Origin of the sequence: Flavobacterium chilense (assembly GCF_001602525.1) — a bacterium.
GTDB lineage: Bacteria > Bacteroidota > Bacteroidia > Flavobacteriales > Flavobacteriaceae > Flavobacterium > Flavobacterium chilense.
Genome location: NZ_LSYT01000005.1, coordinates 1 through 57671 on the forward strand (window position 1 = coordinate 1; position 57671 = coordinate 57671).

Below are 57671 nucleotides of genomic sequence, written 5' to 3' on the forward strand. Positions count from 1 at the left end.
TCTTTGATCGCGGCATAGTATGTTCCGCTGGTTAAAGCAGTTGTAGAAGCAATTGCTGTTCCGCCTGTTAAAGCAGTATACCAAACGATATTGGCTTCGTTGAACTGAACACTTGCAAATGTTGGTGCGTTTACCAAACAGAAGTTTTGTGTTCCTGCTGTTACCAATGTTGGTGTTCCAGGATCGGTAACACTTATCGTTACGGCTAATCTTTCAGCACTTTCGCATAAGGTAGTTGGATCTTTGATCGCGGCATAGTATGTTCCGCTGGTTAAAGCAGTTGTAGAAGCAATTGCTGTTCCGCCTGTTAAAGCAGTATACCAAACGATATTGGCTTCGTTAAACTGAACACTTGCAAATGTTGGCGCATTAGCCAAACAGAAGTTTTGTGTTCCTGCTGTTACTAGTGTTGGTGTGCCAGGATCGGTAACACTAATGGTTACAGCTAATCTTTCTGCACTTTCACATAAGGTAGTTGGATCTTTGATCGCGGCATAGTATGTTCCGCTGGTTAAAGCAGTTGTAGAAGCAATTGCTGTTCCGCCTGTTAAAGCAGTATACCAAACGATATTGGCTTCGTTGAACTGAACACTTGCAAATGTTGGTGCGTTTACCAAACAGAAATTTTGTGTTCCCGCTGTTACTAAAGTTGGTGTTCCAGGATCAGAAACTATAACTGCTACTACAGATCGAATTGAACTTTCACAGCCCATCGGATCTTTTATTGCGCCGTAGTAAGTCCCGGTTACTAAAGCAGTTGTAGGATCTAATGCTGTTCCTCCAGATGCTGCTGTGTACCAAACTACATTTGCTTCGTTAGCCTGAAGATTAGCAACTGTTGGAACATTTATCAAACAGAAATTCTGATTATAACTTGTAGAAGTTGGCGTGGCCGGATCATTAACAATCACCGTTGCAACTTTAAGTTCTCCATTTTTATTCTGACATGTATTATCACTTGTTACAGCTACATAATAAGAAATAGGACTCATAGCAGTTGTAAGACCTGATACCGTTAAGACTCCGGTCGTATTGTTAACTGCATATGTTACTCCGCCTACTGTTCCATTAAGAATTGGCTGAGTTTTATTAGCATCCAGATACCAAAAGAAAACCGGATTTGCCAGAGTGCTTGTTGGTGTTAATACTGCATTTGTATCATGACAAATAGATGCATTATCTACTTCAATATCTGTAGGCAATGAAGTTGGTAAAATAGTAAACGTTACTTGTTTTCTATTTGCTGGTAAAGTTTCACAAAACTCATCTGAGCTAACTCCAACATAGTAAGTATAAGTTCCGGGAGCTAATCCTGTTACTATTAGTTTAGCAGTATTTTCACCTGCAATTAACTGGCTTGTGGTTCCATCGAAACTGTACCAATGATATACAGGATTAGTAAGTACTGGTGTGTTGCTCAAAATTGCATCCAGTGTTACCTGACCAGTTTCTGAACAAATTATAGTACTATTTCCTCCGTTTATAGTTACACTTGCTATTGCTCCGGCAGGAGTTGTAGCTCTAACTACTACTGTTACTTCTCCTCTTTCTAAAGCAGCACAACCGTAACGAATTGGCTGAACATAATATTTGTAAGTTCCTGCAGCTAATGTAGCCGGTATAGTATAAGTTTGACCGCTCGCTACAAGATTTCCTCCGGTTGGCGAATCATACCAGGCATAATCGGCACAGGATTTGGGCGGAACCTGGAGCGTGACAGCTGCTCCGGGACAGACCGTAATTTTATTTTCGGGATCAGCACCAATAACCTGAGTATTGGTTACACGATCAATAGTGTGAACTCTAAGCTGATCTAAAACGCTTGCAACTCCTCCAAAAGTAATTACTACTTTATCGTATGGCTGAGTTTGAGGTGCAACAATAGTCATAGCCATTGTATCTCCTGAAAGTAATTTTAAAGTCAATAAATTACTTGTATTTTGTATTGGGGCACCTACAGCAATATTTCCTGAATAAAGCTGAATTGTAAATCCGGTAAGTAAATTAAGATTTAAAAGTGTTCCCGGTTTAGAAATTGTGATTCTTAAACTATCACCCACCATAGATGGTGTTCTAAAAGTTGTTGTAAGCTCTGCTGCAGCAAGTACTCCTGCACCGCTAAACATTGTAGCATAAGTAGCAATGTCACCATCAGCCACATTCCATGGATTAGAAACCCCCACAGTAGCGGTCAGTGCACCAACTCCTAAATCTTTAACCCCAGAGAATATATCTTCGATATCACCTTGTCCACAAGCAATTTGTGTAACTTGTTTTTTATAATAGGCATCATAAACATTAATGTTTTGTGCCACACTTAAAACAGATCCTAATTGTACACGGATACCATCATAATCCTGAAGTCCTGAAGTATTAGAAGGTACAAATGTATATTCGAATGAATTTTGACCTGGTAATAAATTCAATAATGATCCTGATACAGATTGTAAAGTTCCAATATCAATTGGATTATTAGATCCGTCGCGTTTAGTACCTATTACTGATATACTTTGTCCAACAGCAATTAAACTGTTTTCTAAACCTAATTTTACCGTTACCGGAGTTCCTTTAGGAATAGTCGTTGGCCATTGCAGATTTTGCCAGGTAGTTCCAATACCTAAAAGCCCTAAACCAGTTGTAATGGTTGAAAAAGTACTTGGATCATTATCTACAGCCAAAGGTCCGTTTGTCACTGTTCCCGTAATAACAGAACCTGATAGTTGAGAATTAGCGTATACTCTTTCTAATAATGTATCACAAGTCGCAGGATCAATAACACTAATTGTTACTGTTTGACTGGTAGTACAAGATCCGTTGCTGGCAATTACAGTATAAGTAAAAACTCCTACTGTATTTAAAGGACCTGTACTATTAGATCCTAAAACATTTCCTTGTGGATCATACCAGGTAATTGTTCCGTTTGATGTTGCATTCAAAGTAACCGAAGAACCTTTTGTAACCGCTATTGAACTTGTTACTCCTGTTAAGGTTGGTAATGGAGTTACGTTTACAGTTACCGGTAATTTTGCAGATGGACATGCAACACCTGTTGTCTGAGCCTGAATAAAATAATTACCACTAGAAGTGATGTTTGATGCAACCTGATCTGTAATTGGATTATTGGCTGAATCAAAGAAAGTATAAGTTGTATTTCCTGATGTATCAAAATTTACAATCGCATCTTTCAGGCTTACTTTCGCACAACCTCCAAACGGACTTGTAACTGCTAAAGCTGAACCTACAGGATAATCTACCTCTACAGCTTTTAGTGATCCGTTTATATTTTCACAAATACCTCCGTTAAGAACTGATACATAATAAGTATAAGGTGCATTGGCAGCAATAAGTCCGCTAATAGTAAGTGCTCCTGTTGTAGGATCTTTTACATAAGTTACTCCTGCTACGGTACCTGTTGTAATTTCTTGTGTTTTATTTTGATCAGTATAATATTTAAAAGTTGCTCCTGCTAAAGCAGATGTTGGTGCTAATACAATACCTCCGGCACAAGAAGCTGTTAAAGGACTTGCAATTGTAATATCTGCTGCAGTTGGCAGAGGCAATACAGTAATTGTTACTGGCTGACGTACACTATTGATACAAGTTCCTCCACGGGTAGCTTCTAAATAATAAGTAGTAGTTGCGGTTAAAGCAGCCGTTGGATTAACAGTTACTACATTTCCTCCTGTGGGAGCATCATACCATGTAAATGTTTCCGTTCCTGTAGAAGATGCTGCTAGTGTAACGGTTGATCCTGAACAAATTGGAGATGAAGCTCCTGTTATTGTTGCATTTGGAAATCTATATGAAGCTCCATAAATGTTCAGAGTAGTTAATAAAGTTGCTGCTGCTCCTCCAATACGAATTTCAAGTTTATTAAATGCTGCAGTTGCTGCAAAAGTGGCTTTAAATTTATTTCCTGACAGTAATTGTAAGCTCAATAAATTATTTGTAAGCAAAAATCTGTCATTATTAGAGGTTGCTCCATTATAGGTTGCAAAACTAATTCCACCTCCTAATAAAGATACATCAGCAAGACCGTTTGGTAATTCTAAATCTACCTCTATAATATCTCCTGCCTGACCCGGATTAGGGAAAGTCAATTGCTGTTGTATGTAAGCACCTAATGCTGCAACCGGAGTATGAAGGCTGGCAAATGTATTTATATCTCCATCGACAGAATCATCCGGGTTAGAAGAAGTACATAAAGCACAAAGTACACCATCTGTAGATGTTACCTGAGAATCAGGCTGTAAACAATTACTAACCGTATTGATTACCATCACATTAATTACAGCTCTTGTGCTACTTGTACAATCTGAAATTAAAGCTCTTCCCTGAACATAGAATGTTTTATTTGCAGTTAAAGCCGGACTAGGTGTATATGTACTTGAATTTGCTAATAAAAGATTTCCTCCTGTTGGAGCATCATACCAATCATATTCAAATCCTGCACTTGCTGTAACTGCTAAAGTTACACTTTGACCGGAATGAATCACCACATTTGATGATAATGGAACTGGTGCCGCTGGTCTTGGATTCACTGTTACCGTAACAGGTGTACGAGTTGCGCTCAAACAGCTTCCAATTCCTGCTTCAACATAGTAAGTTGTAGTCGCAGTTAAGTTTGGCGTCGCGTATGAAGTACCCGTAAATACCAAATTCCCACCAGTAGCTGCATCATACCATCTATAGGTTGTTCCTGCAATTGGTGAGTCGATTGTTATTGTTGTTGTATCACCACTACATAAATTAGAAGGGCTGGCAGTAACAACTAATGGAGCTACAGGATTACTTACTGTTACAACAACAGGGTTTCTTTCACTATTTACACAACCACTACGTGTTAATTCTACATAATAAGTTGTATTAACAGTTAAAGGCAGCGTTGTATAAGCAGCCGTACTGCTTAATAAGTTTCCTCCGGTTATGGCATCATACCATTTGATTGTTTCACCTAAGGCCAGATTAGCCGTTAAAGTTGTAGTTTGACCACCGCAGATTGCTACGTTGCCTGAAATTACAGGTGCTTTATATCGGTAAGTTGCCTGATAAATATCCAGATTTGTTAATGCTGTTACAACACCGCCCAATCTAATTTCGACACGATCAAAATTTGCACCTGCTACAATACTTGCTTTAAATCTGTTTCCTGATAATAATTGCAAAGTAACCAAAGGATTATTGATAAAAACTCGGTCACCATTATATGTTGCTCCATTATATGTGGCTAAACTCACAGCTCCTAATAATGAAAGATCGGCAATACCTCCTGGTAAGGCCAATTCTACATCTACAATATCTCCCGTTTTACCCGGATTATTAAATTGTAATGTTTGTTGAATCCATCCATTTACTAAACCAACCGGAAGTGTTAATCTGGCTGCTGTAGCACTATTACCATCTACAGAATTATTTGGAGTTGTAGAAGAACAAAGCAAACAAAGTCCGTTTTGAGTAGTCTGCTGGCTATTGGCTTCAAGACAGCCTCCTAACGGAGCTGGTAAAACGGTCACTGTTACAGGTACTCTTGTTGCACTTACACATGCTCCAACAGTTGAGCGTGATTCAACATAATATGTTTTAGTTGCCGTTAAAATTGGAGTTGTAAATGTATTTGAATCTCCTAATAATTTAGTTCCACCTGTTGGTACATCATACCAGTCTAAAGTAACATTTGCTTCAGAAGTTGAAGCATTTAATGTGGCATTCTGACCAGATAATATAGATACACTTTGGGTTAAAATTGTTGCAAGTCCCGGAACCGGTGTCGAAGTAACAGTAACCTGAGTTCGTGTTGGGGTTTTACAAATACCTATTGCCGCTTCTACATAGAAATTAGTAGTCCCTACAGGAACAGTTGGTGTATAGGTATTTCCCGTAATTAAAAGATTCCCACCTGTTGCAGCATCATACCAGGAATAAGTAGTTCCTAATACCGGATTTATCACTGATAAAGTTGTCGCCTGGGTTGCCCCCGCTGAACAAATCGAAGTTCCTGTGGTGCTTATCGTCGGCAAAACAGGATTCAAGATATTTATAGTTACTGGCAATCGCTCACTACCCTCACAACCTGCAGCTCTGGTCACTCCTATATAATAAGTGGTATTAGCATTTAAAGTAGGAGTAGTAAAAGTATTGGCAGTAGATAAAGCAGCAGTTGATGTTGGCGAATCATACCACGCTAAAGATGTTCCTGCTACCGGAGTAGCTGTTAATGTCGTAGAAGTTCCTGTACAAATTGATTGAGTTGTACCTCCGGTAATCGTTGGTTTTGCAAAATCTAATCGTACATCGTAAATTTTTAAATTTACAAGAAGACTCAAAAGGCCTCCAACCTGAATCTGTACTTGATTGGTATCTCCTGTCACAGTATATTTAAATACTCCAATAGTATTACCGTTAAGTAAATTCAGATTAAGCAGCGGACTGTTTAAAGGTAGACTTGAACCTACATTAACTCCTGAAAGCTTAGTCTGAAGAGTTACATTCGATAACAATCCTACATCCAGTAAACCATTGCCTGTACCTAAATACAAAACAATTTGATCTCCTGCTTTTGCAGTTTGATTCAGGGTTAAAGTCTCTTCGACAAAACACCCTACACCGACGGCATTTGTCAGACTCGCATAAGTCGCTAAGCTTGCGTCATTATCATATGCGCTCGCGGGATTAGTTACATTTAATCCTACACATAAAAGTCCACCCTGGCTATTGGTTTGAGAGATAGGTCTACAAACAGTTTGCGCAAAAGTGTTACTACATAAAAGGAATAAAAGTAATAGTCCGAATAATCTCTTTTGAAAATCGAGATCATAAAAAGTAAAAGTTTTTTTCATAATTTGGAAGATTAGAAAATGGACAATAAAATACCTCTTGCGATAAGCACGTATGCTTAGGCAATTTAAAAAACACTAAAAATCAACTAGTTAAAATGAAATTTAAATTCGTAGTATACTAAGAATGTAAACTCCATTTCGTAAAAAAAATCATGTTGTATTGCGTATAACAAAGTATACTAAAGAGCATTTTTTATTCGATGTGAATAAAAAAGATCTCAAAAAATTTGAGGAATACTGATCTAAACCAGAATTCCGGGAGGAGTGATTTGTTATAGTACTAATTTTCATAAAAGAAAATTTAAGTTTAGGAGAACTGGGGTATTCCTTGATATATAGTATAATTCAATATTCATAAAAAGTTGATTAGGCTTTCTATAAACTTTGTTTCTTTAGATTAAACTCTAAAAATTGAATCAATTTATTTTAATAGCAATAGTGTCGAATTTAAAATTTTAAACACGACAATGCATTTCATTCACAAAATCTCCGATTGGGATTTGTAAATAAAAAAATAATATAATTGGAAAATTGTTGAAATAAGTTTGAAGTGGAACTAAAATTGAATTTGATGATAAATTCAATTTTATTCAAACTAATAAAAAATAAAGCTAAAATAATACTAATTCCTAATGCAAGCCAGATAAAGAAAGTAATGATCAATTCCATAAGCAAATTAATTAAGGATTATAAAAAACTTTAACTACAAACCATAATAAAAGTAAAACCACTTTTATTATAAACATTTAAAGACTTTTAAATGATGTTTTTGGAAAAGCAACAAAAGTAACTTTGTTTAACTTTATTATTCTAAAATTAGGAAAAAGGGAAACACAAAACAAGTATAAAATTCCTATTTTTTTGATTTTAGTAAAAATTTAGTTTTGGGAAATAAAGGGAAACACCACAAAAAACTACTGTTTACAAAGAAAAAAGGGTGTTATAAATATCTTAAAAAAAGATGCACATTTTCTGTTAAATCTCTAAAAAGAAAGTTATAACTTACAAAATAAATCACACAATCGATTTAAATTTGAATTTAAAAAGATAAATGAGAACAAAATCTTACAAATACAAAGATGTTTTTTGTTTTTTTGAGTTATTCAAAAAAAACACGTAGAAATACGGGGTAAAAAAAATACAAAACTTTAAACAAAAGTTAAATAATTAAAAATAGGTAAATAATTTAACATCAATTACTTACCTATTTTATGATTAATTTGAGTAAAAATTAAGATTCTATAATAGTATTGATTTGAGTAAACAATTGTCCATCACTTAAAAAGGCACCTTGCTGAATCAATTCAAAAATAGAAGCATTTCGATCTTCAGTAAAAACTTTTTTACCTACTTTCATCTCTATATTTTCTGTAAACATATTATCACTAAGCCATTGTAAACCTTCTTTAGTTAAAAAATCAGTTTCAGGAACCAAAGATTTTAATACTATTGACTTAACATCTTTTTCAAAACACTGGAATAAAAAGATATGATTCCTAGAGAAATGTTCCAGAAATTCTGCTCTGGATAAAACACCTTCCCAGATCAAATCTGAAAATACATCCAGTTCCTGTTCTGCTACTTCAGGTTTATTTATTTTTAGAGAATCCCACTCTGCTTTATCAATAGTTTGAGTTGCTAAAAAATTAGCGAATTCAGCGTGCAATTCATCAAATTGCTCTTTTGTTAATCTTGCGTATTTCATTTTCTTTTAGGCTTTATGCCTCACGCTATAAGCTTTAAGCAAGCTGCTTTGCGCCAATAACTTTAAGTCTGATTAATTATATTACCTGATTTAAACAAAAAAATCCCGATTCGCATCGGGATTTTTATATAGTACATAAAACTATTACTTTTCAGCGATAATTTCGTATGGTAATTCAACGATAACATCTCTGTGTAAACGGATGCTAGCAGAATATTTTCCAGTACGTTTAACGATACCGCTAGTGATGAATTTTCTATCGATAGCGTTACCAGATTTCTCTAAAGCTTCAGCAATATCGATGTTTGTGATAGAACCAAAAAGTTTCTCTCCACCAGCTTTTGCAGTAAGTTTAATTTCAAGAGCTTTTAAAGTTTCAGCTAATGCTTTAGCATCAGCAACAACTTTAGCTTCTTTGTGTGCTCTTTGTTTTAGGTTTTCAGCTAAAACTTTTTTAGCAGAAGGAGTTGCTAAAGTAGCAAAACCCTGAGGAATTAAATAGTTACGTCCGTAACCAGGTTTTACAGATACTACATCATCTTTAAATCCTAAGTTTTGTACGTCTTGTTTTAAAATAAGTTCCATGTTGTTGTCCTTATATTTTAGAAGTTAGGTTCTGTTTTAATCAGAAACCAGCGACTAGAGTTTTTAATTATTTTAATAAATCGGCCACGTATGGCATTAAAGCTAAGTGACGAGCTCTTTTTACAGCTACAGAAACTTTTCTTTGGTATTTTAATGAAGTACCTGTTAAACGACGAGGAAGAATTTTTCCTTGCTCATTAACAAATTTCAATAAGAAATCAGCATCTTTATAATCGATGTATTTGATTCCTGATTTTTTGAAACGGCAATACTTTTTAGTTTTGTTAGTTTCAATGTTTAAAGGCGTTAAATATCTGATATCTCCGTCTTTTTTTCCTTTTGCAGATTGTTCGATTGTAGACATAATAATTACGCTTTAGTAGATTTTAATTTAGCTCTTCTTCTTTCCGCCCAAGAGATAGCGTGCTTATCTAAACTTACAGTTAAGAAACGCATAACTCTTTCGTCACGTCTGAATTCAGTTTCAAAAGCTAAAAGAACTTCTCCAGCTACTTTGAATTCGAATAAATGGTAAAAACCACTTTTTTTGTTTTGGATTTCGTAAGCCATTTTTTTAAGACCCCAATCCTCTTTCGATACCATTTCAGCTCCTCTACTAGTAAGAAATTCTTCAAATTTCGTTACTGTTTCCTTCACCTGAACCTCAGATAAAACGGGATTTAAAATGAAAACAGTTTCATAATGATTCATAAATACAATATTTATTTGTTAAAATTGGGTGCAAAAGTAATCATTAAATTTAAATATCCAACACTTTTTCAGTTTTATTCGTTGTAAAGCAAAAAATATACGCCGTCTTTAGTTTTTTTTATAAAAAAATAATACATTTACTACTGCTATCCTGAATTTATTTTAAATTTTAAATGTTATGAAACTAAACTGTGTTGTTGTAGATGATAGTTCTATACAAAGGACCATTATTGCAAAATTAGTTAATAATCACCCAGGTTTGCACTTAATCGGGGACTTTTCTAATGCAATAGAAGCAAAAAGCTGTATCTCTTTAAATAATATTGATTTAATTTTTCTGGATATAGAAATGCCTGTTATTAATGGTTTTGACTTTCTTGACGGCTTAAAATCTAAGCCACAAATTATATTTATTACTTCTAAAGCTGAATATGCTTTAAAAGCGTTTGACTATGATGCAACAGATTATCTTCAAAAACCTATTGCTGTAGATCGTTTTAATGCTTCTGTAAAAAGAGCCATTGATATGCATTTACTTAAAAAAGACGTAAAAGAGGAAGAAGGAGAGCATATATTCATTAAAAGTAATCTTAAAAAGCTTAAAATCTTTACAGCAAAAATCAAATGGATTGAAGCATTTGGAGATTATGTAAGAGTAGTTACCGAAGACGATAGTAATCTGGTACTTTCTACTATGAAATCTTTTGAAAACGATTTATCCAAAGACAAATTCATTCGTGTACACAAGTCCTACATTATCAATATAGATAAGGTAGAACGCTTTAATAGTAAATTTGCCGAAATTGGTATTACAAAAATTCCGCTTAGCCGAAACAAAAAAGAAGATCTTGTAAAAGCATTGTCAACGTCGTCTTAATAAAAATCGACGTTTGCAATTACCTTTATAGCTCTGTACTGAGCAACCGCTTCAAAACTATTCAACATTTTCTGAATAGTTTTTTTTGTGCTTCCCAGAGGCAGGTTCTGCGGAATCTTTATCAAAATGGTTCTGATATATTCATTCCTGATTCTGCTAATCGCCGGTTCTTCTGGTCCCAAAACAGGCATATTCAGGTTCTGGCTTAAAACCTGATACAGCCACATTGAGCCTTCTTTTAGCTTTTCAAAATCACGGTGTTTCAAAGTTAGCTTGATAATCCTGAAATAGGGAGGATATTTATAAATCTGACGATCATACAATTGCTCCTTATACATACCTATATAATTATGGTTTGTAACCTGCTGAATTGTATTGTGATTTGGATTATAAGTCTGAATTACAACTTTACCCTGTTTTTCAGATCTTCCTGCTCTTCCCGCAACCTGTGTCATCATTTGAAAACTACGCTCAAAAGCCCTAAAATCGGGATGATGCAGCATATTATCTGCATTCATAATCCCAACCAGACTAACATTATCAAAATCCAGACCTTTGGCAAGCATTTGAGTTCCTACCAAAATATCAATTTCACGATTTTTAAAAGAATCTATTATCTTTTCAAAACCAAATTTCCCACGGGTAGTGTCCTGATCCATTCTTCCGGTTTTGGCTTTTGGAAAAAGAGAAACCAACTCCTGTTCGATTTGTTCCGTTCCAAACCCTTTTGTTGTTAAATCAATACTCGAACAACTATGACAATGTGTTGGTTTTGCAATTGAATAACCACAATAATGGCAACGCAACTGATTTTTATGTTTATGATAAGTAAGACTCACATCGCACTGCTGACAATGAGGCACGTGTCCGCAAGTCAGACATTCAATTATAGGCGAATATCCTCTTCTGTTTTGAAATAAAATAATCTGCTCGCCCAACGACAAAGATTCTGCAATTTCTTCAATTAAAAGGTCGCTAAAATGCCCTGTCATTTTTTTTCTGAAATGCTTGTCTTTTAAATCAACTAAAAGTACTTCAGGCAAACGCACATTTTTATAGCGTTCAGAAAGCGTTACCAATCCGTATTTATCGTTTTGTGTATTAAAATAGGTCTCAATACTTGGAGTTGCAGAACCTAACAACACTTTAGCTTTATGGAAATTAGCCAGAACAATTGCAGCATCTCTGGCATGGTATCTTGGCGCAGGATCGGTTTGTTTAAAAGTCTGCTCGTGCTCTTCGTCAACAATCAGTAATCCTAATTCATTAAAAGGTAAAAACAAAGCTGATCTCGCACCTATTACAATTTGCGCTTTTGGTGAATTCTCGAGCGTTTGCCTCCAAACCTCAACTCTTTCATTATTGCTGTATTTAGAATGAAAAACAGCTACTTTATCTCCAAAATGAAGCCTTAAACGAGAAACCAGTTGCGTGGTAAGTGCAATTTCCGGAAGCAAATACAAAACCTGCCTTCCCGTTTCCAGATATTCTTCAATTAGTTTAATATAAATTTCCGTTTTTCCGCTTGAAGTAACGCCGTGAAGCAAACAAACTTCTTTTTCGGAAAAACTCTCTTTTATGGCTGTAAAAGCATTTTCCTGAGCTTCGCTCAAAAGTAATTGCTTATCTGTAGCTTCCCCGGAAAAAGAAACCCTGTCGTGCTGCAAAAGATATTCCTCAAAAATTTCTTTGTCAATTAAAGCTTTTACAATAGACGAAGTCGAATTAGAAACCTCAACCAATTGTTTTACTGTAATTGGTTTCTTCTCAGTTGCCATAATTTGAAAATAAGCCAAAACAACTTCCTTTTGTTTGTTGGCATTTTTCAAAACTTCTAACAATCCACCCAAACCATTATCTAATTCGTATCTAGCATGCAATTTTACATACCGAATTAATTTGGGCTTATAACTTTCTTTAATTTCTTCTTCTAAAAAAATGATATCTTTTGCAATCATTTTTTGAAGAACTGGAAAAATATTTTTCTTGTTTAGTATCGAAATAATATCCTGGACTTTAAGCGAACTCTGATGATGTAAAGCTTCGTAAACCAGAAACTCTTCATCAGAAAGTTCAGAATCATTTACTACGACATCCGGCTTATGCGAAATAATAGTTTCGCTCTCCAGTAATAATCCACTCGGGAAAGCGCCTCGATAGACATCGCCAATTCCGCACATATAATATGTCGCCACCCAAAGCCAGTGCTTGATCTGAACTTCAGTAGCAATAGGTCTTTCATCCAGAATCTGATGAATCTCTTTTGCCTCATACAAATTGGGTTCATTTTGATGAATATCAATAACCAATGCTGTATATATTTTGCTTTTACCAAAAGGCACCGCAACCCGCATTCCTTTTTTAATGAAATGAAATTCGGCCTCAGAAATACGATACGTAAAAGTTTTAGCTAAGGAAAGCGGCAGAACAACTTCGACAAAAAACATGTAACTATTTTATAAGATTGGTGGATTATTTTTTTTCTGAAGTTTTTGCTTCATTGTAAGCCTGAACTAATTTTAAAGTATGATCTAAAGAGGTTAACACTTTCCAATCATCATGACCGGTAATAATATATTTAGGACTCTTGAATTTCGCCTGTACTATTTTAATAGACTTCTCCCATGCTTTAACATCAGCATCACCCAGATAACCTAAATCTTTAGCCTCGGCACTTTTAATAAAGCAGCCTCCGTAAAGCACTTTTTCTTTATTAAACCAAACTACAATATTATCCTGTGCATGACCTTTACCAGGATAAAACACTTCAAAAGTATGATTTCCTACCGTAAATGTAGTATCATTTGGGATTATAAATTCAGCTCTTTTTTCGTTATTCTTTTGCAGGATCTGATCCGTTAATTTTATTGTATACGTTTTGATCCCTTTTTGTCTGTAAAAATCCAGACCTCCTGCCCTGTCTTCATGCGAATGTGTAGCAAAATGCATAATAACACTCTTATTATGTTTTGCCTTTATACTATCCAGTAAAGGCTGAAATTGTGTTTTATCCCAGGGTGCATCAAACAAAACAACTCCTTTGTTTGTAACAAGATACATCGCATTTGCAGAAATCAGTGTTCCATTGTAATCATGAAAAGTTCTATAAACATAAAAGTCACCTGTTAGATGACTTATTTGTAATGGCGAACTCTTAGATTGTGCAAAACTATGCGATAGTATTCCTAAGAATAAAAGTAATGATGCTAATTTTCGCATTTTATTTTTTATGAAATTAATTTTTCACTCTCGTCCAATATTGCGTTCTTCCCATAATAGAAATTCCAATATAACCACGAAGCTTTAATTTATCAGCCGAATCAAGTGTAATATAACATTTGTATTTTTTTCCGTTTGTTGGATCCAAAATAGTACCGCCGTTATATTCAGAACCGTCTTTTTTAAGACCATTAATAATGATCATTCCTAAAATAGGCTTGTTTTTTTCTGCACCATCACATTTAGAACAAACATCTTTTTTATGATCTTCACGAAGTATCTCTACAACTTTTCCATATAATTTTCCAGACTTCTCGTAAACTTCTACAATCGATTTTGCCTCTCCGGTTTCATCATCAATTGTTTTCCATTTTCCAATTACACTTTGAGCTTGCATACTCAATGCGCAGAAAAAAACACCAAGCGTTAACATCCAATTTTTCATACTATTTATTTTTTTTTTGTTTTAATTTTCTGATCGTAGCATTCAGTTCGAACCCTAAAAGCAGTATCATACAGTTTATCCAAATATAAAACATTAGAATTAATAATGTCCCAATTGAACCATAAAGTTCGTTATATTTTGAGAATTTTATAACCCAAATCCCAAAAAAGAACGAAGATATAACAATTAAGATGGTGGTAAAAACAGATCCAATGCTTATAAAAGGCACTTTATTATACTGTTTTGTACCATAACGCAATAATATTGAAGATGTTATCAAAATCATTAAAATCACAAACAAATATCGACCCAGAATAATCAGCGGAATACGATCACTAAGTACATCCTGAATAATTGTTTTTTGAATAAATACCTCAAAAACCACGATGGTTGCTACTGTAACAAACAATATAATGGTCATGATAAGCGAAATTGCCAAAGCAACCAGATACTGGCTAAAAAAACCTCGCTTGTCAAAAACATGCTTAGAGGATTCAAATCCGCTTAAAATACCATTGATACCATTTGCCATCAGGAAAATCGAAAGTAAAAAACCGGATGACAGCAATCCGGAGTGACTGTTGTTTAAAATATCGCTAATAATTTTACTGATCGCATCAAAAGTATTTGGAGGAACGCTTTGCTGCACAAACTGCAGAAAATCATTCTGGAAATTATCTATTGGAATAAACGGAATTAAGTTTAAAATAAATAAAGCAAAAGGAAATAAAGCCATAAAAAAGCTAAAAGAAACCGCACTCGCATGATACGAAAATGCTCCTTCAAGAATCCCTAAAGTATACATTTCGAGCAAATCATACAGTGAAAAACCTTCTAACCAGGGTAGTTTTATTCTCTTAAGAAATCGGGCACCATATCGTACAACTGGTATCTTTTCAATCCGATCTTCTATCTCTTGCGACATATTTTTAGATTTTAGATTTCTGAGTTTAGTCCAGCTATTGGGATAGATTTACAAAACTCATAACTTATAACTCAAAATTTATAACTTCGTTAAAAAGCTTTCAGGCTCAAATCCATGTTATAAACAGAGTGTGTTAAAGCACCGGATGAAATGTAATTTACACCGCATAAACCATATCCGCGAATTGTTTTTTCGTTGATATTTCCTGAAGATTCTGTTTGGCATTTATTACCAATTAACTCTACAGCGGTTTTAGTATCTTCATAATTAAAATTATCAATAAGGATTCTGTGTACACCATCGCTTAAAAGAATTTCACGAATCTCGTCAAGATTTCTGGCTTCAACAATAATTTTTAAATCCAGATTATTGGCTTTCAGATATTCTTTGGTTTTCTTTATTGCCAAAGTAATTCCGCCTGCAAAATCAATATGATTGTCTTTTAACATAATCATATCATACAAAGCATAACGATGATTTTCTCCTCCACCAATTTTAACTGCCCATTTTTCAGCAGCCCTGAAATTTGGAGTCGTTTTACGTGTATCCAGAATTTTAGCTCCGGTTCCTTCTAAAAGCTCCATCAAATGACTTGTTTTGGTTGCAATTGCAGACATACGCTGCATAGTATTCAGTACTACTCTTTCGGCTTTTAAGATCGATTGAGAACTTCCTGAAACTTCAAAAACAACTTCTCCGTATTCTACATGTGTTCCGTCTTCAATATAAGTCTTGATTTTTAGTTTTGGATCTACATATTCAAAAATCATTTTTGCAAGTGCAACACCTGCAATAATTCCTTGATCTTTTACTAATAATTTAGCCTGTCCGTGAGCCATTTCCGGAATACACGCCAATGAACTATAATCGCCCGGCCCCACATCTTCACGAATTGCATTGCTAATTAATAGTTGTAATTCGGTTTGAAATTGTACTTCGCTAATCATTCTTCTTAAATTTTATAAGATGCTAAAGTAGGATATATTTTGTGGATTTGAAAATTCAGCTTCTCCGAAAATTTTATTATTAACTAAAAATCTGATCAAAGTTACCCCATAAACCCCATATTTTTAAACACATAGAAACATAGATTTTGTAAACTCGCAAAGGACGTTTTACTTCCCATTAATCAACATAGTTTAGCGCCTTAGCTATGTGTTAAAATCCAGATTTTTTTTTAAATCATCTTCACTATATAATTTAAAATTCTATATTTCTATGTGTTTAAAAATTTCACGCAAAAACTATAATTTTAATTAGAAACATTAAATATCTTTGAGGTTCATTCAAACAAAATCATGGGCTTAATTAAAGATATTTACTCTGTTTCCTTTTACGAAAAATTTGGTCAGGCTGTCGCCGAAGTACATTCCGCTTTCGATAAACAAAAATTTATAACCACCATTTACGAAGGCGATTTTGCCCAAAAAGAATGGAAAGACCGCATGAAGCACACTACAACTGTATTACATCAGTTTATGCCTCAGTCTTTTCCTGAAGCTGTTGCCATAATCGATAAAATCATCCAAAACCTAAAGAAAAATAAATTTACAGATGGTAATCTGGCTTTTATTTTTTTTGCTGATTATATCGAAATGTATGGCTTAGATGATTTTAAAACTTCGGCAAAAGCCTTTGTTTCTATTACTCAATTTATCAGTTGCGAATTTGCTGTTCGTCCTTTTATTTTAAAATATAAAGAAAAAATGATTGACGAAATGACAACATGGTCGTTACACGAAAATCATCATGTACGAAGATTAGCCAGCGAAGGTTCCCGTCCGAGATTACCCTGGGCAATGGCAATTCCGTTCTTAAAACAAGATCCTTCTTCTATTCTGCCCATTTTAGAAAATCTAAAAAATGATCCTTCGGAATATGTTCGCAGAAGCGTTGCTAATAATTTAAATGATATTGCCAAAGACAACCCTCAAATTGTCCTTGAAATTGCGAGTAAATGGAAAAACATCTCTAAAGAAACCGACGGAATTATCAAACACGGATGCAGAACGTTACTAAAACAAGGGCATCCTGAAATTCTAAGTCATTATGGATTAGAAAGTACTAATATTGAACTTTCTTCTTTTGAAATCAAAACACCCATTGTAAAAATTGGAGATTATTTACAGTTTCAGTTTCATCTAAACAATAAAAACGAAGAACCAAAAACGATTCGTTTAGAATATGCCGTTCATTACAAAAAAGCCAAAGGACATTTGGCAAAAAAAGTCTTTAAAATCAGTGAGAAAATTTACCATCCTAATCAATTGACTAAGATTGAAAGAAATCAGTCTTTTAAATTAATTACAACCCGTGTTTTTCATACCGGAGTACATCAATTGTCGATTATCATTAATGGAACTGAGAGTGAAGTTTTAGAATTTGATTTAGTTCAATAATTTTAACTATTGCAATTTCATGCTCCAGCGGAGCAAAACATTTATAGAGAACAACAACATACCGTAAAAAAAGCTCCAGCGGAGCGACATATATTTTGTCCCAATGGGACTTTTAAACTTAAATTTAATCATCTCCTACAAAACTTAACCAACGTTTTTTCTTATTTTTATAAAACTAAAAATCTAAAAACAAGTTTTCTTAATCTAAATTAAGTTACAGATTCCTGTTACCACTGTAATTTTGTTTTCAAATCAAATCAAATTAATCATGTCAAATATTAATCTAATTATCGAAGAACGTGCTGCCAACATTGGCAACTTTATGGTAGGCCGATTATTGCCTTTCCGTGAAAAAAGAGCCGTTGGACCATTTGTGTTTATCGATCATATGGGACCTGCACATTTAAATCAATATCAAAATATGGATGTTCCGCCACATCCGCATATCGGACTTTCGACTTTGACATTTTTGTTTGAAGGAAGCATTATGCACCGCGATAGTTTAGGAACAGAATTAGAAATAAAACCTGGTGCCGTAAACTGGATGACTGCCGGAAAAGCAATCGTTCACTCTGAAAGAACGCCTGAATATTTAAGACATTCTGACAAAATGCTTCACGGTTTACAGATTTGGGTAGCGCTTCCGAAAGAATTAGAACAGATGAACCCAAACTTCACCCATGTTGAAGCTGATGATATTCCGGCTTGGAAAGAAGACGGTGTATCGTATAAATTAATTGCCGGAGAAGCATTCGGAAAAAAATCACCGGTTCCTGTTTATAGCCCTTTATACTTTATTGAAATAAAAAGTACCGAAGCTAGAAAGATAAACATAGGACATCATTTATTCGGCGAAAGCGGCTTATATATTTTGGAAGGAAGCATTAAAAGCGGTGAACATGTTTACGATCCAAAACAAATTTTAATTACAAACGACAGTACACTTTGTGAGTTTGAAATAGCCGAAAATTCTACGGTTTACATTTTTGGAGGAACACCTTTTCCTGAAGAACATTTTATATTCTGGAATTTTGTTTCTTCAGATAAAGAACTAATCGAAAAAGCAAAAAAAGACTGGACAGAACAAACTTTCCCGAAAGTTCCGGGTGAAACTGAATTTGTACCATTACCAGAACCCCGAATGAAATAATATATGGAAACGATATCAGCACAAATAGATACACGTTTGTATCGAACGGAAATAAAATCAGCCAGCGGAAATATTGTAATCGCCGATGAACCTCAGGAAATGGGAGGTAAAAATTTAGGTTTTAGCCCATCAGAACTTTTGGCTTCATCACTCGCATCCTGCACTTTGATTACGTTACGAATGTATATTAATCGTAAACAATGGGACGTTTCTGAAATCAATATCAAAGTTGATTTTGAACGTAATACCGATCAGAAAATATCTGTATTTACCCGAAAAATCGAAATTATAGGGGAAGTCGACGACAAGCAAAGACAGCGTTTAGAAACCATCGCAAACAGCTGTCCGATTCATAAAACATTAACAAACGCAATAGAAATTAAAACCACATTAATATAAAACATCATGGAAATTCAACAAATAAACGATACAAGAAGAGGTTACTTTGAAGCTGTAGAAGACGGAAAACAAGCCGGAAAAATGACCTATACCTGGGCAGGAGACTCAAAATTCATCATAGACCACACCGAAGTAAACGAAGAGTTTAACGGAAAAGGCGTTGGTAAAAAACTAGTTATGGCAGCCGTAGAATATGCCAGAACGAACAATCTTAAAATTATTCCGCTTTGTCCTTTTGCAAAAAGTGTTTTTGATAAAGTGACAGAGATTCATGATGTGCTTTTTTCGTAAGGTGCTAAGGTTCTAAGTTTTTAGGTTCAAAGAAGCAAAGGTTCAAAGATTTTTTATAGAGACGCACGAATTGTGCGTCTTTCTTGCTTTTTATAATATGTATTTCTCTTAAACTTTGTCCCTTTGCTCCTTTTACCTCTTGTGCCTAAAAACAAAAATTTTAAAGTCTGCTCGGAAACTTGTATATTTGCATGTAATTTAAACTTAGAGTATGACAAGGATAATTACGCTTTTCTGTTTTTTCATAGCACAAATCGGCTTTTCTCAATCGGCTGAAAATTATTTAGAAAAAATCAGAAATAACGAAGCTCTCTTAACAGCTTTCTTTCAACAAATGCCAAAAGGCGGAGATTTACACCATCATTTTTCGGGATCTATTTATGCAGAACCTCTTTTAGAAAGAGCCATTGCAGAAGATTTTTATCTGAATTTAGAAACGATGGCGGTTTCGAAAACAAAACCTGAAAAAGGAAACTGGGAAAGCTTTTCATCTCTTAAAGCAAAAGATAAACTAGAGTATTACGAACAGCAAATTATGCAGACTTGGTCTGTTAAAGATTACAATGGTTCTGTTCCTTCTGATGATCAGTTTTTTGACTCTTTTATGAAATTCGAACCTACTATCAAAGGTCATTTTGCAGAAGGAATGCTTGAATTAAAAAAACGTGCCATTGCCGAAAATGTAAGCTATATCGAGACACAATTATCAACAATTCCGTGTGACATGAATGTTTCTGACTTAAGTGATTTTAATACAAAACTACGTCAGGCAGCATCCCAAAAAGACGAAAAAGCAGTTTTAAAGCTTTTAGACGAATTGTATAAATTGATTCAGCAAAAAGAAGCCAAAAAATATGCAATTGATTTCAATACCAATTTTATAGCAAAACTACACAAAGACTTAAAAATTGATGATGACCGATTCACGATGCGCTATCAAAATTTTGTGCTTCGTTTTATGGATCCGGTTAATTTGTTCAAAAACCTGAGCATCGCTTTTATCTCGGCAAACGACAGCAAATTGGTTGCCGGTGTAAACATTGTTTCTCCGGAACATGGCGAAAATTCGATGAAAGATTATTGGCTGCATATGGTTATGTTCAAGTATTGTCATTCTAAATTTCCGGATGTAAAATATACGCTTCATGCAGGCGAGCTGACTCTTGGTCTGGTGCTGCCGGAAGATTTAACATGGCATATTAACGATGCCATTTATGTTGCAGGAGCTAACCGAATTGGTCATGGGGTTGATATTGCTTACGAAGCAAATTCATACGAATTATTGAAATATATGTCTAAAAATAATATTCCGGTTGAGATCAATTTGGCGAGCAACGAATTCATTTTAAAAGTAAAAGAAAACAGACATCCGTTTACACTTTACAAAGAATTTAATGTGCCAATTGTGATTAGTACAGACGATGCCGGAATCTTGAGAACCAATATGACAGAACAATATGTTTTACTAGCCAAAAGATATCCTGATGTTTCGTACGCTACAATAAAACAATATGTTTACAACAGCATCAATTATAGTTTTATTCAGGATGCATCAGTAAAAAAACAATTAGTGAAGGATTTGGATGCAAGATTTAAAACTTTTGAAGATAAATTTTCTAAGAATTAAAACTGTCCAATCTTTGCGAAAATTGCACGCAGATCTAAACTGATTGAAGCGGATTGGCACAGATTTTTTATAATAATATTAAAAAATTAAATCTGCTTAAATCTGTAAAATCTGCGTAAAAAAAATATAATATGATTCTAGAAGCCGCATATCTTTATGTAAAACCAAATTTAGCAACTCAATTTGAAGCTGATTTTGCAAAAGCAAGCCAATACATTTCATCAATTGACGGCTATTTAGGACATCGGTTAGAGAAATGTCTTGAAGTCGAAAATAAGTATCTTTTACTGGTTGACTGGAATACACTTGAAGATCATACAATTGGTTTTAGAACTTCTGAAGCTTATCTCGAATGGAAAAAGATTTTACATCATTATTATGAACCTTTTCCTATCGTAGAACATTTCGAAACGGTTTTTGAGAATAAAAAATAATAAATTGCTTTGCGCATACAATTAAATACATAGAAACACAGATATAATTGTTTCTGTTTAAGATTACAGAAAAAGCAAGCTTTAAAACATAGCTATGTGTATTGCAATTAGGGAAGCGCCTTTTACAAACAAAGAGAAACTATCTCTCTATGTGTTTAAATTAAATTTGTGCTAATTCGAGCAATTCGTGACAAAAAAATAAAACAAATGAACATCAAACTCATCGCAATAGGCAAAACAGATAATAAATCACTTCAGACTTTGATTGATGATTACACCAAACGTTTGTCATTTTATATCAAATTTGATTTGGAGATTATTCCCGATATCAAAAACGTAAAGAATTTATCTGAGAGTCAGCAAAAGGAAAAAGAAGGTGAATTGATTCTTTCTAAACTTTCACCAACCGATCAGTTGATTTTATTGGATGAAAACGGAAAAAACTTCTCCAGTGTCGGTTTTTCTGAAGAATTACAAAAGAAAATGAATTCCGGAATCAAAACTTTGGTTTTCATAATCGGCGGACCTTACGGATTCTCTGATACAGTTTACAGTAAAGCTCAAGGAAAAGTTTCACTTTCACTGATGACTTTTTCGCATCAAATGGTTCGTTTGTTCTTTATCGAACAATTGTATCGCGGATTTACAATTTTACGCAACGAACCTTACCATCATCAGTAAAGGTTAATCGTTAATTTGTTTAATCGAATTCAGCTTAAAAGACGAATTCATCGTCTGTTAGATTCAGTACCGGAAAAGGAAATTTTAAAGTTCTTATCAGGATTTTGCTATTGATATAACCTCCGTAATTTAAATCTTTATCAAAAGAGAACATATATTTATTCGGTTTATCGCAGGGTACATTATCAAGATAATCTTGTAATTTTTCTTTTTGAACCAATACTCCATTTACTAAAATTGAGTTATCTTTTTTAAAATAAACTGTTACGCCAAATTTTGGTTTCTCCATTTTATAATACACTTTCGTGAAAGGTAAAAAAGCTAAATTCTTCCCGATAGAATCTGCGTACGAATAATAATTTTGTGCATCTTCGTTTTTATGAGCGCTGTCTGCACGTTTTTTTTCCTGTAATTTCATTACCTGAGGAATAACTAATTTCAAAGGCAAACGCTTATCAATATTAAAAATCCAGTTGGTAGAAATAATGCTGTTTTTTCTATTTACATCAGCGATTGTATCCTTTCCTTCTGTTTTAAAAAAGATATAAATTGGCGAGAGATCCTGTACCTCTTTTACAACCGTTACGTTTGATTTTGGAAGGAAAACATCTTCTTTTTTTCCACAGGAAAAAAGAAGTAAAACTAAAACTAACGCAATGTATTTCATAAAAAAGCTTTTTTAAAATTTTTAAACACTAATAATTCAAACCCGGCGATTACAATATCATTTTATTAAACAAAGTAACGCATTCTACAGCTTCTTTTACATCATGAACCCGAAGAATCTTCGCCCCTTTTGTCAAAGCAATTGTATTAAGAAACGTTGTTCCGTTTAAAGCTTCCTGAGGTGTAATTCCGAGTGTTTTATAAATCATTGATTTCCTTGAAACACCTGCTAAAACTGGTAATTCAAGTAAATTAAAAAGTTCCATTTTTTGTAAAACTTCATAGTTCTGATCGGTTGTTTTGGCGAACCCAAAACCAGGATCTAGAATCAAATCATTAATTCCGAGACTTCTCGCTTTTTGTACTTTTTCAGAAAAATAAAAAAGCATTTCTTTTACAATATCATCATATTGCGTCAGGCTTTGCATGGTTTGCGGGTTTCCACACATGTGCATCATAATATAAGGCACATTATATTTTGCAATTACATCAAACATTTTATCGTCTAATCCTCCGGCTGCGATATCGTTTATAATCGCTGCGCCACTTTCAATACTCGCTTTTGCCACCTCAGCCCTAAAAGTATCTATAGACAATAATGCTTCAGGAAAATGCTTTAAAATCAGTTCTATTGCAGGAACAATTCGGTCAATCTCCTCTTGTTCTGTAACAAATTCGGCACTTGGTTTACTGGAATAAGCTCCAATATCAATAAATGTCGCTCCTTCTGAAAGCATTTTATCGACCTGAGAAATAATCTCATTTTCATTTTTATATTTTCCTCCGTCAAAGAAAGAATTTGGCGTTACATTCAAAATTCCCATTACTCTAGGAATCGATAAATCTATAAGTTCGCCTTTGCAGTTAATTAGCATTTTCATTTATTTTTTGTTTCAAGTTTGAGGTTTCAAATTGATGCAGATTGTGCAAGTACCAGAACCTGAAACTTGAAACTTTATTTTATTTCAGGTTTTAAGTTGTTACCGTTAACACTTTGTTTAGAAAAAACTTTAAACAAAGAAAACCTGAAACTTGAAACTCTTTAATATTATCCCTATTTTTGAAGAAATTTTAGCAAATATACAGCAATAAATGAAGAATACTTCCCTTGAATTTGATAATGTAATTACGGTTTGCCGTACTTTATTTATCAATAAAATGAAAGATTACGGCAGTGCATGGAGAATATTAAGACTTCCTTCGCTAACGGATCAGATATTCATAAAAGCGCAAAGAATCAGAAGTTTACAGGAAAACGAAACGCGTAAAGTTGATGAAGACGAAAAAGGAGAATTTATCGGAATCATTAACTATTCGATTATGGCTTTGATTCAGTTAGAATTGGGTGTAGTTGATCAGCCTGATCTGGATGTAGAGCAGGCAACTGCATTATACGATGCTAAAGTTAAATTAACCAAGGAATTAATGGAAGCTAAAAACCATGATTATGGTGAAGCCTGGCGCGATATGCGAGTGAGTTCCTTAACAGACTTAATTTTGCAAAAATTACTTCGTGTAAAACAAATTGAAGATAATAAAGGTAAAACTTTAGTTTCTGAAGGTATTGATGCGAATTATCAGGATATGATAAATTATTCTGTTTTTGCTTTAATCCTTGAACCTATCAAATAAATATAAGCCACGAATTAGTTACTATAAATTAGTTACAAAAAATAAAAAACATGAAAAACATTATTACCCAATTCTCAAGATTATTTGTCGGTGTATTATTTATCATTTCCGGATTAATTAAATTAAATGATCCTGTTGGATTCTCGTATAAATTAGCCGAATATTTTAGCGAACCGGTTTTCAATATGCCATTTTTAGAGCCTTTGGCTTTAGGGTTAGCGATATTTTTAGTGATTCTTGAAGTAGTTTTGGGTGTCATGTTACTGGTAGGCTACAAATCAAAATTAACGATCTGGGCTTTATTGTTATTGATCGTTTTCTTTACATTCCTTACCTTTTACTCTGCTTATTTTGATGTGGTAAAAGATTGTGGATGTTTTGGTGATGCTTTACACTTAACACCTTGGCAGTCTTTCTCAAAAGATATCGTTTTATTGTTCTTTATTCTGATTTTATTCATCAATAAAAAATTAGTTAAGCCTTTATTCTCCAATCCTGTAACCAATATCATTACCTATGCAAGTGTCGTTTTGTGTATTTTTATGGCTGTTTGGGTATTGAATCATAATCCAATAAAAGATTTCCGTCCGTATAAAGTGGGAACAAACATCGAAAAAGGAATGGAAATTCCGGAAGGTGCACCAAAATCTGTAGTAGAAATGATTTTTATCTACAAAGTAAATGGTGTTGACAAGGAATTTGCCGAAAAAGATTTAGCAAACATTCCTACAGGTGCTACTTTTGTTGATCGCAAAGACAAGGTAATTACAGAAGGTTATGTACCGCCAATTCACGATTTTACAATGGTTAAAGATGATTCTGATTATAAAGATGAATTATTAAAAGAACCAAAATTATTAGTTTTTGTAACTTACGATCTGACTTTGTCTAATCCTGACGGAATGAAAAAATTAGAAGGTTTAAGCAAAGAAGCTAAAACAAAAGGATACAAAGTAATTGCCATGACAGCTTCAGGAGCAGATGAAATTGCAAAAGCTAAAAAACAATATGGCTTAGATGTCGATTTTTATTTCTGTGACGCTACAGCCTTAAAAACAATCGAAAGAGCAAATCCAAGTATTGTCGTTTTACAAAAAGGGACTGTGATTCAAAAAGTGCATTACAATGACATTAAGGACTTGAAGTTGTAATTTCTAATAAAACATAAATACAAAAGCATAATGAATAAGATTTTTAATTCCATTAATTTTTTACTCATTATGCTTTTTTGCATTTTAGGGTTTAGTCAGGAAAAAGCAACTCATAAAGATCAACGTTATATTTTCTTTCTTCATAATAAATTTATCGAAGAAAATGATTTAAACACCTCACATCCTGAATATGGCAAAGCCGAATACAATGAGATTATCAACTCTTTTAAAAAAGATCATTTTATTGTTTTAAGCGAAATCCGAAGCAAGAATACCGATCCTTCGGCGTATGCAAAAAAAATTGTAACTCAAATTAAGGAGTTGCTTAAAAAAGGAATCACTCCCGATAAAATAACAGTTATCGGAACTTCAAAAGGCGGTTATATTGCCCAATATGTTTCAACTTATTTAGCCAATCCCAATGTGAATTTTGTTTTTATTGGAAGTGTCGGAAAAACAGATGTAGAAGAAATTCCTCAGATTAATTTTTGCGGAAATATTCTAAACATATATGAAAAATCAGATGTATATGGCGTTTCGGCTATCCAAAGAAAAGAATCTTCAAAATTAAAGATCAATCACTTTAAAGAAATAGAACTAAATACCAATCTGAAACATGGTTTTCTGTTCAAGGCTTTAGATGCATGGATTGTACCTTGCAAAAAATGGGCTAATGCCAATTATGAGCTGAATTAAAACTCATAGAAAGAATAGTGAAAAAGTCTTCAATATAATCTGATTCAGAATAAAATATTGAAGGCTTTTTTTATGTTAATCTGACGTTTTTTGTCGGCAAAAAGTTTCTCTTTCTAAAAAAATATCTGTTTTTGTATGTTTCATCAAATTGTATTTTTAAAAAATTGCTAAAAATTGAAGTTTTTAGAAACAACTATTACGTTTTCAGAACTTATTTTTTAACCGATATTTCTTCTTTTTTGATAAAATAAAGGTGTCTTCAAATTTTGTTAATCTCCATTTGGCTTTCGATTTGTTTGTTTAACTTTGTTGGGAAACATAAATTTATGAAATCGCCATGATTCCATATTTCAAAAACAAATGAAGAATGGCGCCTATAAACCATTAAACAAAATATTTTAAAATGAAACAAATAGCTCTTGTCTTAATTGCATTTATTACCTTTTCTTGTTCACAGGCTCAGAAAACAAGTTTTTCAAAAGAAGCATTATCTGAAAAATTATCCGCTACTGACGGAAGTCAGGTTACTTTCAAAAACATTTTAAAAAAATACAAAGGCAAAACACTGGTAATTGAAGTTTGGGCTTCGTGGTGTGGCGACTGTGTAAAAGCAATGCCAAAAGTAAAAGAATTACAAGCTAATAATCCTGATGTTTCTTACCTGTTTCTTTCGGCTGATAAAACAGCTGACAAATGGAAAATTGGAATTGAAAAACACGAATTAAAAGGAGATCATTTTATGATGAACGACGGTATGAAAGGTGTTTTTGGAAAAGCAATAGATTTAGACTGGATTCCGAGATATATCATTGTTGACAAAACAGGAAAAATTGTATTGTACCGTGCTATCGAAACAGATTTTGATAAAATCAATGAAACTTTAAAAGGTTTAAAATAAGACTTCAATATCAATGGCAATGACAGGTTTAAAGTCAATGCCTGCGAAAACTTCATAAAAACAAAAAATTAAAAGAATAAATAAAAACTACCAAAATGAGAAAAAAGATTGTTGCAGGAAACTGGAAAATGCATAAAAATGCAGGACAAACTCAAGAATTATTAAGTGAATTAATTGCAAAAATACCAGCACAAACTACTGCACAAGTAATTGTTGCACCAACATTTGTAAACTTACAGGCAGCGGTTGCTCAATTAGAAAACACTACTATTGGTGTTGCTGCTCAAAACGTTCACCAGGCTGAAGGTGGTGCTTTTACAGGAGAAATCTCTGCAGATATGTTAACTAGTATTGGCGTAAACACGGTAATTCTTGGTCACTCTGAGCGTAGAGCTATTTTTCATGAAACTGACGCTTTGATCGCAAATAAAGTAGATACTGCTTTGAAACATGACATGACCGTAATTTTCTGTTTTGGAGAAGAATTAAAAGACCGTCAATCAGACAATCATTTCAATATTGTTGAAAATCAATTACGTGACGGTTTATTTCATATTGCAAAAGAATCATGGGCAAAAGTGGTTTTAGCATATGAGCCGGTTTGGGCTATTGGAACGGGAGAAACTGCTTCACCGGAGCAAGCTCAGGAAATGCATGAATTTATCAGAGAAACTATCCGTAAAGCTTTTGGGGCTGATATCGCTGATGAAGTTTCAATATTGTATGGTGGTTCTGTTAAACCGGATAATGCAAAAGAAATTTTCTCTAAACCAGACGTAGACGGTGGTTTAATTGGTGGTGCTGCTTTAAAAGCAGATGACTTTTTAGCTATTGTTACTGCAATCTAAAAAAATCCAGCATAGATTAAAAATAATAAAAGCGTTCGCATTAGCGAACGTTTTTTTTACCATATAAGCAATATAAGTTCATTTAAAGTTTTTGCGCTAAGTCAGGATTAAATTTTCTTATATTGCTTATATGGTGAAAAAATTAATTTATAAATGATTCTAATAAAGGACAATTGTATTTTTTAAACGTTGGCGTTGTTTTGTAAACCGAATAAAAATTAAACAGCTCCTTCCCTGCCTTAAACGGATTCTTTTCTGCTTCTTCAGATGAAATAATACTTGCATAATGATTGTAATAATTACATTCAAAAATCATTAAACTTGCCATGGCTTTTTCATTCCTATTTTTAGACATTTTTAATGCTTTCTCGTAATAAAACTTAGCCATCTTTAAATTGTAATAATTCCCTTTTTGATATGTTTTTTCATTTTCGGTATTGTCTCCATATGTATAATCCACATACGATTCTCCTGATGACCAGTCGTATGCCAGCATCATCCAGGAATTTCCCTGATAGGAAACATTAAAATAAGCATGTGCCAATTGTAAATTACTGGTTGCTGTGTTTTGCTTTTTCAGCTGAATCAGTTTTGCCAGGAATTCGGCCTTATTAAAACGATAATTAAATTTTCGTTCTTCATATCTCTGTAGAATTTTTGGCAAAAACGGATTTTCGTTCAAATAGTTTTTATACTCATAATTCTTTTCCCAAAAGTCTTCTGGCATACTTGCAAAGGTTTCGTAAGCCAATTCTAAATTGTTGTTTCTAAAAGCGATCGTTCCTTTTAGATCTTTATAATAATTTATGTTTGAAGCTATGGTTCCGGAACAAATGTATTTTTCAAAAGGCGTTTTATCTTCTTTTTGCTGTAATGCCATCAAACGATCCATATCTTCAACTGTTGCACTTCTGTCAAAATAACCAATATACGTATAAAAATAAGGGCTTCCATAATCAAAGTATCCTCCTTCGTTTTTGAGATCAGATTTCATCATTAATAACCCTGCCGTAACGCGATCGCCTTGTTTAGCAAAATCTGCACTTGCAATTCGGTACAAACTGTATAAATTCTTGAATAATCCGTTATCTTTTTCAACCAGACTTTCGACTGAATCGAAGTATTTAAAAAGTTGGTCCTGAACTTTTTCATTTTTTAAATCATCCTGTTTTAATGAAACCAGCGCCAACTGAATGTTTTTTTGCATTTGTATGGATGTATTGGCGTTAGCTGAGATCATATTGGTATACTTTTTACCCAATTCAGCATCATCGCCAATAAAACAAAGCTGAGCGATTGCTGCAGTAATATAATCTTTTTGTTCTCCTGATGTTTGCTCGCGAATCGAAATCAAAAAGTATTCAAGTTCTCTTAAATACAAAATGTCTTTGTTCAGGTTTTCTTCTTTTGCTTTTGCATAATTTTCATACCAGGAATCTCTGTCAAACACAACCGAAGGACTTCCTTCATTGGTGTATTGTGGTGTAAAAATCCAGTCTTCGAGTTTATTGATTTCTCTTCCAATCAAAAAACTCAAATTAACACTATTGGGGCTCAGTTTGTAAACTTCCTGAATGGTTTTTAAATCCGGACCGGGATTACGAAAACTCCCGATTGAAAGAATCACGCTTCGTTCTTCATCATTTTGGGCTAAAGCCAAAGTTTCTGTCGTTAATTTGAAGTTATAATGCTGTAAAACGGCAAATGACTTTTCTTCGCAAGTCGCAAATACTTTACTTAACAAATAGTTTTGTAAAGGTAAATTATCTAGACACAACGCTTTATAATACAAAGCCCAGGGCTCTAAAATAGTGTTTTTGTTATCTGTAAAATACGTATCATACAAACGAATCACTTCTTCTTTATTTTGAGCATAAAAACTATATCTCAAAATCAAAAACGCATATCGCTGTTTCAGGAACGGATCTTTTGCTGTTTTAATTTTCTTTTCAAAATCATTTACATTGGCCAGCTGATGATCTTTACTTTGATACCCTATCTGGCTCCAGGATTCCCATTTTACATCAGGATTGCTGTTGTATTCAAGCGTTTTTGCAAACAACATATAATTTAGTAAAGCTTTATTTTTAGGCTTTAATAGAGCTTCTATAAAAGTATTGTTCTCAAATACTTTTTTTAATGATTTGGTTTCGTAAGCCGTTTCAAATTGTTCTCCGTCTGTTTCGTATAAAATTATATGAACATCTTTTGGATTAATAGAATTACCAAGCTTCTTTTTCCATTCTAAGCAGTTTAATTCCTGATCGACAGTCGAAATGTTATCGGTAAAATAGTAATAATCTGCCGAATAGTAAAAAGGTGTCAATTTAAAAAAACCTTCCCGCTGTGCTTTAAACAAAGCCAATCGGGTTGTTTCTGCCGAAGCTCCCCAGCCACAGGCAAATGAAACCTGAAAGCTTAAAACCAAAAGTAAACTACTAAAAACTCTCATAATATTTTGATATATTTTGGGTTCCATAATCATTAATGTATTTTTTATCAAAAGAGAAAAATGTGACTTTTGTCTGGTTGTCAATTTGTATTTTGTTTTTTACAATCGAAATCATTTTTTCCAGTTCATCTTCAGAGATTTTTTCAATTCTAATCTCATCTCCGTTTCGCAGATAAGTTTGTCCAACCAGAATATCATCTTTCAAAACATATTTGGAGTCTGATACTTTTTTTAGCTTAATGGTATCATTTCGCAATTCATCATAATCTGATAAAATTCCTTTAAACTGATTTCCTCTAAAAACCACTGCCCAACTGTACAATGGCAAAGCAATATCCAGTTTTAATTTGTACTTGTCGTGTGTGATATATTGTGCCAGTTCGTCGCTGGTTCCTATCGAATTTTTAGTTTTAAAATCGTCCGGTTTTGTTAGATTATAACACATCAACAAACCTTTATCAACTGGCGGAATTCCGGCTTTTTCGGCATATTTATATTGCCATAGGCGAATTGTAGCAGCAAGTTTTGCAGTTGGAATTTCCTTTTTGATTTGCTTCAATAAATAAAAATAATTCTTTTGGGATTTTTCTGTCCAGTCACAATCAATTAAAATCTCTTTAAAATCAACTTTTAATTTTGCCAGTTCAATCGATTTTACCGAGTCATAATTTATACTTTTTCTATTCTCCTGCTTGTAATAATCTTCGGGATAAGCAATTTCTTCGGCAGCTTTACTTGCTTTATTTTCATTTATCTGCATTCCGATTTGTTTCACACGTTTTGCAATTCGCGCCGCCAGACTATCCAATTGTTTGTTATCAGATTGTAAAACAACTTCGTTTGTTATAAAAATACTTGGCGTAATTTCAGGATTATTCCTATTCAGCCTTATATCCTTAATTGTGGCAACAGGCAGAGGTTCTTTGGCATACGGATTCCAGTCGACATCAAAAAAGCGAACATACATATGCTGCATTTTCAAATTCTTAATCAGTGAATCGTCTTGTTTATCGAAATTCAGATCTGTTTTCCAGTAACAAAATGATCTTATGACTTCGTGCTCTTTCTCACAAGTTGCTCCATTAAGTATCACAAAGAGCAAAATAAAAACGATATTCTTCATATTTTAAAAAACCTTACAAATTCAAGTCAAAATTAACACTAATATATGTAAGGATCTTGATTATTTATGAACAACTTCTACTTTGTATTCTTACCTTTGCAAAAAATTTATTTATGTCGAATATATATTTAGGATACCATTTTACAATTGAGCCAAAAGAATTGGGTTCAGAAATTTTAGTTGCTGAATTAGGCGAAAAAGCGTTTGAAAGTTTTACAGAAACTGAAAACGGAATTTCGGCTTTTGTAAAGAAAGATTTATGGGATGAGAATATTCTGGATGACATTTATATTTTAGGATCTGAAGAGTTTAAAATTGAATATACAATTGAAGAAATCGATCAGGTAAACTGGAACGAAGAGTGGGAAAAGAATTTTGAAGCGATCGATGTAGACGGTAAATGTCATGTTCGTGCTCCTTTTCATGAAAAAACTGATGCTGAATTTGATATCGTGATCGAACCTAAAATGAGTTTTGGAACCGGACATCACGAAACTACTCATATGATGATTCAGCATTTATTAGAAATGGATGTTCAGGGCTTAAAAACGCTTGATATGGGCTGCGGAACTGCGATTTTAGCCATTTTAGCCGAAATGAAAGGTGCTCAGCCAATTGATGCTATTGATATTGATAACTGGTGTTACTTAAATTCAATTGAAAATGCTGAACGCAATAATTGCAAACACATTACCGTTTATGAAGGCGATGCGGCTTTATTGGCCGGCAAAAAATACGATTTGATTATTGCCAATATCAACCGTAATATCCTGTTGAACGATATGCAGAGTTATGTTGATGCCTTAAATCCAAAAGGTATTATACTTTTTAGCGGTTTTTATGAAGAAGACATTCCTTTTATTGATGCTTCATGTACAGAAAAAGGATTGACTTATGTTAAAAAATTTCAAAGAAACAACTGGGTTTCATTAAAATACGTAAATTAGATACTTGATTATCTGACCATTAAACAGAGAAATATTGATTTATTTTTTTAAGAATCTATTTCATCTGTAACAAAGAAAATTAGTAATTACAACAGTACAAAAACTTAGAAAAATGAGTACTAAAGAAAAAGTAAGAGAAAGAGTTAGAGAAAAGGAAGCGACAGTTTTCAATAACGAAATCATTGTTTATAATGATGATGTAAACACTTTTGATCACGTAATTGATACTTTAATGCGTGTTTGTAACCACACGCCTGAACAAGCTGAGCAATGTTCCTTAATTGTACATTACAACGGAAAATGCACTGTAAAAACAGGGCCAATTGACAAATTAAAACCTCAATGCACGCAACTTCTGGAAGCTGGATTAAGCGCAGAAATTGTTTAATTACAAATAATAAAAACAGCATTCTATTTTGTTCTTAACCCGGATAAAATAGAATGCTGTTTTTTTATACCTATTTTATAAGTTTTGATGTGTGTTATTTATTAAAAGTAAGAATTATGAAAATGTTCAGGATTTTTCTATTACTATTTCCGCTGCTATCGATATGTCAGCCAAAATTTAATCCTATTCGGGAACAATTAACTACAAGTAAAAAATATGAATACGTTTATAATTTTGAAAATAATTATGCCGCATTCAGAACTTTTAAAGGAAAAATGGGATTGATTGACAGTACAGGAAATGTAGTCATTAAACCCAATTATGAGTTTATTAATAACAAACCGGAACTTAAAAACTTATATGAAGCCGGTATTTCGATCCATAAAAAATATAAAAGAGGTTTTATAGATCTAAAAAGCAATATCAGAATTCCTTTTGAATACGAGGATGTTTACTATTTTGGAAACGGTCTTATCAGAGTTTCAAAAAATAATAAAACCGGCGTTTTAGACACTTTAAACAGGATTGTACTGCCATTAAAGTTCGATTATATCATGGCACAAGATGGAATTTTGTTTGTTCAGACGATTAATACAATTGACCTTTTTGACTCAACAGGAAAACAAATAACCCGTTTTAAAGCAAAAGATATTGACTATTTTAAAGATCACAGAGCCATTGTTACACTTCAAAACAGCACTAAATTAATAATTGATAATCAGGGAAAAGTAGTTTTGAGTCCTGTAAAAAACCATCAATTTGAAAAGGTAATTAATTCAGATTCTTTTCTCATTCGTAATACGCTCACCAACAAAAAAGGCATCATAAATTCGTTGGGAGAATACGAAATCGAATGTAAATACGATGACATCATCACCGATAAATCAATTTATATTGTAAAGAACAAACTCAAATATGGCTTGGTTACTCCAAAAGATTCTGTTTTAAAACCATTAATTTATGATGCCATTTATGCCGCAAATTACAACGATGATACTCTTTTTAAAAATCAGTTTCTGGCTAAAAAAGGAGATCTTGAAGGTATTATAGATCCCTTCTCAGAAAAAGATATAATTCCTTGCCAGTATAAAAACATACAAACGTTTTCTAATTTCTATGTTGTAACAAACTCAAACGATAAAAATGGTTTGTTCTCTGAAAAGGGAGAAGTTGTTATCGACGAGAATTATGATTTTTATGCCATTGCTCAAAACAAAATTTTTGCGACTAAAAATGATAAAAAATATCTCCTGACTATTCTAGAGAACACCTATTCTGAAATCGAAATTCCTGTTGATGAGTTTGCAAGAAAAAAACTTTTTTATAACGGTTTTATCAAAAGTAAATATCAGATTTTTAAAACCGGAAATCAATTTGGTGTGATGAGTAACCAAAACAAAATTGTAATTCCATGTGAGTTTGATGCAATTGAGAACATCTACACTTCCTCTGAATTTGTTGTGAAGAAAAATAACAAATATGGTGTTGTAAACACAAAAAACGAGGTGCTTTTACCTGTAAAATATGACTCTTACAACATTATAAAAGAATCTATTAAGTTTGAAAATAAAGGTCAGAAAGAAATAAAACATTATGCTGTAAATTTTTCTCAGGACACAGAATAGACAGTGTTTTCTTAGCTAACTAAAAAAATAGTAATCAAATCGCTACCTCCTTATTAAAAAGTAAATTGTTTACTTACAAATAATTTAAAATGCATCCTATTTTATTTTATATTTGAATAAAATAGAATGTTTATTTTATGGAAGAATATGGAAAGATATTGATAATCGCAACGCCTATTTTTTTAGTTTTAATTATAATTGAAAAAATATACGGCATTTACAAAAAGGACGATACTGCACCTTTGATCGATAGCGTGTCCAGTATTAGTTCAGGAATTACCAATTCTGTTAAAGATGTTTTAGGATTAAGCCTTACTTTTATTTCTTATGAATGGATGGTTTCTAAAATCGCCCTGTTTCATCAGGAAGCAAATGTTCTCTCCTATTGCATTGCCTTTTTTGTTATCGACTTTTATGGCTACTGGAGCCATCGCTGGGCGCATCAAATCAATCTTTTCTGGAACAAACATGCTATTCATCACAGCAGCGAAGAGTTTAATCTTGCCTGTGCTTTACGTCAGCCTATTGCGAGTTTAGCCAATTTATTTACCTTTTTACTTATTCCGGCAGCTTTACTAGGGGTTCCTGCCTCAGTAATTGCGATTACTTTACCGCTTCATTTATTCCTGCAATTTTGGTATCATACCAAACACATTAAAAAAATGGGCTTTCTGGAATATATACTTGTTACACCATCGCATCATCGAGTACATCACGCCATAAACCCCGAATATCTGGACAAAAACCATTCGCAGATTTTTATTTTCTGGGATAAGCTTTTTGGTACTTTCCAGGCTGAATTAGATGACGTTCCGCCTATTTTTGGTATCACAAGACCGGCACATACCTGGAACCCGATCCGTATTAATTTTCAGCATTTAACTTTACTGATAAAAGATGCCTGGAGATCTGAAAACTGGAAAGATAAATTTACAATCTGGTTCAGGCCAACGGGCTGGCGACCTGAAAATTTTGAAGAAAAATATCCTGTAAACAAAATCGAAAATGTTTTTGATTTTGATAAATATGGCACACAAAACTCACAAAAGCTAATTTATTGGTCTGTTGCACAAGTTTTAATCACGCTTTTGTTTGTAACATATCTATTTGACAATATTGCCAAAATTGGCTTGCCCAATATTTTTATTTATGGCTTTTTTATTCTGATAACGATTTATAGTTACACAGAGTTAATGGACAAAAGTAAATATGCCATTTTTTGGGAAGGTTTACGTTTTATGATTGCTATTGGAATTATAGCCTATTACGGAGACTGGTTTGGCTTAAATCGTGTTTTTTCTGCAAGTAATTATATTATTTTAGGTTATTTAAGTCTTTCGTTTTTGATAACGATTTACTTTGTAACTATTGATTTTAAAACCATCCAAACCCAACCAATAAATTCATAAACCGCTTATGAAAAATACTGCATTTTTTAAAATCTATATTGTATTTAGCATTTTATATCTCATTGTGCTCCTTTCCGGATATGAAAATCTGGATTTATTTTTAAAACCAATTTTGATTCCGTTATTAGGATTTGGCGTTTATTTTCGCCAAAAATTCCCCTCAAAAAATATTCTTTTAACCGCATTGCTTTTTTCCTGGATTGGAGATGTTATTTTACTTTTTGCCGATATAGGCGAAATCTACTTTATTCTGGGACTGGTGTCTTTTTTAATTGCTCACATTACTTATTGTGTGTTGTTTAACAAGCAAATTACCGGAGAAATACAGATCAACAAGCCTCTTTTTGGAATTGGAAGTCTTGTTATTGCATTCTATTTAGTTGGAATGATTTATGTTTTGATGCCTTCTTTAGGCGATTTAAAAATTCCTGTAATTGTGTATGCCGCAGTAATTTCGACCATGCTTTTATTTGCTTTTAACGGGTATTTAATCTGGCAGAAAAACGGTGCTTTATACATTTTTTTGGGTGCAGCCGTATTTGTTGTTTCGGATAGTATTCTGGCAGTCAATAAATTTCATACTGCAATTCAAAAAAGTTCATTTTTCATTATGCTCACTTATCTTGTGGCACAATATCTGATTGTAATTGGTGTTTTAAAACTAAATTCAAAGAACGTTGAAAACTAATTTTTCGCAAGAAGACTTTACAGATTTAACAGGTTTTTAAAATCTTTTAAGCTGTAGATAAAAACGTTTACTTTTGTAATACCAATAACCATAAACCATGAAAAAAATAGCTCTTTTTATCATTTTGATGCTTACTGCAACATCTTGTGTCAGTACAAGATCAACCTTAAAAAATGTTGATGATAATGCTCCTGATTTAGTTTTAAAAAAGGACAATACTTTTGTGATTACACTTTTCAGCACCGATAAAAAATACGGTTATGACCCTGATTATCCGGTTAATATTTTTTTTAGAAATACTAAGGATGAAGCTTTAAATGAAACTCGTTTTTTAAATGCTCTTGCTGGTCCAAACGGTGAAAAAATAACCTATACCCGACTTGAAACCTGTTGTCCCTTTCCTACCAAAAGAAGTGATATGGGAGCCGGATTTTTAAATGTCTACGAATTGAAATGGGAAGGTCAAAAAAAGCCCATAAAACTTTATTTGAATATTTATGAAAAAGGAATTTTAATGGTTCCGATGGGATTGAGACTGAAGGACAATTAGATTTTCATACATAAAACTTTTATTTAAGAATTAAATTTATGTACGGAACATCTCCTTTTATTTTAATTATTCTGCCATTGCTCTTTCAGCTAATATATGGCCGAAAAGCAATTGGTGAAACCATTTCATTACAATTTGGAATGGTATGCCTTATTAGTTTTATTCTACAAATCATTTTGTCAATTGTATCGTTTTATATTGCTTCATACAATTTTGCAGAAAGTATGAAAGAAACTCCTTATCGATGCGGAATGGGATTATTGGGAATTATTACTCTTGACTTTCTTCTTATTATTATTCTTATAGTAATCATGATTATTCAGTATTTTATAAAAAGATCTTACGAAAAGTAAAAGATCTTATTTTACAATATCTCACTTCTCTATGGAGAGCTTCACGCCCGTGTCCAAAATCTAAATCAGCACTAAATATTAAGTCTGGAAAAAAATTGTAAAATAGAAAAGCACCACGATTACTATAATATGACAAATGTCATTTAATGGTTTCTTTCGATATCTTAATATTGCTTTTTATTTAACATTTATGATTACACAAAATTTTCTATTCGATTTTATAATGCCACAGCATTTTTAGCCCTGATAGAAGCGAAAATCATTTATTGAGAAAGCCTGTTTTTTCCGGTATTTACAGAGCGACCGGAGGAAGCTCCTGTAAAGGCCAGGAAAAAAGGATTTGGAGATAAATATTGCAGCGGATAGCAGGATAAGCTTCTTAAAAAAAACTTAAATCTTAATCTGCTATTCATAAATCATAACTACCTTTGCGCTGTCAAAAAATCATATTATGAACATACAACATATTCCACAAATTAAGCATACTGAAAGCGGTAATTTCTTTTTATTGGCGGGGCCTTGCGCTATCGAAGGAGAAGAAATGGCTCTAAGAATTGCTGAAAAATTAGTTGGTATTACCGACAAACTTGAGATTCCTTATGTATTTAAAGGATCATTTAAAAAAGCAAACCGTTCCAGAATTGATAGTTTTTCAGGAATTGGTGACGAAAAAGCATTAAAAATTTTAAGAAAAGTTTCAGAAACTTTTCACATTCCAACCGTAACAGATATTCATACTAATGAAGATGCTGATATGGCTGCACAATATGTAGATGTTTTGCAAATCCCTGCATTTTTAGTACGTCAGACTGATTTGGTTGTTGCTGCGGCAAATACCGGAAAAGTGGTCAACCTGAAAAAAGGACAATTTATGAGTCCGGAAAGCATGAAACACGCGGTGCAAAAAGTATTGGATTGCCATAACGAGAATGTAATCGTTACAGATCGTGGTACTATGTTTGGCTACCAGGACATGATTGTTGATTACAGAGGAATTCCTACTATGCAGCAATATGCGACTACGGTTCTTGATGTAACGCACTCTTTGCAACAACCTAACCAAACGGCTGGTGTTACAGGCGGAAGACCTGATATGATCGAAACTGTAGCCAAAGCGGGTATCGCTGTAGGTGTTGATGGTATTTTTATCGAAACTCATTTTGATCCTGCAAATGCTAAAAGTGATGGTGCCAACATGTTACATTTAGATTATTTTGAAGGCTTAATGACCAAGTTGGTTGCTATCAGAAAAACAGTTAACTCATTTTAATTTTTTAATACTATTTTCATTGAAAACAAATATTTTATTTTTCTTCTTGTTGTGTTTCTCTGTAAACACATTTGCTCAGGAAGAAATCGCAGTACAAAGATACACTGCACATAACAAAGGAAAATTCTTCGTTTCATGGGGAGGAAACAGAGACAGTTACACTAAATCTGATGTAAATTTCAGAGGTAAGGATTACAACTTTACGGTTGCGGATATGAAAGCTCATGATAAACCTAAAGGATGGCATGTTGACTATGTAAATCCGGTAAACATGACGATTCCGCAAACTAACTTTAGAATGGGATATTTCATTAGCGACCATTACAGTGTTTCGATTGGCTGGGACCACATGAAGTATGTGATGACCCAAAATCAAACGGCGAATGTTACCGGTAATATTAATTTACCTGCTGATCAGGCTGGATCTTATTACAATGGAGTATATAATAATACACCTGTAGATATGTCTCAACATGGTGCTATTGAAGGCGGTTATGATAAAGGTGTTGCTCAGGGAAATCCTCCTGCTTTTTTAATGTACGAACATACAGATGGTTTGAACTATATTAATACTGAGGTTTCCAGACATGACGATATTTCGAAATTGTTTGGTTTACCTAATACAGATAAAGTTCAGATTAACTTAACTGAAGGTTTAGGAGTTGGAGTTTTATATCCAAAAACAAATACAACTTTATTAGGAATGGAACGTCATGATGATTTTCATATTTCCGGATATGGTTTATCTGCAAAAGCCGGAATTAACTTTACTTTCTTCAAATATTTCTATATTCAGGGAGAGCTAAAAGGTGGTTACATCAACATGCAGGATATTAGAACTACACAAAGTAATGATGATAAAGCTTCGCAGGATTTCTTCTTTTTTCAAAGAATTATTGCTGTGGGCGGGATTTTCAGAATCTAATATTTCGTAAAAAAATATTCAAAAAAATAGCTATCATTTATTTGGTAGCTATTTTTTTTATTATTTACTTTGTAATTCAAAGTTCTTTTTGATTTAGTTAAAATATTTAAAAATAATAATTGACCTAAAACTTTATAAAGTACTTTTAGCATTCAATTTTAAAAAGATGAAAAAACAAAAATACCTGTTTCTTGGAATTACATTTCTGTTGAGTTTTGGCTGTGCATTGTTTGTAGCAATGTCTGTTTTTCCAAACAATCCGTTTTCAAAGACTAAAACAGAAAATACAATTCTAAGCAAGCTTAAAAATGGCGATATCATTTTTCAGACTTCTCAGTCTCCACAGTGCGAAGCAGTACGTATTGCTACTAATTCTAAGTTTTCTCATTGTGGTATTATTTACAATATGAACGGGAAATGGTATGTTTTTGAAGCGGTTCAGCCTGTAAAACTTACTCTTTTTGAAGATTGGACTGCGCATGGAAAGGACAGCAAATATGTCGTTAAAAGATTAAAAAATGCTGATACCGTTTTGACGCCTGAAGTGCTCGAAAAGATGAAAGATTATAGTCACCAGTTTAACGGAAAAGAATATGATGCCTACTTTGAATGGACAGATACAAGAATTTACTGTTCTGAATTAGTCTGGAAAATCTATAAAAATGCAGCCGGAATTGAACTTTCGAAATTAAGAGAACTGAAAGATTTTAATTTAAGCGATCCAAGAGTTCAGAAGATATTAAAAGAAAGATATGGCAACGAAATACCTCTTGAAGAAAAAGTGGTTGCCCCTGTTGATCTCGCCAATTCAGACTTGCTTAAAACGATTATTGACAATTACTAAAAATCTATAAAAAGCTAATCTTTAAACCTGTTAGCTTTTTTCTTTAATTATTTACTTTGAATTTCAAAGAACTTTTAAAAATAAACTTTATGAAAGATTATTGTTTTGAAAAATTGTACGAGTCCAGTAAAGAGCCTTATCAAAAATATTTTAAGAAAAACGAATCCTGGAAAATTAAAAAGGAGGAATTGATGAGCTATCCTCAAAATAGTTTAGGATTTGGTTTAGGCAATTTTCTATACAAGAATAATTTTGATATTCAGGAAAAATTGGAAGATCATGATGTTATGCATGTTTTGACCAACACAGGAGTTTCTGTTTATGAAGAAATTGGAATGCAGTATTATCTTTTAGGAAATGGAAAAAAAAGCCTTTACTTATTTCTGGTTATAACAACTAGTACACTCTTTTATCCAACACAAATAAAATATTTCATACAGCAATACAAAAGAGGAAAACAAGCACTTCCGTTTCATTATCTGGATTTTTCGAAAATGCTTTTTATGCCTGTTAAATCTATTCAACAAGCTTTTAAAATTTAAATTTATGAAAACTCATGACAAAATTTTTGAAGAAAGACAATCAACAGAATTAGCTGTTGGCACTTTTATAATCAGTACGCTTTTATTTGTACTTTATATCGTTTCAAATGAAAGCCCTACTATTTTGGTTATTGCCTGGCCTTTTGCAGCATCGGCAATACTTTTAAACCTCATCATGCTCACTCATTTAACAGATCGGTTTATATACTTACCGGAATACCGAAAAGATATCGCTTTTAAAGCACTTATTCTTCTTTCTAATATTCCGATAACCTTTTTGTATTATTGGGTTGTAATGAGGCTTTAATGATTTTAATTCGATAATTTCTAAACAAAAAAGCTACAAGTATAAACTTGTAGCTTTTAATATATCGATTTTAAAAATCTTAATTTGCTGTTGGAAGAACGATTCCGTTTTGATCCATTAAATACATTAACGTTGTCATTGTGGCGGCACCTAGTTCCAGTTCTCTTTTATTGATGGCATCAAATTTATCATTTGCTGCATGGTGATAATCAAAATAACGTTGTGAATCTGGTTTTAAACCTGCTTTAACGATTGCTTTAGAAGTTAAATGTCCAATATCTGAACCTGCGTGTCCAATTGTAAAACTGTGTACTAAATAAGGCTCAAAAAGATCTTTATACTCTTTTATTTTTTTATAATTGGCATCATCTGCTTCGATTGAAAATCCTCTAGGAGAAAATCCTCCTGAATCACTTTCTAAGGCAAAAATATGGTTTTCATTGTTTTGCTTCGAAACTTCTTCGTATTTGGCTCCGCCTTTTCCTCCGTTTTCTTCATTCATGAATAATACTACACGAATGGTGTTTTTAGGTTTGTAGTTTAAGTTTTTCAGGATGCGAATTACTTCCATACTTTGTACTACTCCTGCTCCGTCATCATGTGAACCATCAGCTAGATCCCATGAATCTAAGTGTCCGCCAACTACCATAATGTTGGATGGGTTTACAGTTCCTGTTAATTCTCCAATTACGTTATAAGACAATACATCCGGTAATGTTTCGCAGGATTGTTTGAAATAAAATTTTAAAGCAGGATTTGCTTTTAATGATTTACTTAATAACTCTGCTCCGTTTGTACTAATGGCTGCTGTTGGAATATATTGCTCTTTTGGTAAATCGCCATAACTTTGAGCGCCTGTATGAGGAAAATCATCTAAACGTAAGTTCATTGAACGAACAATTGATCCTACAGCTCCAAGTTTAGCAGCTTCTTTTGCTCCGGCAAATCTTTGATCCACACAAGCGCCGTATGATACAAAAGTTTCAATGTTTTCAGGATTCATTGGTCTGTTAAAAAACACAATTTTCCCTTTTACTTTATCCCCCAATTCTTTTAGTTCATTAATTCCCTGTACTTCTACAATTTCAGCTGTTAGTCCGGTTTTTGGTGTTGCAACTGATCCGCCCAGGGCACAAATTGGTACAACTGTTTTCGTTTTTCCATCTAAAATATAGGCGGTTTCTTTTTGACCACGAACCCAGTGAGGCACCATAACTTCTTGCAGATAAACTTTATCAAGACCTAAACTTTCAAGCTGTCTTTTGGTGTACTGAACGGCTTGTTCTGCAGTTGGTGAACCTGATAATCGTGCACCGATATCATTAGATAAATACTCTAACCAGGAATAACACTTCGATTCGGTTAAAGCTTTTTTGTAAAATAATTTAATGTTTTTTTCATCATTTGACTGTGCAAAAGATGTCAATCCGTTTAAAACCAAAACAGTTAAAAGAATCGTTTTTTTCATAGGTTATGTAGTATTTTTTGGTTGTGTTACAAAGGAACAAAATTCTTTAAGAAATCACATCGATTTTATATCTCCTTTTCCAAAAATAAAACTAAAATTATTTTACTTCTAATAATTCATTTTTTACGCCAATTCCGTTTTCGTTAAAAGCTTCAATTGTAAAATAATACTTCGTTCCTTTATCCAAACCTCTAAAATCATACGAACTGTCATCATAAACCATAATACTGTTGTAAAGTTTACCCGGTTCAATTCCGTAATAAATATTATAACCAATAGCATCTGCCTGCTTTTTCCATGAGATTATGGCATTTCTGGAATCAGCTGTATTTCTGTTTACTTTAAATTCAGAAACTGCTTTTGGCTTTTCTGCCAGCCCGTTTCCAAAGACTCTGAAATCAGAAATTGCAAATAAACCTGAAGCATTGTGAATATTTTCCATTTTAATGTAACGTGCTTTTATGGCTTTTGTTAACTCCACATAATCATGCGGTACATCTTTGGCATTTCTGGATTTATCGACTACCAATTTCCAATTTACTGCATCATCAGACATGTAAATTTTATATTGATAATAAATATCCATTGCTTTGTTAAACTGGGTTGCTTTATGATCTGCGTAATTAATCTGTAATGCATTTATTTGCATTGGTCTGCCTAAATCTAATTGCAGCCACTCACCAGGATTAGCTGTTTTGGCTGACCAATAAGTCTGTATATTTTCATCGGTCAGGTTATCAGCACCGTAACAAAATTTCTCGTATACTTTTTTACCTCCATTATCCATTCGGTGCGTTTCGACTTCCATACATTCTTCTGCAGAAGAAACAGTGACAGGTTTTTTATATGAAAGCAACATCCAGCCGGAAGAAGCTCCTTTTTCCTGATTGCGTTTTTTGGTTGAAAGCATTATTGGGAAATCTCCGTAAGAAGTGATCGAATACATGACATCATCTTTATCAAATCCGGCAGGAAACATATCAATACGACGCTCAAAACGGTCTTTTATTGATATTTTACAAGTTCCGGTATTCCAGTAATTGCCATAATTATCTGCAAATGTGTTTCCGTGTCCAGCACCAATTACAAATCCTCCCGGTTTATAAGACATCGGGTTGTGCTTTTGATAGGTAAAAGGTCCCAGCGGACTATTCCCTACATGAACTCCGTTTGCATAACCTTTAAATTCGGTTGCAGGTGCTCCGTATTGCATATAATATTTTCCGTTGTGTTTGGTCATCCATGCTCCTTCGATAAAATTCCCCCAAGGTGCAGGTTCCATGTCATTATTAGGTCCAAAGCGTTCCCAACCGTGAGCTGAAGGATCTAAACCAACTACTTCTTTGATTTGTCCGTAAGGACGCTGAATATCTTCGACTTCTGTCGCTTTGTATAATTGGGCATAATCGGCCTGGTTTCCTTTTGGAAGCCAGGTTTTATAATCTACTTCTACTCCTACAAGTGGTAATTTTCCGCTTGAACCGTAGTACATGTATACTTTTTTATCGTCATCCTGAAAAATGGCAGGATCCCATGTTGGTAACATAGCTTTATCTACATGTCGCAACCATTGACCTGATTTTGGATCGGCTGTTTTCCAGACTGGATGATCTCTTTTCCAGGTGGAGCCTACATAGAACAACGTGTCGTTTACGACCCATGCAGCCGGAGCACACTGATCATCATCTGCAGGTTTTCTTTGGAAACTTCCGTATACAAATTTCCAGTCTGACATGTCTTTACTCCAGAAATATCCTGCCTGATTGGTAGCAAACAAATAATATTCGCCTTTGTAGGTTATAATAACCGGATCTGCACTGGATCTTCTGGATTCTGGTATTCCGTTATGATTTTCAGTTGTATAATTGTATCCAATGTTTATTGGATTACAGTATGTTGTTGCTTTTTTATTTGGATCAAACCATTCTGTTTTACCCGGAATAGTTGTTTTTTGTGCCCATGTATGATTGCCGCAAACGAAAAAAAGCAGCAAAAGTGGTATTGATACGAGTTGAGACATTTTTTTCATTTTATTTTTTGTTTTTTATTCTTTGATTCAACAATTCAGGTTCGTTGGTGGTGATGTAATCAAACTTATTTTTGATAATCCAATCCATAACCTCAGCATCGTTAACGGTCCAGACGTTGAGCGTAATCTTATTGTCTTTTGCTTCCTGTATCCATTCCGGGTGTTTTTGAAAAACGGAGTAATGAAAATCAACACCTGTAATATGATCTGATTTTACTGTTGCCGGAGATTTGTTTCCCTCAAGGTATTGTAAAGAAGTTACAGGATCTATTTGTCGAATTTGTTTCAGGATTTCGTAATCGAAACTAATGTAAGAGGTGATTTTGTCTGCGTTAAGTTTCTTTATGGTCTGTACTGCTTTTACAGCAGTTTCCTTTCCTCTTTCTTTGCTTATTTCTGAAGGTTTTATTTCGCAGACTAAAAGGGTATGCTTATTATTTTTTTTCCCTTCTGTGATGTACTCATGCAAAGTTGGAAGCTTTTCTCCATTAGAGAGTTTATACTTTGTTAAGTCGGCATAATTTGTCTCTTCGATAAGCAACTTGTTGTAATGTGCGTCGTGATTGATTACTAATGAATCATCAGCTGTTCTCCAGACATCAAATTCTGAACCTGTAAGTTTTAAATCAATTGCGTGTCTTAAAGATGCAATTGAATTTTCAGGCAGATTATTTTTTTTCCATGCGCCACGATGTGCCACAATACCATTTTTTGAAGCGGTACAAGATGAAAAAACAACTAGTACAAACATCGAAAAAAATGCAGTAAATGGTTTCATTGTATTCATTATGTAGAAATTAAGATTTATATTTTTTTTAAGTCTGACAGCATAAATTGTAAATAATTACTGCGTTTTATCAGACTAAAAGGCTAAAAAAAGCCCTTCGCTAACCATACGAAGGGCTAATTACTAATCAATAAAACCAACTATTTAGTTAATTCAAAACTAACTTTCTTGTCGGCAGTTGAATTTCCGCCAACGAAAACATCAAACTGTCCAGGTTCTGCTACGAATTGTAAATCAGAATTATAAAATTTTAAATCTTCAACTGTGATCTCGAAAGTCACGGTTTGTTTTTCTCCTTTTTTAAGTGCTATTTTTTGGAAATTTTTAAGTTCTCTAACTGGTCTTGTTACAGAACCTACTAAATCTCTGATGTATAACTGAACGGTTTCTTTTCCGTCATAATTTCCTGTATTGGCAACATCTACTGTTACTTTCAATTTGCCGCCTGGATTCATTTTATCAGATGAGATCTTCAGGTTTGAATAGTCAAAAGTGGTGTAGCTTAAACCAAAACCAAATGGAAATAATGGTTCGTTTCTTTCGTCTATATAGTTTGATCTGAATTTTTCGAATTTCCCTTCTGTGTTAGAAAGTGGCCTTCCTGTATTTTTGTGTGCATAGTAAATTGGCAATTGACCAACGCTTCTTGGGAAAGTTGATGTTAATTTTCCCGAAGGATTTACATCTCCAAATAATACATCTGCAATAGCATAACCTGCTTCGCTACCTGCAAACCAAACGTTCAGGATAGCAGGAACAGTTTCGTTTTCTTCTTTTATCACTAAAGGACGACCATCAAATAAAACTAATACTACTGGTTTTCCTGTTTTTAATAAAGCATTCAATAAATCTTTTTGAGCCTGAGGAATTTCAAGATTTGTACGGCTGCTTGATTCTCCACTCATTTCTGCAGATTCTCCAAGTGCTGCTACAATTACATCTGACTGATTGGCTACTTTTAAAGCTTCTGCCAATAATTCTTCTTTTGAGCGACCATCACGGTGTAAGGTTTTACCAAACATGGTTGCGTTTGTTTCAAACGTTTCATCGTAATCTAAGTTGCTGCCTTTTGCATATAATACTTTTGTAGAAGGTCCTGCTACTTCTTTGATTCCGGCTAAAAGTGAAATGGCATTTTCCATTTTTGTAGCTACACTCCAGGTTCCCGGCATATTTTCTTTTGCATCTGCCAATGGCCCGATAAGAGCAATTGTTCCTGATTTTTTGAGTGGCAATACCTGATTTTGGTTTTTTAATAAAACTAATGATTGCGCAGAGATTGATCTTGCTTCTTTTCTGCTGCTTGCTGTAAAGATTTCAGTTTTAGCTCTGTTCGCATCACAATATTTATATGGATCGCTAAATAATCCTAAATCGTATTTTGCTTCTAAAATTAATTTAACAGCATTATCGATTGTTTCGATCGTTACTTTTTTCTCATCAAGAGATTTTTTTAATGTTCCTAAGAAACCTTCTCCAACCATATCCATTTCAACACCTGCATTAAGAGATAAAGCAGAAACTGCCTGAAGATCTCCCATTCCGTGTTCGATCATTTCCGGAATTCCGGTAAAGTCTGTTACAACAAAACCTTTAAAACCCCATTGTTTTCTTAAAACATCAGTCATTAACCATTTGTTTCCTGTTGCGGGGATTCCGTCAATTTCGTTGAAAGATGCCATTACAGAACCTACTCCGGCGTCAACTGCTGCTTTGTAAGGTGGAAAATAATCGTTAAACATTCTGATATGGCTCATATCAACAGTGTTGTAATCACGACCTGCTTCCGGAGCACCGTATAAAGCGAAGTGTTTTACACATGCCATGATCGAATTGTTTTTCGAAAGATCATGTTGTTGGTACCCGTTTACCATTGCTTTTGCAATTTGACTTCCTAAGTACGGATCTTCTCCTGAACCTTCAGAAACTCTTCCCCAACGCGGGTCACGAGATACATCTACCATTGGAGAAAATGTCCAGTTGATACCATCTGCACTTGCTTCCTGAGCTGCGATTTGCGCACTTCTTTCGATTAAGCCCATATCCCATGTACAAGATAATCCTAACGGAATTGGGAATGTGGTTTCGTAACCATGAATAACATCCATTCCAAAAATCAACGGAATTTTTAAACGGCTTTTTTCAACAGCTATTTTTTGTACTTCTCTGATTTTTTGAACAGATTTAATATTGAATAAACCTCCAACTTTACCTTCAGCAATTTTTTTAGCCACATCAGAACTGTTTGCCTGTCCTGTAGTTATATCTCCAGAAGTTGGTAAATTAAGCTGGCCTAATTTTTCGTCTAATGTCATTTTTGACAATAGTTCTGCTACAAACTCTGATTTTGGTTTAATTTTTACTGTACTTTTAGTGTTCTTTTTTTGAGCATAACCCAAAACAGCACATCCTAAAAATAGTAAGACTAATTTGTTTTTCATGTGTATTTAATATTTGTATTTTTAATGGAACATGAAACCGCTATTCTTCATTTTATTTAGAATCGTATCGATTTCATTCTATCTATACTTATTTGTTTGTATTTGTTTTTATTTGCTTAAACATCCAGTCGTATATTTCAGGATTGTCATAAACTCTTGTCCAGCTATCATGGCCCGCATCATCAAAAATGGTTAGCTGCACATCTTTAGCGTTGCATTTTTTCAGCTCTTTGTAAATGGTTATGGCATAATCTACTTTTACCACATCATCTAATAATCCGTGAAAAATTCTGGTTGGTATATTGGCAATTTTACAGGCACTTTCTAACTCTATCAAATCAACAAAACCTGAAATTGGCACTAATGCCGCAAATTTGTCAGGATAGGAAAGCGCTAAATTCCACGCAGCCCAACCTCCGGAACTTAATCCTGTAACATATATTCTGTTAGAGTCTATTTTATTCTCTTTCTGAATTTTTAAAATCAATTCATAAATAGATTCAATACTCCAGTTTTCATCTTCTTTGCATTGTGGAGCCAGAACGTAAGCATCTAATGCATGAGTTTTTAAATACTTTAAAGGCCCGTGAATTTTTACTTTCTCGATATCTGTCCCTTTTTCTCCATCTCCTGAAATAAAAACAATTAATGGCTTTTTCTCTTTTGTATTGGCTGGTTTATGTAAGGCATAACCCAGTTCATAATGGGTCATCACAACCGTTTTTATTTTTCCGTTGGTTTCACTTTGCGCAAAACTTAACAGAGAAAATAAGAGTGCTATTAATGTTAGTTTTTGTTTCATTTAGATTCCGTATTTTCCGGATTTAAATCCAAGTTTGGTTAAACCTTGTTTTACTTCCGGCGCATTCATGAATAATTTCCATAATAATCCGGTACGGTAGTTTTCTAGCATTACTACTTCAGGTCCCTGATCAATAGCCAGATAACGTTTTGCTACCCAATTATTTTGTAAACTAAGGGCATCGTAAAAACCGCCATTTCCCCAAGTTTCTTTTTTATGATTTTCGTATAAATTGCGAATTACAGCCATTGATTCTTTTGGTGTATATACAATTGAACTTATTGCTGCGGTTGGCGAAATAACTCCCTGATCATTGCTTGGCATATGAGCATTATATCCTATTGATCCGTCAGCATTTCTTGAATATGATGCTGTTAAACCCCAGTAATTAGGTCCGTAACCCTGAAATTTTTGAGGATTTTCGACACAATATTCATAATTGATTTTGGTTTGATTTACATTCAGATTCCAATAATTAGCATATTTGTCTGTTAATTGATTTGGATCTAGTCCAACATAAGAATAATGTGCCCAAAATAAAGGCCCGCCAAATTCTTCTGCTCCATTATGCTTTAAAATAAGCGGAATATTATATTTTGTTTTTGAAGAAACGATTCCGCCACTTCTCGCCCAGCCTTCGTGATACACTTTTGGGTCAATTGTATGTGTTGGTGAAGAAGCTGCCATAACGTAAGTAATCAAACATTCGTTATATCCTTCTAACGGAAAGTTCATTTGCCAGTCGTAGGTTGGCGACCAGTGCCAGTACAGTACATTTTTATTATTGGTGTACCATTGCCAGTCTACTCCTTTCCAAAGTGCATCGTATTTTTGAGCTACAGCTTTTTCAGTTTCAGAACCATCTTTCAGATATTCACGAACGGTAATCATTCCTGCAACCAAAAATGAGGTTTCGACTAAATCTCCTCCATTATCCTTGGTTCCAAAAGGTTTTACTTTTCCTGTATTTCCGTCGATCCAGTGGGACCATGCTCCGTGAAAACGATCTGCTTTGCCTAAAAAGTCAGCAATTTTATTTAGTCTTTCTACTCCTTGTTGTTTGGTAATATATCCTTGAGATATTCCAGAAACAATTGCCATTAATCCAAAACCTGAACCTCCTGTTGTTACAATGTGTGCATCATTTTCAGGGTAATTTCCGTCAGGATGGTAACGTTCTCTGGCTAATCCTGAATTTGGTTCAGCATAATCCCAGAAGTATTTAAAAGTTTCTTTTTGAACTGTTGCCAAAAGCTGGTCATCTGATAATTTAATTTCAGTTGATACTGTTTCTTTTTGTTTGTCTACATTGGTAGTGCTACAGTTAAAAAAAGTAAGTGATAAAAATAGAAGTGAAAATCGAACCATTTTCATTTTTTTTATGTGATTGCTTAATAAAAATCACTTCCTTCTTGCGAAGGAAGTGATTTCGGAATTATAAATTACTAGTAACCAGGATTCTGTTGTGATAAACCGTTTGCTTGTATGATGAATGTTGCCGGAATTGGGAACAATTCATTTTTACCTTCTGTAAAGGTTCTTCCGTTAGGGAAGAATTCACTTTTATCAGCTGCAAAAGCGGCTTTAGCCTGACCAGTTCTAACTAGATCAAAGAATCTGTCAAACTCAAAAGCTAACTCAACTCTTCTTTCTTTCCAGATTGCAGTTCTAACAGCAGCCTGAGAAGTTGCAGGAGTATCTCCTAAACCAGCTCTGTGTCTGATGTCGTTTAACAAAGGAATAGCTGCAGAAGTTTGCCCTAATTCGTTTAAAGCTTCAGCTTTCATCAACAATACTTCTCCATATCTTAAGTATTTGATGTTTGCATCTGTTTCCCATGCATCTGTAAATGATGAAGAATAAGCTTTGAAGTTGTACATTGCATTTTCTACTGTAGACGGCACTACTCTTCCATCATATAAAGTTGAATTTCTGAAAATAATAGTAGCATCTTTTCTAAGGTCGCCTGTTTCATAAGCATTTAACAAACTTTGTGACGGAGTATTGAATCCCCATCCCCATCCTCCGGCACCACGAGCGCCCTGGACGTTAGAATATCCCTGAATTCCTTTAGTTGGTACTGCACCATGCCCGTTAATTTCGAACATAGATTCAATATCATTTTCACCTTCTAATCTAAACATTTTAGCATAGCTTGGGTTTAATGAATATCCTGTAATCAAATTACAGTTATCCACTACTTGTTGCCATTTCTTTTGGTACAGGCTCACTTTTGCTAACAAAGCATAAGCAGCACCTTTTGAAGCTCTTTCTTTTTCATCTGCTGAATAAGCTGATTTTAAAGGCAATACGGCAATTGCATCTGCTAAGTCTTTTTCGATAAAAGCATATACCTCAGCAACTGGTTTACGGGTAAGCAACATCTTTTTATCTTCTTCAGAAGTTGGATTTTGCAAACGGTCTACAATTGGAACTCCACCGTAACATTTTACTAATGTAAAATACATGAAAGCTCTTAAAAATTTAGCCTCTCCCATTAATCTCTCTCTTAAAGCAGGATCTGCTTTATCTAATTTAGGTATAATAGCTAATGCCTGATTACATCTGTTAATACCATCATATTGAGCAATAAAAGTACTTTCTGCAGATGGGTTTGATGAGTTGTACGTTAAGGCATCCAGTACATCTTTATCTGTTCCGCTGTCTCCTGGAGATGATCCTTTATCAGCATCATCAGAAGTAATACTCGCTAATCCGATCCATCCAAATGAGCTCATATCCCAATCTAAAAACTTACTGTAAATTGCAGTTACAAAAGTTTTTGCCCCACTATCACTATTATATAATTCAGTGTCAGATGTAGGTATAGACTGTGTAGGATTAACATCTAAAAAGTCGTCCTGACAACCTGTAAAAAACAATGCTGACAATGCAAACATTGATATATATATCTTTTTCATAATATTAAAATTTTAAATTAGCACCAACAACGAAAGATCTTAAAGTAGGATAAGCATCAAGCTCAATTCCTTGATTTCCGTAAGGATTACCATCACCATTTAACTCAGGAGAAAATCCAGAGAATTTTTGCGTAATAAATGGATTAATTGCATTTACATATAATCTGCAATAGTTAACAAAACTTGTGTCATTTAAAGGAAGTTTATATCCTAAAGTGATGTTATTAATTCTAAAGAAATCACCTGACTCTAAATAATATGTAGAGGCAACTGGTACTTCATTAAATGGTTTTGGATTTGATGCATTAGGATTCGCTGCAGTCCAGTAGTTGTTTGTTAAAGAAGCTTCTACATTTTCACCTGTAAAACGTTGTGCTTTTTTTCCATTGTATACTTTTGCTCCACCTGTACCGTATCCGTCAACAGAAAAATCGATGTTTTTGTAAGTTAATCCCAGTGTCACACCATAGTTATTTTTTGGTAAAATTGAACCTACATATTTTTTATCTTTAGTAGCATCTAAAGCTGTTTGAACTACTTTATCACCAGCTGCGTTGTAGTACAACATTTTACCATTTGCAGGATCTATTCCGGCATATTCGTATACATAAAAACTACCTAATGGCTGACCTACAGAAGTTTTGTTAAGCATTTTAGTATCCTGACCATTTCCTAAATTTCCTCCAATTACTGGCGAAATATCAAAATCTTTTAAAGAAGAAAGTTTGTTGATATTTTGAGAAAAGTTTCCTCCAACCCAGTAACTTAAGTTATCTGAAATTTTATCATCCCAACGTAAAGAAAGTTCATAACCTTTGTTTGATACTTTACCAACATGTGCAGGAGTTGCAATTGTTAATCCTGAAGACATATAAGGTTTTGTATTTAAAATTACGTTGCTTGTATTTTTATCATAATAATCTGCTGATCCTTTTAATCTGCTGTTGAATAATTCGAAATCAAGACCTACAGAAGCTTCTTCTGTAATTTCCCAAGATAAACTTGGATCAATTTGAGAGTTAATTGTAGTTCCAGGGTACAAGATTGAACCTCCTAAATAAGCATCTAATCCTGAAGCATAAGCCTGGCTGTTTAAAGGAACATTTTGGTTACCTAATTTACCCCAGCTTCCTCTTAATTTGATTAAATCAAGACCTTTGATATTTGATAAGAAGTTTTCTTTTGTCATAATCCATCCTAAACCAAAAGATGGAAAAGTTCCCCAACGGTAATCTTTTGCAAAGTTTGAAGATCCGTCACGTCTGATTGTTCCGGTAACTAAATATCGGTCCATTAATTTATATTGGAAACGACCAAAGTAAGATGCTAATCTGCTTTCGTTGTACGTTACATCATATAAACTAGTGATATCACCTACATATTCTACTCCATGTGCATCTTTTGCATTGTATAAAGACCAGTAGTTAGAATTTGGGCTAACATTTTTTCTTGCGATTGTTAATGTTTCTCTTGGTCCTTTTACAGAAGCCTCCATACCTGCAGTTAATTCAAGATCATGAATACCACCAAAAACTTTATTATAAGTAAAATAGTTCGATAAGTTCCAGTTAAAATACTGCTCTCTACCTCTTGTTAATAAATTTACAGGATCACTTTTATGGCTAGCTACATAATCAGCAGCTGTTGTGTTTGGATTTGCTGCCATCCAGATACCTTGTTTATCCTCATAATTGTATTGTTTCCAGGAATAGTATTCACCATTAAATTGAGAAGTGAATTTTAATCCTTTGATAATTTCGTAATCTAATTTTAAACCACCTTGTAACGTTACACTTCTTTGTTGCTCGTTATAAAAGTCTAATTGCGCTACAGGATTACCAACATTATTAAATGAAGATCCAACTTGATTAGCTACACCACTTGCATTAACACGAGATACACCATATTGTCCGTCAGAAAAACGTACCGGAACTAAAGGTGATTGTTTATATGCATTTGTAAAAGCTCCTAAAGGCTTTGGAGCAGAATTTGCTGAAGTAAAACTTAAATTTTGGCTTAAAGTTACTTTTTTAGAAATTTTAAACTCGTTGTTGTTTCTAAAAGTAGTACGACCATAGTTTAATCCGTTTAAGATTGCCTGCTCTTCATAGTTACCTGCACTAAAAAAGTATTTGATATTTTCTGAAGCACCAGAAATCGAAATGTTGTTCTGAGTATAAGAACCAGTTCTTGTAATTGCATCAAGCCAATTTGTATTAACTGGTTGATTTGCAGCAAATGTATTAGTACCTAAAGCTGCATTAGAATATGCTGCATATTGGTTTGCATCTGCCATTTTAACCTTTTTAAGAGGGTTTCTGAAACCAGCAAAACTTTCAATTTCTACTGATACTTTATCACCTTTACCTTTTTTAGTTGTAATAATGATAACCCCGTTTGCCGCTCTTGTACCATAAATTGCTAAAGATGAAGCATCTTTAAGAATTTCATACGAAGTAATATCATTTGTATTGATATTATTGATATTCTCCGTTGGCATTCCATCAACAATGTATAAAGGAGATCTTCCTCCTAATGCAGTACCTAAACCTCTAATTACTACAGAAGGTGTGCTCCCTGGTAAATCAGATGAAATAACCTGAACACCAGCTGCTTTACCCTGAATAGCCTGAGATGCGTTTAATACTTTTGTTTTGGTAACATCTTCAGCTTTTAAAGAAGTAATTGCTGAAGTATTGTCTACTTTTTTTCTTGTTCCGTATCCAATTACTACTACATCCTTTAATACAGTATCACCTGCTTCTTTTAATGTAATGGTCATTGGAGCGGATGTTGCTGCTAATGATACACTATCAAAACCCAGCATTGTAATTTTTAAAGTCTCTCCTACTTTGGCATTGATTGTAAAATTCCCGTCGAAATCAGCATCAGCGGTAGCTCTGGAATTTGAAGCAGAAATTATCGCTCCAGGTATTCCCATTCCACTACTGTCTACTACTTTTCCTTTAATTGCTTGACCAGACATGTAAGCTGGAAGTAGCAAAAGCGCTAAAAAGCTAAAAATAAAATTTTTCATACAGTTTGTAATCGTTTAAGTTAGTAGAGCCAAATTAAGCAATTACAACGTTGTAGTACATCAAATACCACTACTACATAGCTACATCATTATGTTAAAATTAGAATGTATCATACTCATTATCAAGAAACTAAATGTTAATTTTATTTTGTTAACATAACGTTATGATGTAGTAATGATGTATTGGAATTATGTAATAAAAGAACTGGAAAAATATAAGATCTTTAAAAAACAAATACAAATCTTACACACTTAATAAAAATTTTGAGAGGTTTTCGTCCTGAGTAAGGTTTAATTTCTTTCTTAGACGATATCTGTGCAATTCTACGCCTCTAAAAGAGATATTCATCATAGGTGCAATTTCCTTCGAAGAAAGGTTCATTTTTAGATAAACACACAATTTTATATCTTTTGGAGTAAGGTTTGGGAATTTTTTAGAAAGGTTTATGATAAATTCATTGTGAATCTGATTTAGATTGGTTTCAAAAATCTCCCATTCGTGTTTATTCACTTCATTAATCTTAATTGCTTTTTTAATTTCACTTTTAAGTTTATTAAAATCTTTTTCAGAATCTAAAATGTTTTGAATATTATCGATCATTTCGCTTTGTTTGGCAATCGACAACGATTTGCCAGCCACTTCTGATGATTTGGTCTGTAATTCTAATTCCAGAATATGTTTTTCGTATTCCTGAAGATTTAATTCATTTTCTGCTTTTAACTCCATCTCCAAAATTTCGCGCTGGTGTTTTAATTCTTCTGCCTGCAATTTGAGTTTTTGCATGTAACGAAGTTTGTTCCATTTATAATAAAAGAAAAGTACTGCTCCTATTATTAATAAATAAAGTAAAATCATCCAGAAAGAAAAATACCAGGGTTGTGCTACTTTAAAATCAAAACCCGAAACCTTTTCGTAATTTGCACCGTCATGTTTAAAAATGACAACAGAATGTGAACCACTACTCAGGTTGTTTAAAACTATAGCTCCATTTGAAATTGGAATGTAGTTTTTGCTTTTATTAATCTGATAGAATAAATTTGGTTTGCTCGCACCATAAATACCTGAAATAACATTTATTCGCAGCTCTGTATTGTGTTTTATTTTTTCATCGTTTGGCAATAGTTCACCATTATTATACGCTTCTACCCTAACACCTTTGTTTTGCTTATTCTGATATTCTAATTGAAGCGAAATAAAACCATCATCCAGGTTCATTAAATAATGATTCTGACTTCTGAAAATTCTTAAGTTTTCATTAATTAGTTTTCCTTTATAATATTTCTCCTGAATAATGTTCCATACAAATTTATTACCATGGGCATATATATGATAAAGAATTCCTTCCTGAAGCACGATAAAATGATCCTGATCGATCGCTACAACATCTGAGATATTTTTAAAATTGCCATTAAAGAGTTCGTTTTCTTCTAATTTATTTGAAATAGAATTAAAGGTGTACCAGACATTATTAATCAGAAACAGTATTTCGTCTCTAAACTCAAAAATCTTAACTCCAAAATCATTTTTTATTTTACTCTGCTGAGTAATATTTTCTATTTTTTTGGTTTTGTAATTATCATCAAACTGAACCTTGTATAATCCACGGTAATTATCTGCTGCCCAAATTTCATTCTTTTTATTCTGGGCTACATATTTTATAGGTTTCGAAAGATCGTTGATTATTTTATTTTCGGTCAGCTTCGAAACATCATCATATACTAAAATCCCACTGTAAGTTGATTGAAAATAGGTATCGTTAATGATACTTTTTGACAGGTTCCAGCCACCGCTTACATTATTAATTTTGGACAATACACCATTTTCATAACAAAAAGTTCCATCGTTATGACCAATGATATATTTGTTTCCAATTTTTGTAATATTCCAGCCCTGACCCTGTGTATTAGGCAGCATTTTAAAATTTCCTGAATTAAACTCAAAAATTCCGTGATTCGAAGCAATTAAATATCCTTTATTTGTTGTCGCAACAGAATAAACAGAACCTAAAATTCCTGAGTTATCGTAAAAAAATGAAATAGGCGAATTGATTTCAACATGCGCAATTCCGTTATCCAGTCCAAGCCATAAATCTTCTTCTTTATCAAAACCAATACATAAAACCGAATTGTTCATGAGAACATTATTACGGTCGATATTTTTATACGTTTCCGTATTAAAATCATAGATGTAAACACCTTTGTTTCCCGTACCTACAACAAGCTTATTGTTTTTGATAAATTTGGCAACATTTATTCCGTTTGCTTTTAAGGTTTCATTTAAGGGGTTATTCCATGGGGTTAAACTTGCTTTTTCAGCAATAAAAATCCCTTTTTTTTGTGTAAAAATATAAGTCTTGCCTTTGTATTTTTCGATCGCATGCACCACAGTGTTTTTCAGAATGTCCCAGCCTTTAGGATTAGATATCCTTGAACCATTCATCCTAAAAAGTCCTTTATTTACAGAAGCTACGTAAAGATTGTTATCTACAACAAAGCAATAAGAAATTAAAAATGGAAACTTGATTTTTTTAATATGTTTTCCATCATAAATAAAAACATCATTAAAGGACTGAAAATACAATGAACCA

The 57671-nt window shown here is 33.5% G+C and carries 48 protein-coding genes (1 of these 48 running past the window's edge); 25 read left to right on the plus strand and 23 right to left on the minus strand.

The window, feature by feature from the left end; genetic code table 11:
- The 5 genes from A4F88_RS12715 to rpsF form a co-directional block, all read right to left on the minus strand.
- Nucleotides 1-6836 (minus strand): Ig-like domain-containing protein (locus A4F88_RS12715; protein WP_425337413.1); only part of this gene is annotated, 6836 nt, incomplete at its 3' end.
- A 1231-nt stretch (nucleotides 6837-8067) separates the two neighbouring features.
- Nucleotides 8068-8541 (minus strand): DUF6495 family protein, encoded by a 474-nt coding sequence (locus tag A4F88_RS12725; RefSeq protein WP_068842997.1) that lies wholly within the window; start codon nucleotides 8539-8541, stop codon nucleotides 8068-8070.
- A gap of 144 nt (nucleotides 8542-8685) precedes the next feature.
- Entirely contained in the window at nucleotides 8686-9126 is a 441-nt protein-coding gene (rplI, locus tag A4F88_RS12730) for a 50S ribosomal protein L9 (RefSeq protein ID WP_068842998.1), read from the minus strand.
- A 67-nt stretch (nucleotides 9127-9193) separates the two neighbouring features.
- The gene (gene rpsR / locus A4F88_RS12735) at nucleotides 9194-9490 is read right to left on the minus strand and encodes a 30S ribosomal protein S18 (RefSeq protein ID WP_002987043.1); all 297 of its coding nucleotides are present in this window, start codon (nucleotides 9488-9490) and stop codon (nucleotides 9194-9196) included.
- A 5-nt stretch (nucleotides 9491-9495) separates the two neighbouring features.
- Entirely contained in the window at nucleotides 9496-9837 is a 342-nt protein-coding gene (rpsF, locus tag A4F88_RS12740) for a 30S ribosomal protein S6 (protein ID WP_068842999.1), read from the minus strand.
- Nucleotides 9838-10015: 178 nt separating this feature from the next.
- On the opposite strand from rpsF, the gene A4F88_RS12745 reads away from it, so the two are divergent.
- Nucleotides 10016-10714 carry a LytR/AlgR family response regulator transcription factor gene (locus A4F88_RS12745; protein WP_065449575.1) on the plus strand — a complete coding sequence of 233 codons (699 nt, stop codon included), beginning with the start codon at nucleotides 10016-10018 and terminating at the stop codon, nucleotides 10712-10714.
- Here the strand turns inward: A4F88_RS12745 and priA are convergent.
- The 5 genes from priA to nadC form a co-directional block, all read right to left on the minus strand.
- Nucleotides 10711-13161, minus strand: coding sequence for a replication restart helicase PriA (priA, locus tag A4F88_RS12750; RefSeq protein ID WP_068843000.1), 2451 nt, complete (start codon nucleotides 13159-13161; stop codon nucleotides 10711-10713). The genes A4F88_RS12745 and priA overlap by 4 nt on opposite strands.
- A 25-nt stretch (nucleotides 13162-13186) precedes the next feature.
- Nucleotides 13187-13933, minus strand: a complete 747-nt coding sequence (bla-B1-FLAV, locus tag A4F88_RS12755) for a subclass B1 metallo-beta-lactamase (protein WP_068843001.1) — start codon at nucleotides 13931-13933, stop codon at nucleotides 13187-13189.
- A gap of 16 nt (nucleotides 13934-13949) precedes the next feature.
- Entirely contained in the window at nucleotides 13950-14378 is a 429-nt protein-coding gene (locus A4F88_RS12760) for a DUF2147 domain-containing protein (RefSeq protein ID WP_068843002.1), read from the minus strand.
- Nucleotide 14379: 1 nt separating this feature from the next.
- A complete protein-coding gene (locus tag A4F88_RS12765; protein WP_068843003.1) occupies nucleotides 14380-15303 on the minus strand; it encodes a YihY/virulence factor BrkB family protein in 924 nt (307 codons plus the stop codon).
- A gap of 89 nt (nucleotides 15304-15392) precedes the next feature.
- Nucleotides 15393-16250 (minus strand): carboxylating nicotinate-nucleotide diphosphorylase, encoded by an 858-nt coding sequence (gene nadC / locus A4F88_RS12770; RefSeq protein ID WP_068843004.1) that lies wholly within the window; start codon nucleotides 16248-16250, stop codon nucleotides 15393-15395.
- Nucleotides 16251-16601: 351 nt separating this feature from the next.
- Between nadC and A4F88_RS12775 the strand changes: the two genes are divergently transcribed.
- The 7 genes from A4F88_RS12775 (at nucleotide 16602) to rlmH (ending at nucleotide 22284) form a co-directional block, all read left to right on the plus strand.
- Nucleotides 16602-17702: a DNA alkylation repair protein gene (locus A4F88_RS12775; RefSeq protein ID WP_068843005.1), complete on the plus strand. Its 1101-nt coding sequence runs from the start codon at nucleotides 16602-16604 to the stop codon at nucleotides 17700-17702.
- 268 nt (nucleotides 17703-17970) lie between these two features.
- Nucleotides 17971-18852 carry a pirin family protein gene (locus A4F88_RS12780; RefSeq protein WP_068843006.1) on the plus strand — a complete coding sequence of 294 codons (882 nt, stop codon included), beginning with the start codon at nucleotides 17971-17973 and terminating at the stop codon, nucleotides 18850-18852.
- A gap of 3 nt (nucleotides 18853-18855) precedes the next feature.
- Nucleotides 18856-19251, plus strand: coding sequence for an OsmC family protein (locus tag A4F88_RS12785; protein WP_068843007.1), 396 nt, complete (start codon nucleotides 18856-18858; stop codon nucleotides 19249-19251).
- 6 nt (nucleotides 19252-19257) lie between these two features.
- The gene (locus A4F88_RS12790; RefSeq protein ID WP_068843008.1) at nucleotides 19258-19542 is read left to right on the plus strand and encodes a GNAT family N-acetyltransferase; all 285 of its coding nucleotides are present in this window, start codon (nucleotides 19258-19260) and stop codon (nucleotides 19540-19542) included.
- A 211-nt stretch (nucleotides 19543-19753) separates the two neighbouring features.
- Nucleotides 19754-21169: an amidohydrolase family protein gene (locus A4F88_RS12795; RefSeq protein WP_068843009.1), complete on the plus strand. Its 1416-nt coding sequence runs from the start codon at nucleotides 19754-19756 to the stop codon at nucleotides 21167-21169.
- A 131-nt stretch (nucleotides 21170-21300) separates the two neighbouring features.
- Entirely contained in the window at nucleotides 21301-21603 is a 303-nt protein-coding gene (locus A4F88_RS12800) for an antibiotic biosynthesis monooxygenase family protein (RefSeq protein ID WP_068843010.1), read from the plus strand.
- 207 nt (nucleotides 21604-21810) lie between these two features.
- The gene (rlmH, locus tag A4F88_RS12805; RefSeq protein ID WP_068843011.1) at nucleotides 21811-22284 is read left to right on the plus strand and encodes a 23S rRNA (pseudouridine(1915)-N(3))-methyltransferase RlmH; all 474 of its coding nucleotides are present in this window, start codon (nucleotides 21811-21813) and stop codon (nucleotides 22282-22284) included.
- Nucleotides 22285-22318: 34 nt separating this feature from the next.
- Here rlmH and A4F88_RS12810 read toward each other — a convergent pair whose 3' ends face one another.
- Together A4F88_RS12810 and folP are read right to left on the minus strand one after the other, a co-directional pair.
- On the minus strand, nucleotides 22319-22951 hold the full coding sequence (locus tag A4F88_RS12810) for a hypothetical protein (RefSeq protein ID WP_068843012.1): 633 nt from the start codon (nucleotides 22949-22951) through the stop codon (nucleotides 22319-22321).
- A gap of 49 nt (nucleotides 22952-23000) precedes the next feature.
- Entirely contained in the window at nucleotides 23001-23825 is an 825-nt protein-coding gene (gene folP / locus A4F88_RS12815) for a dihydropteroate synthase (RefSeq protein ID WP_068843297.1), read from the minus strand.
- Between the two features lie 217 nt (nucleotides 23826-24042).
- Between folP and A4F88_RS12820 the strand changes: the two genes are divergently transcribed.
- From A4F88_RS12820 to tpiA, 5 genes are all read left to right on the plus strand, one after another.
- On the plus strand, nucleotides 24043-24582 hold the full coding sequence (locus A4F88_RS12820) for a DUF1599 domain-containing protein (protein WP_068843013.1): 540 nt from the start codon (nucleotides 24043-24045) through the stop codon (nucleotides 24580-24582).
- Nucleotides 24583-24632: 50 nt separating this feature from the next.
- Nucleotides 24633-25733: a BT_3928 family protein gene (locus A4F88_RS12825; protein ID WP_068843014.1), complete on the plus strand. Its 1101-nt coding sequence runs from the start codon at nucleotides 24633-24635 to the stop codon at nucleotides 25731-25733.
- Nucleotides 25734-25763: 30 nt separating this feature from the next.
- A complete protein-coding gene (locus A4F88_RS12830; RefSeq protein ID WP_068843015.1) occupies nucleotides 25764-26429 on the plus strand; it encodes a lipase family protein in 666 nt (221 codons plus the stop codon).
- 403 nt (nucleotides 26430-26832) lie between these two features.
- Nucleotides 26833-27327 (plus strand): TlpA family protein disulfide reductase, encoded by a 495-nt coding sequence (locus tag A4F88_RS12835; protein ID WP_068843016.1) that lies wholly within the window; start codon nucleotides 26833-26835, stop codon nucleotides 27325-27327.
- A gap of 95 nt (nucleotides 27328-27422) precedes the next feature.
- Nucleotides 27423-28175 carry a triose-phosphate isomerase gene (gene tpiA, locus A4F88_RS12840; RefSeq protein ID WP_068843017.1) on the plus strand — a complete coding sequence of 251 codons (753 nt, stop codon included), beginning with the start codon at nucleotides 27423-27425 and terminating at the stop codon, nucleotides 28173-28175.
- Nucleotides 28176-28317: 142 nt separating this feature from the next.
- Here the strand turns inward: tpiA and A4F88_RS12845 are convergent, their stop codons facing one another.
- A complete protein-coding gene (locus tag A4F88_RS12845) occupies nucleotides 28318-30654 on the minus strand; it encodes a hypothetical protein (RefSeq protein WP_068843298.1) in 2337 nt (778 codons plus the stop codon).
- Nucleotides 30614-31750, minus strand: coding sequence for a hypothetical protein (locus tag A4F88_RS12850; protein ID WP_068843018.1), 1137 nt, complete (start codon nucleotides 31748-31750; stop codon nucleotides 30614-30616). The genes A4F88_RS12845 and A4F88_RS12850 overlap by 41 nt, the downstream gene beginning before the upstream one ends.
- Nucleotides 31751-31863: 113 nt before the next feature.
- On the opposite strand from A4F88_RS12850, the gene prmA reads away from it, so the two are divergent.
- From prmA to A4F88_RS12910, 12 genes are all read left to right on the plus strand, one after another.
- Nucleotides 31864-32697, plus strand: a complete 834-nt coding sequence (gene prmA / locus A4F88_RS12855) for a 50S ribosomal protein L11 methyltransferase (protein WP_068843019.1) — start codon at nucleotides 31864-31866, stop codon at nucleotides 32695-32697.
- A 112-nt stretch (nucleotides 32698-32809) separates the two neighbouring features.
- Nucleotides 32810-33085, plus strand: coding sequence for an ATP-dependent Clp protease adaptor ClpS (locus tag A4F88_RS12860; protein ID WP_068843020.1), 276 nt, complete (start codon nucleotides 32810-32812; stop codon nucleotides 33083-33085).
- Nucleotides 33086-33201: 116 nt separating this feature from the next.
- Nucleotides 33202-34710 carry a WG repeat-containing protein gene (locus tag A4F88_RS12865; RefSeq protein ID WP_162268795.1) on the plus strand — a complete coding sequence of 503 codons (1509 nt, stop codon included), beginning with the start codon at nucleotides 33202-33204 and terminating at the stop codon, nucleotides 34708-34710.
- Nucleotides 34711-34847: 137 nt separating this feature from the next.
- A complete protein-coding gene (locus tag A4F88_RS12870; RefSeq protein ID WP_068843022.1) occupies nucleotides 34848-36119 on the plus strand; it encodes a sterol desaturase family protein in 1272 nt (423 codons plus the stop codon).
- Between the two features lie 7 nt (nucleotides 36120-36126).
- Nucleotides 36127-36807, plus strand: coding sequence for a lysoplasmalogenase (locus tag A4F88_RS12875; protein ID WP_068843023.1), 681 nt, complete (start codon nucleotides 36127-36129; stop codon nucleotides 36805-36807).
- Nucleotides 36808-36904: 97 nt separating this feature from the next.
- Nucleotides 36905-37357, plus strand: a complete 453-nt coding sequence (locus tag A4F88_RS12880; protein ID WP_068843024.1) for a 2-dehydro-3-deoxyphosphooctonate aldolase — start codon at nucleotides 36905-36907, stop codon at nucleotides 37355-37357.
- A gap of 38 nt (nucleotides 37358-37395) precedes the next feature.
- Nucleotides 37396-37710 carry a hypothetical protein gene (locus tag A4F88_RS12885; protein WP_068843025.1) on the plus strand — a complete coding sequence of 105 codons (315 nt, stop codon included), beginning with the start codon at nucleotides 37396-37398 and terminating at the stop codon, nucleotides 37708-37710.
- 451 nt (nucleotides 37711-38161) lie between these two features.
- Complete coding sequence (gene kdsA / locus A4F88_RS12890; protein ID WP_068843026.1) at nucleotides 38162-38980, plus strand: 3-deoxy-8-phosphooctulonate synthase; 819 nt, start codon at nucleotides 38162-38164, stop codon at nucleotides 38978-38980.
- A 19-nt stretch (nucleotides 38981-38999) separates the two neighbouring features.
- The gene (locus A4F88_RS12895; RefSeq protein WP_068843299.1) at nucleotides 39000-39905 is read left to right on the plus strand and encodes a hypothetical protein; all 906 of its coding nucleotides are present in this window, start codon (nucleotides 39000-39002) and stop codon (nucleotides 39903-39905) included.
- Nucleotides 39906-40071: 166 nt separating this feature from the next.
- Nucleotides 40072-40749 (plus strand): YiiX family permuted papain-like enzyme, encoded by a 678-nt coding sequence (locus tag A4F88_RS12900; protein ID WP_068843027.1) that lies wholly within the window; start codon nucleotides 40072-40074, stop codon nucleotides 40747-40749.
- Nucleotides 40750-40838: 89 nt separating this feature from the next.
- Nucleotides 40839-41291 carry a hypothetical protein gene (locus A4F88_RS12905; protein ID WP_068843028.1) on the plus strand — a complete coding sequence of 151 codons (453 nt, stop codon included), beginning with the start codon at nucleotides 40839-40841 and terminating at the stop codon, nucleotides 41289-41291.
- A 4-nt stretch (nucleotides 41292-41295) separates the two neighbouring features.
- Nucleotides 41296-41598 carry a hypothetical protein gene (locus A4F88_RS12910; protein ID WP_068843029.1) on the plus strand — a complete coding sequence of 101 codons (303 nt, stop codon included), beginning with the start codon at nucleotides 41296-41298 and terminating at the stop codon, nucleotides 41596-41598.
- Nucleotides 41599-41677: 79 nt separating this feature from the next.
- Here A4F88_RS12910 and A4F88_RS12915 read toward each other — a convergent pair whose 3' ends face one another.
- The 9 genes from A4F88_RS12915 to A4F88_RS12955 form a co-directional block, all read right to left on the minus strand.
- The gene (locus A4F88_RS12915) at nucleotides 41678-43066 is read right to left on the minus strand and encodes a M20/M25/M40 family metallo-hydrolase (RefSeq protein WP_068843030.1); all 1389 of its coding nucleotides are present in this window, start codon (nucleotides 43064-43066) and stop codon (nucleotides 41678-41680) included.
- Between the two features lie 97 nt (nucleotides 43067-43163).
- Nucleotides 43164-45086 (minus strand): discoidin domain-containing protein, encoded by a 1923-nt coding sequence (locus A4F88_RS12920; RefSeq protein ID WP_394332898.1) that lies wholly within the window; start codon nucleotides 45084-45086, stop codon nucleotides 43164-43166.
- Nucleotides 45087-45096: 10 nt separating this feature from the next.
- Nucleotides 45097-45882 carry a glycerophosphodiester phosphodiesterase family protein gene (locus A4F88_RS12925; RefSeq protein WP_068843032.1) on the minus strand — a complete coding sequence of 262 codons (786 nt, stop codon included), beginning with the start codon at nucleotides 45880-45882 and terminating at the stop codon, nucleotides 45097-45099.
- A 140-nt stretch (nucleotides 45883-46022) separates the two neighbouring features.
- Nucleotides 46023-48323, minus strand: coding sequence for a beta-glucosidase BglX (bglX, locus tag A4F88_RS12930; protein WP_068843033.1), 2301 nt, complete (start codon nucleotides 48321-48323; stop codon nucleotides 46023-46025).
- A gap of 88 nt (nucleotides 48324-48411) precedes the next feature.
- Nucleotides 48412-49125, minus strand: a complete 714-nt coding sequence (locus tag A4F88_RS12935) for a carboxylesterase family protein (protein WP_068843034.1) — start codon at nucleotides 49123-49125, stop codon at nucleotides 48412-48414.
- The gene (locus A4F88_RS12940; RefSeq protein WP_178368475.1) at nucleotides 49126-50493 is read right to left on the minus strand and encodes a glucoamylase family protein; all 1368 of its coding nucleotides are present in this window, start codon (nucleotides 50491-50493) and stop codon (nucleotides 49126-49128) included. It lies immediately after the preceding gene.
- A gap of 77 nt (nucleotides 50494-50570) precedes the next feature.
- Complete coding sequence (locus A4F88_RS12945) at nucleotides 50571-52046, minus strand: RagB/SusD family nutrient uptake outer membrane protein (protein ID WP_068843036.1); 1476 nt, start codon at nucleotides 52044-52046, stop codon at nucleotides 50571-50573.
- A gap of 4 nt (nucleotides 52047-52050) precedes the next feature.
- Nucleotides 52051-55083 carry a SusC/RagA family TonB-linked outer membrane protein gene (locus A4F88_RS12950; protein WP_068843037.1) on the minus strand — a complete coding sequence of 1011 codons (3033 nt, stop codon included), beginning with the start codon at nucleotides 55081-55083 and terminating at the stop codon, nucleotides 52051-52053.
- Between the two features lie 244 nt (nucleotides 55084-55327).
- Nucleotides 55328-57671: the 3' portion of a helix-turn-helix and ligand-binding sensor domain-containing protein gene (locus A4F88_RS12955; RefSeq protein ID WP_068843038.1), read on the minus strand. The gene runs 401 nt beyond the window's last position; only the last 2344 of its 2745 coding nucleotides appear in the window; the start codon falls outside the window, past its right edge; it ends in the stop codon at nucleotides 55328-55330.

Bases quoted from the DNA above. Each gene is read 5' to 3' on its own strand.
- bglX (WP_068843033.1), bottom strand. From the start codon at position 48,323: ATGAAAAACAAATTAGTCTTACTATTTTTAGGATGTGCTGTTTTGGGT.
- A4F88_RS12835 (WP_068843016.1), top strand. From the start codon at position 26,833: ATGAAACAAATAGCTCTTGTCTTAATTGCATTTATTACCTTTTCTTGT.
- A4F88_RS12905 (WP_068843028.1), top strand. From the start codon at position 40,839: ATGAAAGATTATTGTTTTGAAAAATTGTACGAGTCCAGTAAAGAGCCT.
- A4F88_RS12940 (WP_178368475.1), bottom strand. From the start codon at position 50,493: ATGGTTCGATTTTCACTTCTATTTTTATCACTTACTTTTTTTAACTGT.
- A4F88_RS12880 (WP_068843024.1), top strand. From the start codon at position 36,905: ATGAAAAAAATAGCTCTTTTTATCATTTTGATGCTTACTGCAACATCT.
- A4F88_RS12775 (WP_068843005.1), top strand. From the start codon at position 16,602: ATGGGCTTAATTAAAGATATTTACTCTGTTTCCTTTTACGAAAAATTT.
- A4F88_RS12800 (WP_068843010.1), top strand. From the start codon at position 21,301: ATGATTCTAGAAGCCGCATATCTTTATGTAAAACCAAATTTAGCAACT.
- A4F88_RS12785 (WP_068843007.1), top strand. From the start codon at position 18,856: ATGGAAACGATATCAGCACAAATAGATACACGTTTGTATCGAACGGAA.
- A4F88_RS12745 (WP_065449575.1), top strand. From the start codon at position 10,016: ATGAAACTAAACTGTGTTGTTGTAGATGATAGTTCTATACAAAGGACC.
- A4F88_RS12795 (WP_068843009.1), top strand. From the start codon at position 19,754: ATGACAAGGATAATTACGCTTTTCTGTTTTTTCATAGCACAAATCGGC.
- kdsA (WP_068843026.1), top strand. From the start codon at position 38,162: ATGAACATACAACATATTCCACAAATTAAGCATACTGAAAGCGGTAAT.
- A4F88_RS12910 (WP_068843029.1), top strand. From the start codon at position 41,296: ATGAAAACTCATGACAAAATTTTTGAAGAAAGACAATCAACAGAATTA.
- rplI (WP_068842998.1), bottom strand. From the start codon at position 9,126: ATGGAACTTATTTTAAAACAAGACGTACAAAACTTAGGATTTAAAGAT.
- bla-B1-FLAV (WP_068843001.1), bottom strand. From the start codon at position 13,933: ATGCGAAAATTAGCATCATTACTTTTATTCTTAGGAATACTATCGCAT.
- prmA (WP_068843019.1), top strand. From the start codon at position 31,864: ATGTCGAATATATATTTAGGATACCATTTTACAATTGAGCCAAAAGAA.
- A4F88_RS12915 (WP_068843030.1), bottom strand. From the start codon at position 43,066: ATGAAAAAAACGATTCTTTTAACTGTTTTGGTTTTAAACGGATTGACA.
- nadC (WP_068843004.1), bottom strand. From the start codon at position 16,250: ATGATTAGCGAAGTACAATTTCAAACCGAATTACAACTATTAATTAGC.
- A4F88_RS12825 (WP_068843014.1), top strand. From the start codon at position 24,633: ATGAAAAACATTATTACCCAATTCTCAAGATTATTTGTCGGTGTATTA.
- A4F88_RS12820 (WP_068843013.1), top strand. From the start codon at position 24,043: ATGAAGAATACTTCCCTTGAATTTGATAATGTAATTACGGTTTGCCGT.
- A4F88_RS12950 (WP_068843037.1), bottom strand. From the start codon at position 55,083: ATGAAAAATTTTATTTTTAGCTTTTTAGCGCTTTTGCTACTTCCAGCT.
- A4F88_RS12790 (WP_068843008.1), top strand. From the start codon at position 19,258: ATGGAAATTCAACAAATAAACGATACAAGAAGAGGTTACTTTGAAGCT.
- rpsR (WP_002987043.1), bottom strand. From the start codon at position 9,490: ATGTCTACAATCGAACAATCTGCAAAAGGAAAAAAAGACGGAGATATC.
- A4F88_RS12850 (WP_068843018.1), bottom strand. From the start codon at position 31,750: ATGAAGAATATCGTTTTTATTTTGCTCTTTGTGATACTTAATGGAGCA.
- A4F88_RS12920 (WP_394332898.1), bottom strand. From the start codon at position 45,086: ATGTCTCAACTCGTATCAATACCACTTTTGCTGCTTTTTTTCGTTTGC.
- A4F88_RS12875 (WP_068843023.1), top strand. From the start codon at position 36,127: ATGAAAAATACTGCATTTTTTAAAATCTATATTGTATTTAGCATTTTA.
- tpiA (WP_068843017.1), top strand. From the start codon at position 27,423: ATGAGAAAAAAGATTGTTGCAGGAAACTGGAAAATGCATAAAAATGCA.
- A4F88_RS12945 (WP_068843036.1), bottom strand. From the start codon at position 52,046: ATGAAAAAGATATATATATCAATGTTTGCATTGTCAGCATTGTTTTTT.
- rpsF (WP_068842999.1), bottom strand. From the start codon at position 9,837: ATGAATCATTATGAAACTGTTTTCATTTTAAATCCCGTTTTATCTGAG.
- A4F88_RS12780 (WP_068843006.1), top strand. From the start codon at position 17,971: ATGTCAAATATTAATCTAATTATCGAAGAACGTGCTGCCAACATTGGC.
- A4F88_RS12860 (WP_068843020.1), top strand. From the start codon at position 32,810: ATGAGTACTAAAGAAAAAGTAAGAGAAAGAGTTAGAGAAAAGGAAGCG.
- A4F88_RS12865 (WP_162268795.1), top strand. From the start codon at position 33,202: ATGAAAATGTTCAGGATTTTTCTATTACTATTTCCGCTGCTATCGATA.
- A4F88_RS12760 (WP_068843002.1), bottom strand. From the start codon at position 14,378: ATGAAAAATTGGATGTTAACGCTTGGTGTTTTTTTCTGCGCATTGAGT.
- rlmH (WP_068843011.1), top strand. From the start codon at position 21,811: ATGAACATCAAACTCATCGCAATAGGCAAAACAGATAATAAATCACTT.
- A4F88_RS12845 (WP_068843298.1), bottom strand. From the start codon at position 30,654: ATGGAACCCAAAATATATCAAAATATTATGAGAGTTTTTAGTAGTTTA.
- A4F88_RS12935 (WP_068843034.1), bottom strand. From the start codon at position 49,125: ATGAAACAAAAACTAACATTAATAGCACTCTTATTTTCTCTGTTAAGT.
- folP (WP_068843297.1), bottom strand. From the start codon at position 23,825: ATGCTAATTAACTGCAAAGGCGAACTTATAGATTTATCGATTCCTAGA.
- A4F88_RS12765 (WP_068843003.1), bottom strand. From the start codon at position 15,303: ATGTCGCAAGAGATAGAAGATCGGATTGAAAAGATACCAGTTGTACGA.
- A4F88_RS12885 (WP_068843025.1), top strand. From the start codon at position 37,396: ATGTACGGAACATCTCCTTTTATTTTAATTATTCTGCCATTGCTCTTT.
- A4F88_RS12925 (WP_068843032.1), bottom strand. From the start codon at position 45,882: ATGAATACAATGAAACCATTTACTGCATTTTTTTCGATGTTTGTACTA.
- A4F88_RS12830 (WP_068843015.1), top strand. From the start codon at position 25,764: ATGAATAAGATTTTTAATTCCATTAATTTTTTACTCATTATGCTTTTT.
- A4F88_RS12870 (WP_068843022.1), top strand. From the start codon at position 34,848: ATGGAAGAATATGGAAAGATATTGATAATCGCAACGCCTATTTTTTTA.
- priA (WP_068843000.1), bottom strand. From the start codon at position 13,161: ATGTTTTTTGTCGAAGTTGTTCTGCCGCTTTCCTTAGCTAAAACTTTT.
- A4F88_RS12725 (WP_068842997.1), bottom strand. From the start codon at position 8,541: ATGAAATACGCAAGATTAACAAAAGAGCAATTTGATGAATTGCACGCT.
- A4F88_RS12810 (WP_068843012.1), bottom strand. From the start codon at position 22,951: ATGAAATACATTGCGTTAGTTTTAGTTTTACTTCTTTTTTCCTGTGGA.
- A4F88_RS12900 (WP_068843027.1), top strand. From the start codon at position 40,072: ATGAAAAAACAAAAATACCTGTTTCTTGGAATTACATTTCTGTTGAGT.